This window comes from Oceanobacillus piezotolerans (genome assembly GCF_003665065.1).
Taxonomy (GTDB): Bacteria; Bacillota; Bacilli; order Bacillales; family Amphibacillaceae; genus Oceanobacillus; species Oceanobacillus piezotolerans.
Genome location: NZ_RCHR01000003.1, coordinates 461,059 through 518,729, shown reverse-complemented (window position 1 = coordinate 518,729; position 57,671 = coordinate 461,059). Strand labels below are relative to the sequence as shown.

Here is a 57,671-nt window from a genome sequence, read left to right as displayed (position 1 = left end):
AGATAAATCAGAATTAACTACCCCAACAGATTTTAAAACTTGGAAAAATGGATTTGACTCTGTATAAGTGTCTGAACGTATATTATTTAATACGTATTCTTTTTCATTTACAGTTCCATATAATAAACTCTGTAATCTTGCAATAAGAATGGCTTTATTGTTACTCATAGCCGCTGAATCTTCCCGCAGCTTTAATAGTAAATTTTGCATAACTTCGGACTGCTGTGTTGTTTTCTCAGTATATAAAGCTTGAAAAATGCTTTCTTTCATAGGATATCTTCTAGTAATCATCTGTAAGATAACTTCTTGTGCTAGTCTTCCATTCTCTTTCTGCCCTAAAAGTTGAATCGCTTTTGATAGTTGTTTCTTATCAAAGGGTAAACCGTTCTTAACTAGTCTCAGGAGCAATATACTATTCTCCTTTGTCGATTTTAAACCTAATTGCTGCAGCAATTGTGTGATATTCTCCTGTGCTTTACCGGTAAGTCGTTCTCCTAATACTTTTAAGTGTATCATTTGATCAGCACGTTGAACTTGAAAATGATAACGTTCACCTGCAATTAAAGGGGCTTCCAACTTAGCTATTAAAGTCTGATTTCCAAGTTGAACCTGTGCTTTGTTATCAGGATACAGTTGTTGAATTTTTCCCTGGATAATCTGACCTGATTTTAATTGCTTGTTAACTTGAGCCGTTTTCAGCACCTGTTCACTCTGTGTTCGGTAAATATTCACATCAAACGCCTCCTTACGCTTTCATGGCATTTCTCACAGGTGCAAATGATTTACGATGGTAAGGTGTTATACCACAGTTTTCCAATGCTTCTAAATGATTCTTCGTACCATACCCCATATTTGAAGCAAAATCATACAAAGGGTATTCCTTATGTATTTCTTTCATTAAGTGGTCACGAGTAACCTTGGCTAACACACTTGCTGCAGCAATGGAAATACTTTTTGCATCACCTTTAACAATAGACTCTGAAGGACAAGTGAGATTACCAAGCTGTACTGCATCAATAAGAACATAGTCAGGCATAGGGTTTAATTGCTCCAGCGCTTTTCTCATTGCCAATTTAGTTGCTTCAAAGATGTTCATCTTATCAATCATACTGTTATCAACTATGCCAATACCATAACTGATTGCTTCCTTCTTTATTATAGAAAAGTATGCTTCTCTAGTACCTTCATTAAGTTGTTTTGAATCGTTTAATCCTAATAATTTAAATTTTTCAGGGAGAATAACAGCTGCAGCTACTACTGGACCGGCCAGTGGACCTCTTCCCGCCTCATCAATACCTGCAATCCATTTATAACCTTGTTTATAGGCAGTAAGTTCATACTGGCACATTTCTATATAGTTAGCTTCTAGTGCTTTCTCTTTTTCCAGCTGCTTTTCATAAGACCCTATAATTTGCTGTACTCCCTTACGTGAATCTTGTTTTAATTCCTCAAGTTGTTCATCAGTAATTTCTCTATTTTGAAACAACGTTTTGATTGTTTTAATTGATTGTTTTTCCAATTATATCACCCCTTGATCTCTTTCTTATATCGGTATATGATGCCTAATTCATAATAAGAAACATCTATTTTAACAGATTCCTAGATATTATCTTTCTTTGCTAATGAAAAAAAAGAAGACATACATCACACGATGCATGTCAGATAGAAGGTCTTTCAAGTGTAATTCTACCGAGACGGCCTGTTCTTAAATCCCTTAGAAAAAGGTCTGAAACTTTATCAAAGTCTACTTCTCCACCACTTTGCAGGGCTCCGCGTTCTTTCCCTATCTTAATAAAAATATCAACCATTTCTTCCAGTTCATGACCAATATCATATCGCTCTTTAAGAAGCACGGGATAATGTATTTTCATATATTCTATAACGAATACTACAATATCTTGTAAGGATAAAAGTTGATCTTTAATCGTCCCTATGGCTGCCAAACGATAACCTACATCTGGATCTTCAAATTTGGGCCACAGAATTCCAGGAGTATCCAGTAATTCAAATTCATTCTTTACTTTAATCCATAATTGCTGTTTTGTAACTCCTGGACGATCTCCTGTTTTTGCTATTTTCTTATTTGCTAAACGATTTATTAGCGTAGATTTCCCCACATTAGGTATTCCAACGATCATAGCTCTTCCTGGTCTTGGTTGTATCCCTTTTTTCTTCAATTTTTCCATTTTCTCTTCTGCAAGTCTTTTTGCTAGTTGAATTACTCGATTAATATCAGCTTTCTCATTCACGTTTACTGAAATTGCCGGTATGTTTTTATCATTAAAATAAGCCAACCATTCTTCCGTCGCACGTTGATCTGCTAAATCCTTCTTCATAAGTACAATCATTTTTGTTTTACTTTGCAGGACTTGCTGAAGCATTGGATTCTGTGATGATAATGGAGCTCTAGCATCTACCAATTCCATCACAAAATCAACAAGTTTTAATTTTTCCTCTACTTGGCGTTTTGCTTTCGCCATATGTCCTGGAAACCATTGTATCGTCATGTAAAACCTACTCTCCTACTATTTGCATTCGATCTAAAGGCCAATATATAAAGCTAGCCTCTCCCACAATTTCATCCATCGGTATGACACCGAGCATCCTACTATCTGTTGAATTACCACGGTTATCGCCCATAACAAAAACATGACCATCAGGGACTACTTCATGACCACCAGGTAACTCTTCTAATGTAAAATCATTGGTTAATGTTTCATAAGGCTGTAATTGTTCTTTCTGTTCTTCTAAATATGGTTCTTCTACTGGCTCTCCATCTATGTACAATACATCATCTTCCACTTGGACATGCTCTCCCGGTAAAGCGATAACCCGTTTGATAAAATCCTTTTGAGCCGAGGCATGAAACACTACGATATCAAATCGTTCAGGTTCAGATATATTATATACAAATTTATTTACAATCATTTGATCACGATCATGTAAGGTTGGCAGCATGGATGGCCCATCTACAACAATAGGGGAAAACAAAAAGACCCGTACAATAAATGCTAACCCTAGTGCCAGTAGTAATGCTTTTAGCCAATCAAACCATTCATTTTTATTTTCATCCTTTTTATCTTTTCCCATGACTTCTCCTCCAGCCCTTGCATCTCTTATCTTTACTATATTATCATATCATTCACTTTTTATCCTAATGGATAGAGCATTAATTATGTTAATGAATATACCCTTTGTAGATTGATTTATGCATAAATGGAGAGATTCTGTATGAAGTCTTCTGTTTTCTAACGTTTATAGTTGAATAAAATCTGACGTAGTGAAAATGATATTAGCTGATCCTACTCTCGCTTATTCTAATGATAATGTGTTCTAGAAGCCGCTTCGGCAGAATACTCCGCTTTCCACGGGCACGGCCTCAGCCTCCTCGCGGAAAAACCACCGCTGCGGGGTCTTCGGACACGTGCTATTCCCGTAGGAGTCTACGTATTCTGCCTACGCTAATTGAGATTTTCTGCTTTATGTGTGGTGTAAGTACTGTAAATAACGTTTCACAGTTTGAATGTATTATTGCAGTAATAAATACGAAAGTCGAGAAGCTCAAACTTAGCGGAGGAAATACACGGAGACTCCTGCGGGAGGAAAAGCCTAGTTGAGACCCCGCAGAGACGTTAGACTCGAGGAGGCTCAACAGCGCCCGCGGAAAGCGTAGTGTATTTCCGCAGCGGTTCCAAGCACTATCCTGAATTAGATAAGTTCGCAGTCTAATTATTATTTGCATAAAAAACCTAGACAGCTTAAATAAAAAAGGAGCTTGAGCTATGCCCAAGTCCTTTCTTATCACTGTTATATCCAGTTTGTTAAAATTATCGACGCTCTTTGATACGCGCTGCTTTACCACGTAGATTACGTAGATAGTAAAGTTTAGCACGACGAACAATACCGCGACGAGTCACTTCGATTTTATCAACACGTGGAGAATGTACTGGGAATGTACGTTCAACACCTACACCGTAAGAAATCTTTCTTACTGTAAATGTTTCACTGATTCCTCCGTTTTGGCGTTTAATAACAACACCTTCGAACACCTGAATACGTTCACGAGTTCCTTCCACAACCTTAACGTGTACTTTAACAGTATCACCAGCGCGGAATTCAGGATGGTCTGTACGTAATTGATCTTTTGTAATGTCTGCAATAAGTTGTTGCATGTGACTTCACTCCTTCCAAACTAATGCTCATCATTTATCTGAGAAACGAGCGGAACATCGTTTTACGGCTTAAACGAACTTTAAGCACAATAATTAATATATCATAATCTATTGATGAGTTCAATAAAATTTATGATTCTTGTTGATTTTTTATGTTTGCTAGTATGTTTCTATCCTCTTCATCTAAATCAATGGCTTCTAATAAGTCCTTACGTCGCTCATAGGTCCTTCTTAAAGACTCTGTTTTGCGCCAAGCCTCTATTTTAGCATGGTCGCCTGACATAAGAACTTCTGGAACTTTCATCCCCCGGAAATCCGCTGGTCTTGTATAATGAGGGTGCTCCAGTAAACCAGTTGAGAACGAATCCATAGGTGCTGACTCTTTATTACCCAATACATCAGGCAAAAGACGAACAACACTATCCACCACTACCATTGCACCTAGCTCACCACCAGTAAGCACATAGTCACCGATAGAGATTTCATCTGTTGCTAAATGCTCTCGAATACGCTCATCATATCCCTCATAGTGACCACAAATAAACAAAAGATGCTCTTCTTTCGCTAATTCTTCTGCTTTTTTTTGATTATATGTTTCACCTTGTGGGCACATCAGAATAATACGCGGCTTAGTTTGTTTTTCTTTTTTTATGGCTTCGACTGCATCAAAGATCGGTTGTGGTGATAATACCATACCTGCACCACCCCCATAAGGATAATCATCCACACGATTATGCTTATTCTCGGTATAATCTCTAAAATTAACGAGTTGGTAGCTGAACTTCTCTTTTTCCTTTGCCTTATTTAAGATAGATGTTTCAAATACACCTTTAAACATCTCAGGAAAGAGGGTTAGTATGTCAATATGCATTAATCAAGCAATCCTTCCATCGGTTCTATGATAATCTTCTTCTCGGTTATGGATACCTCTTTTACGACATCCTCTATATAGGGAATAAGTATATCCTTTCCTTTATTTGGCTTTACTACCCACACATCATTTGCTCCAGGAGATAAAATCTCTTTCACTACTCCTAATTTCTCCCCTGAAATAGTATAAACCTCACAATCGATAATTTCATGATAGTAGAATTCATTTTCTTCTAACTCTGTTAATTGCTCTTTTGTAATTTTCAAGAATAACCCTTTAAATTGTTCCACTTCATTAATATTATTAAATTCTTTAAAGTGAAGAAGATCGAAGCCTTTATGTAAACGGTGGCCATCAATCGTTAATTCCACGCTCTCTCCATTATCTTTTACTAAAAATAGTTTTTTTCCTTTTTGAAACCTATCTTCAAAATCACTAATCCGCAAAACCTTTACTTCTCCTCGAATACCATGTGTGTTAATTATTTTCCCTACAGTGAACATTTTTTCTGTCATATCCTTCACCCACTAATTATCTATTCGAATAACAATGCCATCTTTTATTACAATGGCCTGTTCATTCATAATGTTATTCCAATGCGTTCCTTCTGTTACCTCAACAAGAGCTTCAACTTCCTTTTCAACAATTTCACTTCCTATTTCAAGCATTTCCAATTGTTCTATCTTAAAATCGAGCATTTCCATTTTTTCTTTTCTTTTATTTATCTCTCTTTGAAAACGTTGCTTCAACTCCTGTTTTGATATCCCAGGCTTATTCTGAAGCTTTCTTTTTTCAAATAGGAGCTGTTGACACTCTTGTTCAAGTCGCATTTTTTGGTTTTCAAACGTTTCTTTTAACTTCTTTTTGCTCTCTTCTGTGACAATCTGTTTTATTTGGACTTTTTTTATGATTTTCACCCGTTCTTCTCCCCTATCATTAGAAAACTTGGATGTCGCCAAGCTTTTAGAAGACAGCCTTGGTTGCACTTATGCAGGTAAGTAAATTTAAACTTTCCTACCTGTTAAAAGGTTTATATGTTGAAAAAGGGAAAGAAAAACCATACTGGTTCCTCCTTTCCCTTTTACATAATATCTAAGTAGATACGTTTATTCCCATCATTCTTAGCGGCATACACCACTGTTCGAATCGCTTTTGCTATTCGACCATTCTTGCCAATAATCTTTCCAACATCCTCTGTATGAACCGTAAGATGATATACTATCTTAGTATCCTCTTCGTTTTCTGTCACATGAATGTCTTCTGGATAATCAACTAATGGCCTAACAATTGATTCAATTAGGGCTTTCATGATATCACTTACTTTCCGCGATTAATTTTTTGACTCGTGGAATTTTTTCATGATGCCTTGTTCTGAGAAAAGATTGCGAACAGTGTCGCTAGGTTTTGCACCTTTTTTCATCCAATCTAAAGCTTTGTCTTCGTCGATTTTAACTTCAACCGGATTAACTACCGGGTTATATGTTCCGATTTGCTCGATTTGACGTCCATCACGTGGAGAACGAGAATCAGCTACAACGATACGGTAAAATGGATTTCTTTTAGAACCCATACGTTTTAAACGAATTTTAACTGCCATTATTTGCACCTCCATTAAATGTTGTTCACAAGATATGATTCTAACAGAAAATTTCATGCCTGTAAAGTGTTTTTACATTACAATGTATTTTCCTTTGTAATGTCCATTAAATTACTACATAAAAGGAAATTTCATACCCTTTGCTTTTTTCCCTTTTTGCATATTTGTCATTTGCTTCATCATCTTTTTCATTTCACTAAACTGCTTTAGCAATCGATTTACTTGAGAAACATTCGTTCCTGATCCTTTTGCAATTCGCTTTTTACGACTAGCATTAATAATATCTGGTTCCTGTCTTTCTTTCTTCGTCATGGACTGAATAATGGCTTCCACTTGAGAAATTTGTTTCTCATCTAATTGAGCATTCTTCAGTCCTTTCATTTTGTTCGCACCAGGCAGCATATTAATGAGCTCATCTAATGGTCCCATATTTCGCACTTGCCCCATCTGCTCAAGGAAATCATCAAACGTAAAGGACATGGTACGCATTTTTTCTTCTAACTCTTTCGCTTGCTTCTCATCAACGTTTTCTTGGGCCTTCTCAATAAGGGAAAGAACATCTCCCATCCCCAATATTCTGGACGCCATTCTTTCCGGATGGAAAGGTTCTAACTGGTCAAGCTTCTCACCCATACCGGCAAACTTAATTGGTTTGTCAGTTACTGCTTTAATGGAAAGTGCAGCACCACCACGTGTATCACCATCAAGTTTTGTTAAAATGACACCAGTAATATCCAGTTGTTCATTAAAGCTTTCCGCTACATTAACCGCATCCTGTCCTGTCATCGAGTCGACAACCAGGAATATTTCATCTGGTTTCACTTGAGCTTTAATCTCTGATAACTCACCCATTAGATCGGTATCTATGTGTAAGCGCCCAGCAGTATCGATAATGACATAATCATGATGATCAGCTTTCGCTTTCTCTAATGCCTGTGTAGCAATATCAACAGGATTCGCCTCTGTTCCTAACGAATATACCGGCATATCCAATTGACTACCAAGTGTTTTCAACTGTTTAATCGCAGCAGGACGATAGACGTCACAAGCTACTAGTAGTGGAGAACGATTATGTTTCTTGCGCAGTAGATTTGCTAATTTACCAGTGGTAGTTGTCTTACCAGCACCTTGCAAACCTACCATCATAATCACCGTTGGAGGGCGATCGGCCACTGCAATCTTACTTTGTTCTCCTCCCATTAATGCAGTTAATTCTTCCTTAACCACTTTAATTACTTGTTGGCCAGGAGTTAAGCTCTCCATTACTTCCTGTCCAACTGCACGTTCTTTAATACGTTTTATTAAATCTTTAACTACTTTAAAGTTAACATCCGCTTCAAGTAAAGCCAGTCTGACCTCGCGAGTCATTTCCTTTACATCTTGTTCAGATACTTTACCTTTACCAGTAATCTTTTTTATCGTACTCTGCAGGCGGTCGGCCAATCCTTCAAATGCCATAGAAGGTGTCCTCCTAATCTATTTCTTTTAATTGTTGAACTAAGGTTTCAAGCTCCTTATCGGCTATTATATCTTCCATTTGCTCTAGTACCCTATTTCTTTTTTCAAAACGATCATATAAATGCAATTTTTCTTCGTATGTTTCTAACATAGCCTCAGTCCGTTTAATATTGTCATAAACTGCTTGGCGAGATACTTGGAACAGCTCAGAAATTTCACCAAGGGAATAATCCTCTAAGTAATATAATTCCATGTAATTCCGCTGTTTAGGAGTTAACAAGGCTTGGTAAAAGTCAAACAAATAATTCATCCTGGTCGTTTTCTCCAACACACATATCACTCCTTGTTAAGTATATTCCCTTTACGTTAATATTAACGGATATAGAGGGGATGTCAAGGGAGAACCTATTCATCCTCCAACATATCAGCAAAGAGGCCATAAACAAAGGCATTTGCATCAAATTTCCGCAGATCCTCCATTTTTTCTCCTAAACCTACGAATTTTACCGGAATATTTAATTCATGACGAATAGCTAAGACAATTCCACCCTTTGCCGTCCCATCAAGCTTGGTTAATACAATACCTGAAACGTCGGTAGACTCTGAGAATGTTTTTGCTTGGCTCAACGCATTTTGTCCTGTAGTTGCATCCAATACTAATAGAACTTCATGAGGAGCACCTGGCACCTCACGTTCTATAACTCGTTTTACCTTTTCTAATTCATTCATAAGATTAACTTTGTTTTGCAGCCTTCCTGCTGTATCACAAATTAATACGTCTGCTTCCCTTGCCTTAGCTGCTTTGATTGCATCAAATATAACTGCAGCTGGATCACTTCCAGCGGTATGTTTAATCACATCAACTCCAGCTCTTTCTCCCCACACTTCCAGCTGTTCTATGGCCCCAGCACGGAATGTATCTCCAGCAGCTAATACTACATTTTTTCCTTCACTTTTTAATTGGTTAGCAAGCTTGCCAATAGAAGTAGTTTTTCCAGCTCCATTTACACCGACTACCAATAGCACTGTTAATCCATCTTCTTGAAGATTTAGCTCCTCAATCTGTTGGCTATCATCACCATAATAAATTTCAACTAGTTTTTCAGAGATGACCTCTTTTACTTCTTTGGTGTCCTTAATGTTTCGGCGCTTTACTTCCATCTTTAACTCATCAATTAAATCCATTACTGTGTTGACACCAACATCAGCTGTTATCAGAACCTCTTCCAGCTCTTCGAAGAAATCTTCATCCACTTTACGATATCTGGCAATTAAATCATTTATTTTGCTTGAAAAGGAATTTCGAGTTTTCTCCATCCCCTCTTTATATTTCTCAGAGACTTCTTCTGTTTCAGCGTTCTGTTTAAATCTATTTCTTAACTTATCCATAAAACCCATTTCATAAAAACCTCCTTATGAATTAATTAGTTCCTTTGTATCTTCCAGACGAACAGAAACCATTCGCGAAACACCCGATTCTTGCATGGTCACCCCATACAGCACATCGGCCTCTTCCATTGTACCCTTACGGTGGGTAATGACAATGAATTGTGTATTTTCACTATAGAGCTTCACATATTTTGCAAACCTGCTAACATTCGCCTCATCTAATGCCGCCTCTACTTCATCAAGAATGCAGAAGGGTACAGGGCGCACTCTTAGTATAGCAAACAATAATGCAATGGCGGTTAGTGCTCTTTCTCCCCCAGAAAGAAGGCCTAGGTTCTGGAGTTTCTTCCCTGGCGGCTGCGCTATGATATCAACACCTGTATCGAGAAGATTCTTTGGATCCGTGAGTTTCAGCTCAGCATGGCCACCACCAAATAACTGCCGAAAAACTACTCCAAACTGATCTTTTATTTGGGTGAAGGTACTGTCAAAGCGCTTCTCCATTTCGTCATCCATCTCTGCAATGACGGCAAACAAGGTATTCTTTGCTTCTACTAAATCATTCCTCTGCTCACTCAAGAAACTATAGCGCTCGGATACTCGCTCATATTCATCAATGGCGCCAAGATTGACATTACCTAGGCTTTCTATTGCAAGTTTCAGTGCCTTAACCTCTTCTTTAGCCTCCGCAATATTTTCAGCCTTCTCATACGTTTTTGATGCTTTTTCATAGGTTATCATATACTCAGTTTCTAAAAGAGATAAGCGATTCTCTAAATCAACATCAAGTCGGTTCGCTTGTACTTCTTTTTGTTGAATTTCGTTAAGAAAGCTTTGATGTTTTTTGGTTTCTTCTTTTATTTCTCTCTCTTCATCCTGTGTATATGCTGTTAAGTGAGCTCTTTTTTGTCGCTTTTCTTGAATCGAGGTTGTCAATTCTAATTTTATTTCCTTTTTCGATATGATAATAGAATCTATTTCTTCTTCTGTTTCTTCTACATGCTCCATTTCAAGCAACTTATCTAGTTCATCTGTATACATATCATATTGTTCTTCAAAAGCTTTTAAGCGTTCTTCCACCGTTTTTACTTTTTCTCTCTGGTTTCTAACGCGCTCTTCAAGCTCTGCTAAAGCCACTTGTGATTGATGCAGCTCCTGCTGCAGAGTTTCCTTATTCTCTTTGAATGCAACCTCTTGTTGGGATAATGCCTCGATTTGTTTATTAATATCTTCTAGTTGTATTCTAATCCCTTCAAGTTCTTTCGATAACTCTTTATTTCGATTCTCTAGTTGTTCACGGTCTTGTGTGTATTGCTTTTGATCTTGATCAAAGATATACAAATTCTCGTTTAATGATTCTAACTTCAACTCTATTTCTTTACATTCCGTTTGCAGGAGTTGCCATTGCTGTTGTTCTGTTCCTGAATTCTCTTCCGTAAGTGATAGTTCATTTTCAATTTCGGAAATCTCTTCTTTTTTACGTTTAACCTTATATTCAAATTGAACAATCTTCTCTTGATATTCATTAATCTTCTCGGTAATTTCTTGAAGATCTTTCTCTCTCGTGAATAAAGATTGGTTCGTCTTCTTTTTGGCACCACCCGACATAGAACCACCCGGATTCACTACATCTCCATCAAGTGTCACCACTCGAAATCTTCTCTGTGTCCATTTCGCAATATCATTAGCATCCTTCAAAGTCTTAGCAATGATAACATTGCCCATTAAATGGTTTACTGCTCTTTGGTAGGTTTCATTTGCCTGAACTAATTGCCCTGCAATTCCAACATATCCCGAATGGTTCTCAATCTGTGAAAGCACCTCTCTTGGAATAGAGCGTGTTTGAATTGACTGTAGTGGTAGAAATGTCGCGCGGCCATTATTTGTTTTCTTTAGCCACAATATCGCCTCTCGAGCTGCTTTGTCGTCTTTGACAACGATATGCTGTGCCTGTCCGCCGAGTACTGTTTCTATTGCTGTAATGTACTCTTTTGGAACCTCAATCAACTCAATAACCGCCCCATATATATCAGCTAATTTATGATTCTCACGTGCTTTTAAAACCGCTTTAACACCTTGGAAGAATCCTTGGAAATCCTCTTTCATTTCGTCGAGCATTTCCTTTCTCGACTTTAATTTCTCGATATATTGATAGCCTTGATAAAGTTTTGTCTGTGAATCTTGAAAGACTTGTCGCTCAGTTTCTAATTGATACTTTAACGTTTTCAATCGCAGCTGTGTATCTTGATATTTCGCTTCCTGGCTGACTAATTTTGCTTTTTTCAGCTTTCTTCTTTCGTTCAACTCTTCTCTTTGGTTTAACAAATCCTCAAATTTAGAAGCCTGAATATCTTTTTTCCCTAATACTTGTTTCAGTTGTGTTTCTATTGATTGCTTCTCATTTCGCATAGCTGCTTGCTTATTGAGGTACTCAATGTATTCTGATTTTAATTCTTCAATCTGCTCTGAAATAGTTTCTTGATTAAGAGACAATTTTTGCTGCAGCTGTTTGACAGTCTCCTTGGTTTCCTGTCGTTTAGCTGTTATTTCAGAAAGCTGCTTTTGTTCTTTTACTAATTCATCATGCAGTTCACCAATCTTTACTGCTGCTGACTGCTTTTGGGATTCCAGTTTTTGTTTATTTTCATCAAAGTGCTTGTTTCTTTCATTTAGCAGCTGTTTTTTACCCTCATATTTTTCGAGGAGCTGAGTCGTCTCTAGCAGGCTTGACTGAAGCCTTTCTATTTCCTTATCTATTTCATCAACCTGTTGTCTTTTTTGCTCTAAAGCGGCCTCTTTTTTTTGAATGGCTGTTTTTACTTTTAATTCTTCTGCATGCTCATTTTCTATTGTATTTAATAATAATTGCCATTCCGTATGTATTTTTTCAATTTCTGCTATTAAGAATGAAATCTCTTTTGTTTTCAGTTCCTCTTTTAACTGAAGATATTTCTTCGCTGTTTCAGCTTGATCCTTAAGTGGATTTATTTGCTGTTCTATTTCGTAAATAATATCTTCTACACGATTAAGGTTTTCTTGAGTTTCAGCTAATTTATATTCAGCTTTCTTTTTACGTTGCTTATACTTTAAAACTCCTGCAGCTTCTTCAAAAATCGTGCGTCTTTCTTCGGCCTTTGAACTCAGAATTTCCTCTACTTTCCCCTGACTAATAATCGAAAAGGCATCTCTTCCTAATCCTGAATCCATAAACAAGTCAATGATATCTTTAAGTCTGCAGGACTGTTTATTTATATAAAATTCACTCTCACCTGACCTGTAAACACGTCTTGTAACACTCACTTCGTCGTAATCTAAAGGCAATGTGTGATTTTCATTGTTCAGGACAAGTGTAACTTCAGCGACATTTAAAGGTTTCCTTGTATCACTTCCCTGAAAGATGATATCTTCCATTTTAGCGCCTCTTAATGATTTAGCTGATTGCTCACCTAACACCCAGCGGATCGCATCGGTTATATTACTTTTCCCGCTGCCATTAGGACCTACAACAGCCGTTACTCCTGGGACAAATTCAACACTGATTCGTTCAGCAAACGATTTGAATCCCACGCTTTCTAATCTTTTTAAATACATCATTCATTCTCCTATATCAACGAAAAGCAAATTAATTGCTCATTTATTAAAAACATTGGACTCTCTCATTAGCTCAATTATTTGCAAATGTACAAACCCACTGCGTAGTACCTTAAAAAGTTAATTAGAACTGACAAGTTCAACGCAGAGAAATTAAAAAACATTTGGCTTTTTACCGCATTTATTTTATCATAAACTTATAAACAAAAGAAGCTTAATAGAAAACTAAGGATTACCCATATTTTACAATCCTTAGTAGCACCTATAGAGAAAGAAAACTGCTTATAGAAATTATACATAAATTTTTTACTAAAAGGAGGGAAGAGATGAGCTTAGAAACAGCCTCTCAAGCAAATTTAAAAATAATTCTAGATCAATTAGCAGATTATTTGAATGTCGTAAACCGGGGACTTTTGGACGCAGATGACTATGACCTTAATAAATATGACGAACTTAAATCAATGTACGATATGGTCGTGAAAAAAGGTAGACTGAGCAGCTCTGAAGCACAAGCTTTCATCGAAGAGCTGGCGAATATTCGGAAAAGATAACCATTTTCTAATAAAAAACGAAGGCACACGCCATGTTCTTTGGCGAATGCCTTCATTGCGCTTACGCAGGTAAGTGTATACTGTTTATCAAGACCTGTTTAATATCTACTAAAACAGCGAAACTAAGTCACTTCTCTTTACATATTAAAATAATCTAATGCGCGTTTTGCTGCTCGCTGCTCTGCTTCTTTTTTTGTCCTTCCAATCCCTTCACCAGTTTTGTCGCTATTTACATATACATGTGCAACAAACTCTTTATTGTGTGAAGGTCCTCTTTCATCAACAATCTTATATTCAATTGCTTTATTCTTATCTTGCTGAACCAATTCCTGTAACTGACTTTTATAATCCATTTCATGCGAAAAAGCACCAGATTTAATTTTCGGAAAGATATAGTTTTCAAGAAAGGCTAATGCTGTTTCAAATCCCTGATCTAAATATAATGCACCTAGGAACGCTTCAAAAACATCAGCTAAAATCGCTGGCCGTTCTCTTCCGCCGGTTTGTTCTTCCCCTTTTCCAAGCAATAGATACTTACCAAAGTCTAATTCTTGGGCAAATCCCATTAAGGAAGGTTCACAAACAATAGCAGCTCGAAGCTTTGTCATTTCTCCTTCTGGCATGGATTGTTCATTACGATATAGGAATTGTGATACACCTAATTCCAGTACCGCATCTCCTAGAAATTCCAATCTTTCATTATCCGAAAATACTTCATTCCGATGCTCATTCACATAAGATGAATGTGTAAAAGCTTGTTTTATTAAATCATGATTATGGAAGGTAAGGTTAAACTTACTTTCAAGCTGTGTAACATCCATTCATGTCACCTCTAGTGTAAAAATATAGGGAAAGTCCCGCATATAGCGAGACTTTCTCATTCTTTCTTCATTCATTTAAATCTGCCGCTTAGGACTTATTACTGTTTACCATTTATGTAATTAACAGCGTCCCCTACTGTATTAATATTCTCAGCATCTTCATCCGCGATTTCCATATCGAACTCATCCTCAAGTTCCATAACAAGCTCAACAACATCTAGAGAATCAGCTTCAAGGTCTTCTTTAAAAGATGCTTCAAGGGTTACTTTTTCTTCTTCCACATCAAGACGATCTACAATAATTGCTTTTACACGATCAAATACATCTGCCATTTCAAGTTCACCTCCCTTCAAGTAGTATAGAGCATTTCTTTTCACTTTTCTACTTCCATTTCGAAGTAAGCAGAAATAAATTACATGACCATTCCACCATCAATATGAATGGTTTGTCCTGTCATATAATTCGAATCATCCGAAGCCAAAAATCGAACAACTTTCGCCACATCTTCTGGCTTTCCTAACTTGCCTAATGGAATCACGTCCAGCATTCCCTTTTTCTGTTCTTCTGTTAGCTTATCTGTCATATCTGTAGCAATAAACCCTGGTGCAACAGCATTTACTAAGATATTACGAGACGCCAATTCCTTTGCAGTTGTTTTTGTTAAGCCTATAACACCTGCTTTTGCTGCAACATAGTTCGCTTGTCCAGCATTACCCGCGACACCTACAATTGATGCAACATTAATAATCTTTCCAGCTTTTTGTTTCATCATTTGTCTTGTTACAGCTTTGGTGCAAACAAATACACCCTTTAAGTTCGTGTTAATAACTTGGTCAAATTCTTCCTCTTTCATTCGCATTAATAAATTATCTCTCGTAATTCCAGCATTATTCACTAAGATATCGAGACCGCCGAACTCTTCGGTAACTTTTTTTATCATTTCTTTTACCTCTGATTCATTTGCAACATCTGCTTGAATTTTAAGAGCCTTCACACCAAGCTGTTCAATTTCTTCTACAACCTGCTGTGCTCTTTCCTCACTGCCAGCATAATTTACTGCGACATTTGCTCCTTGACTGGCAAGTTCTAATGCAATTGCACGTCCAATTCCGCGAGAAGCACCAGTTACTACTGCACTCTTTCCTTTTAGCATGTTTGATTAATCCTCCTGATACCAATTTATAAAACTCTTCAGTGAATCAACATCTTGTACTGCAAATGTTTTCGTACTGCGATCGATTTTCCGCAATAATCCGCTTAACACCTTACCATTTCCTACTTCGACGAAGGCATCCACACCTTTATCAATCATATTTCTGATAGATGCATCAAAACGGACAGGGGAGTATAATTGTTGAATGAGCAATTCTTTTATTTCCTCAGCTTTGGTAACAGGATTAGCTGAAACATTGGCATACACTGGTACTTCTGCATCGTAGAATGGTACTTTATTTAGGTAATCAGCAAACTTCTCATTTGCTGCTTTCATTAACCTTGAATGAAATGGTCCACTTACATTTAATGGGATAACTCGTTTTGCTCCACGTTCTCTAAGTAATGCTTCTGCTTGACTAATGCCATCTTTCGAACCTGAAATAACAATCTGTCCAGGACAGTTCAGATTGGCTATATCAACAATTTCATTTTCAATCATACTTAACGCATTTGATATTTCCTCTTCATCTAACCCAAGTACTGCTGCCATTGTACCTTGTCCCTTAGGAAAAGCTTCTTCCATTAATTTTCCACGCATTTGTACCAGTGGCAAGGCTTGCTCCAAACTAAGGGCATTCGCAGCTACCAGTGCACTGTATTCTCCTAAGCTATGTCCAACTGTCATCAACGGATTGATTCCATTCTCAATCAATAAACGATGAATCACTACACTTGATAATAATAGAGCTGGCTGTGCATTTTCTGTTTCCGTTAATTTCTCACCAGGACCCTCAAACATAAGTGATTGGATGTCCTTGTCTAATAATTGATTTGCCTTTCGATACAGATCCTTGACTGCCGGATATTCATCATAAAATTCCTTACCCATCCCTACCGTTTGTGATCCTTGACCAGGAAACATAAAGGCTACTCGTTTCATCTCTTTTCACTCCTTATCAATATCAATAGATTTTAATGTGGACTTTATCGTATTGGTTACATCGTGGTCCACCATATACTTTGCTTGTTTTATTGCACTAACAATCGCTCGGCTTTTTGAAGAGCCATGCGCCTTAATAACAGGTGAAGCAAGACCGAATAAGCCAGCACCACCATATTCTGAATAATCAAGCTTATCCTTTAGGCCACGTAAATCATTTTTTAGTAATGCTGCACCGATTTTTGTTTTCGTACTCGACATCATCGTCTCTTTTAGTATTTTAAAGAGTGCCCCCGCTGTACCTTCAATTGTTTTTAACGCAATATTACCGCTAAATCCATCCGTTACCACAACATCTGCAACACCATCCAATAAATCCCGTGCCTCCACATTGCCAATAAAGTGAATAGGAGCCTTTTCTAATTCTTTGAAGGTCTTCTTTGTCAAATCATTTCCTTTTCCATCTTCAGTTCCGACGTTCAAAAGGCCAACTCTTGGCTTTGGTATCGACCGAACCTTTTCAGCATAAATTGAGCCCATAATAGCATATTGTACAAGATGTTGCGGCTTAGCATCAACATTAGCACCAACATCAAGCATAACAAAGCCTTTACCATCAATGGTAGGTAATGTTGGGCTTAGTGCAGGTCGTTCAATCCCTGAAATTCTTCCAACTACAAATAACCCAGCGCTCATCAATGCACCAGTATTACCCGCAGAAATACAGGCATCTGCCCTTCCCTCTTTTACTTCATTAGCCATTAGGACAAGTGAAGAATTTTTTTTACGGCGAACCGCTCGAACTGGTTCATCTTCCCCAGTAATAACTTCATCTGCATGTAAAATTTCTATGTTTGTTTTGCTTGTTAGTAATGGTGTGATTTGAGCTTCGTCACCAACTAATGTAATATGTAGATCTTTCATTTCTGAGACTGCATCCATTGCTCCTTGTACTATTTCTTTTGGAGCATTGTCTCCCCCCATTGCATCAATCGCTAATCTCATGGCTGATATCTCCTTTATCATTCGAACGATACATATAAAATGTGCCATTGAATACTTTTTCATTTCCTACAAAACTATTAACAACAACAATAGTAAGCCCCTTTTGCTCACCTTTCACGACTGCTTTAGCAACTACTCGTTCTCCCTCTTTTACTTGACGGGTAAATTTAATATCTGCTTTTGCTGTCAAAGCCAGCTCATCATTAATCACTGCAACTGCTAGAGAATTAGCTTGGGCAAATAAGTGATGCCCACGTGCAATTTTATTACGTGAAAAAACCAAATCAGTCTGTATATCAAGAATGGAAATAGCACGTTTATCTAACTCTAAATCAATGACTTCCCCAATCACTTCTTCTAGCGGTAATGCTTTAACCGTTTCATTCCATTGGTTGGTAGCTACATACTTAATTCTTTCCCGTAATTCTGGAATGGATAGCTCCATCCGGTCGAGGCGTATTGTTTGAATACTGACGTTAAATAGTGATGCAAGCTGTTCGTCGGTAATAAAAGGAGATTCCTCTATTTTTTCTTTTAGTAATTTTTGTCGTTCTGATTTTGTCGGTTTCATTATGCACCCATCCATCGTCTCTATTATTGTTCTGAAAAACTCACATCTCACTTAAGTTTAAATACGATTTAAGACTTGGTACTAATAGTAATATATAATACCATATATATTTATGCAAGTAATCCCACTAATCTAATGTGGCCTCTGATATCTGATCCTTTTCCAAATGCAGTTTCAGCGGTAGAAAATCTTCTTTTTCTTCTAAGAGATTTTTTTCAATTATTTCTGCTGCATCCTGTCTTGCTGTTTCCAAAGCACGATAATCATGTACCATATCCGCCACTTTAAATTCTGGGACACCACTTTGTTTTTTCCCAAAGAAATCCCCGGGACCTCTTAATTTTAAATCCTCTTCTGACAGTTCAAAACCATTTGTTGTTTCAGTCATGATACGCATTCTTTCTTTACCTACTTCTCCTTTAGGATCAGCAATTAAAATACAATAACTCTGCTTATCACCACGGCCAACTCTTCCCCTTAACTGATGAAGCTGTGATAGACCAAAGCGTTCAGCATCGTAAATAACCATAATGGTTGCATTAGGAACATTTACTCCAACCTCTACGACTGTAGTAGATACAAGTACTTGAACCTCATTACCAGCAAATTGCTTCATAACTGCGTCTTTTTCATTCGCTTTTAATCGACCATGCATTAATCCGACATTAATGGAAGAAGGGAAAAAATCAGTTAGCTGATGGTATAGGTCAACTGCATCTTGTATATCTAACTTATCCGATTCTTCAATAAGCGGGCAGATAATATAGGCCTGTTCCCCAGACTCGACGTGTTTTTCGATCATTTTTAATACTCTTTCAAGCATGTTCTCCTTTGCCCAATAGGTTTCGATTTCCTTTCTGCCTTTAGGCATCTCGTCAATAACCGACACATCCATATCACCAAACGCTGTGATAGCAAGTGTCCGCGGAATGGGTGTGGCTGTCATAAATAAGACGTCTGGATGAAGCCCTTTATCACGTAATGTTCTTCGCTGCTCCACACCGAATCGATGCTGTTCGTCTACGATAACATAACCTAATTCAGCAAATGAAACATCATCTTGAATTAAAGCATGGGTCCCAACTAATATATCCACTTCGTGATTAGCTAGTTGGGTTAGTATCTCTTTTCGTTTCTTCCCTTTTATGGAACCGGTCAATAAGGCGATCCTCGCTCTGCCCTTAAATAATTCCGTTAACGACTCATAATGCTGTTCAGCAAGTATTTCGGTCGGCACCATTAATGCTCCTTGTTTTCCCGCCGTAACAGAGGCATATAAACTAATCGCAGCTACTGCCGTTTTTCCAGAACCGACATCTCCTTGCAGCAATCGGTTCATTCTATATGGTGAGACCAAATCTTTCAATATCTCATCTAGTGCGCTTCGCTGTGCATTCGTTAAAGTGAATGGAAAGCTGGCTACAAAGGATTCCAGTTGTTCCACATCATAGACTTGAGCATTTCCTTTCGTTGCCTCACGTTTCTTCTTACGCAGTAATTGCATTTTCAATTGAAAAAGCAAAAATTCTTCATATGTAAACCTTCTTCTGGCATGTTTAAGCGCCATTCTATTTGGGGGGAAATGCATAATTTGAACAGCTTCGCGACGAGAAGGCAGTTTATACCCTGTTAAAAAACTTTCTGGTATAAACTCACTTATCTTGGGACCATATTCTTTTAGTGCCTGTTCCATTATTTTTTTGAGCTTAATATTTGTTAAATTCCCTTTAATTGAGTAAGATGGTTGGATTTTATCCTGATTACTGGCAGGTCCTAATTTATAATTACTAACCGTTATTTGTAAACGGTGAGCATCCCATTTCCCAGTTAAAGTGATGATATCCCCTGTATGGATTTGCTTCTTAGCAAACGCCCGATTAAACATCACTGCTTTAACGGCAACTCCTTCCACTTCAACCGAAAAGGTTAAACGTGACTTCCTTTTCCCATAGAATTGCAGAGTTGGATCATGAATTACCTTTCCCTCAATTGTAACTTTATCATCATGAATGAGTTCAATGAGTGGCTTAACCTCAAACACATCATATCGATAAGGGAAGTAAAGCAATAAATCTTCGATGGTAAAGATTTTTAACAAAGCCAATTCCTCAGCTACCTTTTCTCCAACTCCCTTTAATTCAGCTATTGAATCTTCAAGCATAACAATCACTCTTTCTATTAAAACTTCATCCTATAATTTATCTCTATTTTTTTCGTAACATTTTTACTTAACTAGTATCAATTATAGCAAAAAGTCTATTCTTATTCATTTAACTGATGCCTTAATTAGAAAGTCTTAGGATATTGCCAAGTCACTTTCATACTATTATCCTTTAACAAAAGCAATGTTTCCTGAAGTATAAAAAACTTCACCTTTATGTAAGGCGAAGTTTTTTATAGTACTTCTATTCAACCGAGAAGATATAAGAATAGATAGGCTGTTCTCCGTTATGCACTTCTATTTCAAGCTCATCATAATTTTCCTCTAGATACTGAACAAGCTCGTCCACTTCCTCTGAAGCAACATCTTCACCATATATAATGGTTAAAATCTCATCATCTTCAGAAATCATTTCCTTCATTAGTTGTTTTACAGTATCTTTCTTTTCACGGTCCGTCACTTTAATTTTACCATCAACAATACCCATAAAATGACCGTTCTCAATTGTAATTCCTTCAATAGTAGTATCTCTCACTGCATATGTTACTTGCCCAGTCTTCACCTGTTTTCTCGCTTCATCCATTGCTTTTTGATTCGTTTCCAAGTCAGCATCCGGATGGAAGGAGAGCATAGCAGAAATCCCCTGTGGAATAGTTGTAGTTGGTACTACTGCTACGTTTTCTTCCGCAAGCTCGGCTGCTTGGTCAGCTGCCATACGAATATTTTTATTATTCGGTAATACGAGTACGTTTTTTGCATTTACTTTTTTAATAGCATCTGTAATGTCCTGTGTGCTAGGATTCATCGTCTGGCCACCAGCGATTACATAGGAGGCACCTAAGCTTTCTAGTAAAGCTTTGATTCCATTTCCCATTGCTACAGTTACTATTCCATATTCTTTTTTAACTGTCGATTTTCTTTCGGCAGGTTCCCCGACAATGGCAGAGTGCTGTTCTCGCATATTATCGACTTTAATTTTAATAAGACTTCCATAACGGTGACCAAGATTAATACATGTTCCAGGTACTTCTGAGTGAACATGAACCTTGACTATTTCGTCATCAGAAACAACTAAAAGAGAATCGCCTAATTCACTTAGCTCATTCCGGAATTCTTCTTCATTATATGGTGTTTCTTTTAATTTATCCTCTTCGAAACGTACCATAAATTCAGTACAATAGCCAAATTCAATTTGGGATGTATCCATAAATTCTTGTGCTTTATGATGCTCTGCGTTCACCATTTCTTTCATTTCAGTTTCTGAAACAACTTCTTGCGGGAGTTCTTCCCCTTTTAAAGCTGCTAAGAAACCTTCATAAATGGTAACAAGCCCTTGTCCGCCAGAGTCTACTACTCCAACTTCTTTTAAAACAGGCAATAATTCAGGTGTACGTTGTAAGGAAGCCTTGGCCGCTGACAAGACCTTTTCCATAAGTACTACTACATCTTTCTCGTTCTTTGATACAGAAATCGCTTCAATTCCAGCGTCTTTCGCCACAGTAAGAATTGTACCTTCAACTGGTTTCATAACTGCTTTGTACGCAGTTGACACCCCTGATTCAATCGCTTGAGCCAAATCCTCTGCAGTAAGGCTTTGCTTTTTCTCCATCCCTTTTGCAAACCCACGGAAGATTTGGGATAGGATTACACCAGAGTTGCCTCTTGCGCCCATTAGCAAGCCTTTTGAAAAAGCGTTTGCAACATCTGACGCGTGATCACTATTTAACCTTTTAACTTCATTTGCTCCTGAAGTCATCGATAAATTCATATTTGTTCCCGTGTCTCCATCTGGAACGGGAAATACATTTAAAGCATCTATTTTTTTGGCGTTATTTGTTAAATGATTAGCACCCGCCAAAATCATTTGCGTTAAAACAACGCCATCTATCTTCTCGACTGTCACTATACTTCCTCCTCAATAACATAAAGACCTAATCTCTAGAAACCCTAACTCCTTGGATATAAATATTGACTGAGTCAATGTCTAAGCCTAAAGATTGGCTTAATGCATACTTAACTTGAGATTGTACATTACTTGCTACCTCAGATATCTTTGTACCGTAGCTTACAATGATGTACATATCAATATGTAATTTGTCATCTTCTTGACGAACAATAATCCCTCTAGAATAATTCTCTTTTTTTAGTATCTCTGCAATTCCATCTCTTATTTGGCTTTTAGATGCCATTCCTACAATACCGTAACATTCTACAGCTGTACCACCAGCAATTGTAGCAACTACATCGTTGGTAATGGTAACCTGACCATCAGTTGTATTTAGTTCAATAGACATAATAATCCTCCTCAGGACGACTACTCTTAGTATAAGCAAATTATACTACATACTAAGATTTTTTAAAAGTAACGACTAAACTGTATAATAATTAATTCAAAAATTCCCCTTTATACAATGGACGAATTAAGTTGCTCTGTCAAGTGAATTCTCTTTCGTATAATGATAAAAAGAGAGATTGTGTCTTTATAGGTCACATTTAATAGAAAATACGACGTAGTGAAAATGATATTAACGATTCTACTCTCGCTTGTTCTAATGGTGGTGTGTGCTAGAAGCCGCTTCGGCAGAATACTCCGCTTTCCACGGGCACGGCCTCAGCCTCCTCGCGGAAAAACCACCGCTGCGGGGTCTTCAGACACGTGCTATTCCCGTAGGAGTCTGCGTATTCTGCCTACGCTAATAGAGATTTTCTGCTTTATGTGTGGTGTAAGTACTGTACGTAACGTTTCACAGATCTATATTTGATTGTCTTATTGCAGTAATAAATCCATAAGTCGAGAAGCTCAAACCTAGCGGAGGGAATACACGGAGACTCCTGCGGGAGGGAAAGCCAAGGTAGACCTCGCAGAGACGACAGTCTCGAGGAGGCTCAGCAGCGCCCGCGGAAAGCGTAGTGTATTTCCGTAGCGGTTCCTTGCACTATTTTGGATTAAACAAGTTCGCACTTTATCTATTATACGCTTAAATATAATAGTTAAAGAGAAATAATCAATTGCATTCCTTCACAAGATATGGTAAATTGTATAAGTAATAATGAACTCGTAACAGTTGGGAGGGAATAACATGGCTAGAAAATGTGTTGTAACTGGTCGTAAGACTAGCAGTGGTAACCAACGCTCTCACGCTATGAATTCCAATAAGCGTAAATGGAAAGCTAATGTACAAAAAGTACGTATTATGGTTGATGGAAAACCTAAAAAAGTTTATGTTTCTGCACGTGCACTTAAATCAGGTAAAGTAGAGCGCGTATAATATACCGATAAATACACTTTACATTAGTTATGAAAAAAGCACCTTTTTTGAAGGTGCTTTTTTCTTATTCCTTATTCATAATTATTTTTATAAAAGATGCTTTGTCAGTGTGTTAGACAAAGCATCTCTATTTTTAAAATAGCGGCAGGCCGACTGTTAAATGCATATAAAACTATTATTACTCGCCCCACCAGGAATCTTTACTCCTCAATTGGCAATTTCCCCTGCTTCTTTAATAGCTAAATATATTGCAAAGCGAACAAGTTAATAGCCAGTAAACACCATGTCTTGTCACTAACCTGAAATTTCTTTACTACTTCTCTCTTTTAAAAATCCCGATAACTACTCTAACGAATCCACCTATAAATTTCGGAAGTTTAATAGTATAAAATTTCATAAGTGCCCCTCCTGTTTATGTGATTTCAATAAAAAGCTAAATCACATTACGACTCTTTATAAATATTAATATGCCTTGGTCGTATGAAAAAGTACCACTATTTGAAAGAAGCTTATTCGAAATGCATCTGGTCGAGCCCCAGGAGAGATCATAGTTAGTTAAAGGATAATAAAATCCTGTTAATGTTAGGCGTTTGACCTCCAGTGTAAAAGGTATAAATGAAATATTATCGTAATGATCATTATTCTTTATATGGTAAGTTCCTGGGAAGGTCAACTCCATATAATTAAAACGATCAACCATAATGGCCTGAATCTCTTGCTTTCTAATTAAATACAGTAATTGTATATTTGCAAGTTCGTGGTCAATTCGGCCACCAGTCACCCCGAATAAATATATGCGGGAAGGGTTTTTTTCTAATGCCTTGTCAATAGCCAATTCTAAATCTGTTTTATCTTTCTCGATTGGATATTCTTTATAATGCTCCGTATATTTCTTAATTTCAAGCTTTTCCTGATCCGAAATAGAGTCAAAATCTCCAATGGCGTATTCCATTTTGATAGCCTTTTTAGCTAACATAAAGGCACCACGATCTGCCCCTATCCAATAATCCACTACATTTGTAAAGTCGGAGAGCTCAGGCAAGGAAGAACTGGGACCATTTGCAACGATTCCTATAATAGCCATAAAGCTTATCCTTTAGCCGCTTCTCTTATCATTTGGATTGCTTCTGCTCTATCTTCTTTATTAAATACGGCGCTGCCTGCCACTAAAACATCGGCACCTGCCTGTGTACATAGTCGCGCTGTATCAATATTAACTCCTCCATCTACTTCAATCTCAAAGTCCAACTGGAGTTCTTCACGCCATTGGGCAATTTGTTTAATTTTTTCTAAAGTAAGAGGAATAAAGGACTGCCCACCAAATCCAGGATTGACGGTCATAATAAGAACGAGATCAACTTCTGGAAGAATTGGCTTTAATGTTTCTGCTGGGGTAGCTGGATTAATAACAACACCAGCTTTAACCCCACTGTCTTTAATTTGTTGAATAGTACGATGTAAATGTACGCTAGCTTCTTGATGCACAGTAATAATAGAAGCACCCGCTTTAGCGAAAGTGGATATATAAGCTTCTGGATTCTCTATCATTAAATGAACATCTAGAGGGAGAGAAGTGATTGGCTTAATTGCTTCTACAATTAAAGGACCAATCGTGATATTTGGAACAAAATGGCCATCCATTACATCGACGTGAATATAGTCCGCTCCACCACGCTCTACATCTTTAATTTCCTCCCCTAATTTTGCAAAATCTGCTGATAATATCGATGGTGCTATTTTTGTCTTCATTTTAATACCTCGGCTTTCTCGATTGTATTTCTTCTAAGAAACTTAAGTAATGTTCATATCTAAAAAATTCAATTTCTCCATTATCGACGGATTCTTTCACAGCACATTTCGGTTCTTTATGATGCAAGCATCCACGGAATTTACATAACTGTCTTCTTTCCCTAAATTCCGGGAAGCAATCTGCAAGTTCTTCAGCTTCAATTTCGCTAAAATCCAGTGCACTGAACCCTGGTGTATCTGCTACTAACCCACCAAATAATTCTAATAACTCTACATGTCTCGTTGTATGCTTGCCTCTTCCAAGACTACGAGATATTTCAGCTGTTTCTAAGAAAAGGGTGGGGTCTAATGCATTAATCAATGATGATTTTCCAACCCCTGATTGCCCTGCAATAACAGTTACCTTATCTTTAAAATAGCTTGTTAAGTCTGGAAGATACTCACTATCCTTTGTAGAAATTAATTCAACTGGATAGCCTATACGCTCATAGGATTTTTTAACATTCTCTATCTCCGTTTTCTCTGACTGCGTTAATGTATCCACTTTTGTAATAAAGATTACTGGTTCAACATGTTTGGATTCTATCAACACTAGGAAACGGTCCAATAGTGTTGAGCTAAAATCAGGTGAGTGGGCAGAACTCACTAGAATTGCTTGCGTTATATTGGCAATTGGCGGACGCACTAATTCGTTGGATCTCGGCTTAATTTTCATAATATATCCTTCGTTCTCATCTCCCGCCTCGAACTCTACGAAGTCGCCCACTAAAGGAGTTATCTTTTGGTTTCGAAACACTCCTCTACCCCTACATTGGTACACTAAGTCATTGGATTTCACATAATAAAATCCACTTAATGCTTTAATAATCCTGCCCTCTTTCATTTATTCACCTCCGTAAAAAACTTTGTTATGTTCAATTAATTCATCATCACGGGTCACGCGGTATTCTGCACTGCTATCCTGTGCAATTTGAAGGGTAAAGGAAATTTCCGTATCCTCTGTAATAACCTGTTCATCATAAACGACAGATATATCCTCATGCTCCATATCCTTAATATAGATTCTAACGGTTTGTTCCACCGGCTCTGGCTGTTCAGGATTTGTTTCCGTCTCACCTTCTGGACTTTCTTCAGACTCTGGTGGCTCATATGGAACGAACACAGTTATCTCTTTTGTTTCTGGTGGTAATTCTTCTGGTCCGTTTGAAACATAAACATCCACAGTATCTCCGGGAGCTAGTTCACTACCTGAAGCAGGTGACTGTCGAATTACATTTCCTTCTTCTACATTATTGGAATTCTCGTTTATAATATTGGCTTGTAATCCCTTATCCTCAAGATAAGAAATAGCTTCTGCTTGAGAAAAACCAGTTAAATTATTTAATGAAATTGGCTCTGGACCCGAGCTAACTTCAAAAATAAACTGTGTATCACTTGGTACTACCTCAGTATTAGGCATTGGCGAAATTTGTGACAGAATCTCACCTTCAGGTCTATCTGAATGTTTATCAATCATTCTAAACTCAGAGAACCCTTCACTTTCCAATAATTCTTTGACCTGATTGTAGTCCCGTCCTACATAATCTTCTACAGTAGTCTTTTCTTTCCCTTTACTAACAAACAAAGTGACAGAGGAGCCTTCCTTAATTGTTCTACCCACTGAAGGACTGGTTTTAACAACTAATCCTTCCTCTATATCATCAGAGAAAGTCGATTCGTCTTCCACTACAAGGCCCAGTTCCTCCAGAATTTCTGTTGCTTCATCTTCTTCCATCTCTACTATTTCCTCTGGAATTGTCACATCTTTAGGCAGCAGAACACCAGGATAGATGTATAATACTGTAAGGCCACAAGCTAGCAGAAATATTAAAATTAAAAGAGGAATCAACCATCTTTTCTTTTTCTTCTGTTTTTGCTTCTTTGGCTTTTTTGCTTTTTTTTGCTTTTTGTTTAATGGCTTGGTGTGACTTTCTTCTTGATCATCTGTAAAAGGAATCGTGTGTTCATTTGTATGGTGTATTAATGTTTCCTGTTCAAAGTCTCCATTAATTTGTTGATTGGTAATAATTGGTATTGCCTTCGTTTCCTCACCAACTTCTATCGGTGGTGTATATGGTTCCTCATTTAAATGATCAGGATGTAAAGCAATTTCAATTGCCTCTTCAAAATCATAAATGGAATCATATCGATGAAACGGATTCTTTGCGGTCGCTTTTAGTACGATATTCTCTACACTTTGAGGTATATCTTGATTGAATCTTCTTACAGACGGGGTGTCGCTTTGGAGATGCTTTAAAGCAATAGACACCGGAGACTGACCTGAAAAAGGTAATCTTCCTGTTAACATTTCAAATAAGACAATCCCTAAAGAGTAAATATCTGATTTTTTTGTCGCCATTCCTCCACGTGCCTGTTCAGGTGATAAATAATGAACAGAACCGAGAATAGAATTTGTTTGAGTTAAAGCAGTGGCACTTAAAGCGATAGCAATACCAAAATCAGTTACTTTTGCCTGACCATGTCCATCCATCAGGATATTTTGTGGTTTGATATCTCGATGTACAATATCATTGGCGTGCGCATGTGCAATCGCCGAAGCAATCTGCCGCATAATATCCATGGACTCCTGGACGTCAAGCGGTCCAAAACGCTGTATGTATTCTTTTAAGGTCATTCCTTCCACATATTCCATAACCATATATAGCAAATGATCTTCCTCACCTACATCATAAATGCTTACAATGTTTGGGTGGGCAAGGCTTGTAGCAGATTGGGCTTCACGGTCAAAACGGGCGATAAATTCTTGATCATTAGCGTATTCCATTCGAAGAGATTTTATTGCAACATCCCTATCCAAAATAATATCTCGAGCAAGATAGACATCTGCCATCCCACCGCCGCCAATTTTCCCCTTAATTTGATAACGCTCATTCAAGAGGTGGCCACTTCTCATTCCGTATCACCATCCTTCAGCTTTTGCAGAAGAATGACGGAAATATTATCCTCTCCACCTCGATTATTTGCCACATCGATTAATTCTTGTCCTACTTCAGTAAGACTCTTATCCACTTGGAGGAATTCGAATATTTCATTGTCTTGCACTTTATCTGTAAGTCCATCCGAACAAAGTAATAGCTTATCACCATCATCTATAGATAATGTTTTGACATCCGCTTCTACTTGTTTATCCGAACCCAATGCGCGCAATACCACATTCTTCCTTGGATGATGCATCGCGTCATCTTTTGTTATCTGGCCTGATTGCACTAACGCGTTAACTAATGAATGATCCTCCGTAATTTGTTTGAAGCCATTTTCATTTAGTAGATAGCATCTGCTATCCCCAATATGAGCAACACTAAGGAAATCACTTACGTTAATTACGATAACCACAGTTGTTCCCATTCCTTCACATTCTGAATGATTTTGTGCATGTGTATAAATAACATCATTCATCTCAGAAATAGTTTTCTTTAGCCAATTTTCAATCTCATCAGGAGAGCTGAACCCTTTTTCCTTTTCCCAATTTTCTCTAATGAAGGAGGTAGCCATTTGACTTGCCACATCCCCGGCTTGATGTCCACCCATTCCGTCCGCAATAATGGCTAAAAGCTGATCTGCAAGATTGTAATAGATACCCCCTGCATCTTCATTATGGCTTCTTACCTGACCACGATCGGTTAGAAATATTCCTTTCATGATAAATCCCCCCTCATCTATTGATTATTTCCTGTTTCACTTGTTAAAAGTGCGTGGAATTTAGTGTTTTCTTAAACGTGTAAGAAAGAACCCATCTGTGTTATAACTTTGCGGAAAAAGCTGCAATCCAAATGTGGTAATCCCTGAAGCATTTTGCACCGCATTTGGCAGCTCTTCAAAGAAACCAGGATCAACTTGAAAATCAGGATGATTAGATAGAAATTCTTTTACCACTTGCTCATTTTCTTCCACATCTACTGTACAGGTACTATAAATAAGTAATCCATCCCTTTTTAAGAGCGGAGCAACATGAGTCAAGATATCTAATTGAATTTCAGACAACCTTTTCACGTCTTCTTCATTTTTATTGTATTTAATTTCGGGCTTACCACGGATAACCCCGAGCCCTGAACATGGTGCATCAATTAAAATACGATCGAAGCTCTCTTTTTCATGCTGTTCCTGTAACTTTCTTGCATCACTTTGATTTGCTTGAATGATGGATAAGCCAAGTTGATTTGCTTTTTTTGTAATTAGGTTGGCTTTCTTCTTATGTAAGTCATAAGCATAGAGCACACCCTGGTTCTCCATTTTTTCTGCAATATGGGTCGCTTTTCCTCCAGGTGCACTACATGCATCTAATACGACCATTTGCGGATGAGCATCAAGCATTTCACCTACCAGCATGGAGCTTTGATCTTGGATGGAAACTAGACCATCTCTAAATAAATCAGTGGAAAGGATGTTGCCTTTCTCTACGATAATCCCTTGAGGGGAAAATGGTGAGGCTGTGACTTCAAAACCTTGATTCTGCAATCTCTCCATTGCTTCCTCCCTCGTAATCCTTAAAGGTTGGATACGGATCGACTGAGGCTTCTTCATTAAATTCGCTTGACACATCTCTTTTGTTGTAGAGACTCCATATTCCTTTACCCATCTGCTAACTAACCATTCTGGATGACTGGTTTCAATAGATAGTCTTTTTACTTCATCTTTAATATTATCGAAGTTAGGTACGCCGTCCCTTTGGACACTTCGAAGCACTCCGTTAATAAAACCAGATATCCCTTTATGGCCACGTTGTTTAGCAATTTCAACGGATTCATGTATAATCGCATGATCAGGTACTTTATCTAAGTATACCATTTGATAAATAGACATGCGGAGCAGCATTTTAACCCATAAATCTAGTTTCTTCTTTGAAGATACAAAATGGGATATGTAATAATCTAGTGTTATTTTTCTTTGCATCGTTCCATAGACGACTTCAGTTAATAAATTCACGTCTTTTGGACTGAGCCCAGAGGACTTTATTTCATGATCCACTAGCAAGTGACTAAACCCTTGATCCTTTTCTATACGAATCAGTACATCTAAAATAGTGTTTCTAAGAAAATTTGGCTTCATATTATTCACCTAAAATTACTCCTATTTTAATTCTGTCCATAGATCCTCTCAAGTAATCTTTGACAGACATGCGTGTTTTACCAGCAGGTTGAATTTCTGTTAGTTTGATTCCTTGTTGATTTCCACAAACAACTATAAAGCTGTCTTCTTGTACTTGAACAATTTCACCAGGCAGTCCTTCGTAACTTGTATCCACCGGTTCACCCCACCACAGCTTCATAACCTTTCCTTTATAAGTAGTAAAAGCTACTGGCCATGGATGAAGTCCTCTGATATGATTATAAATTTCTGTATTCGATTTATTCCAATCAATTTTTTCCTGTTCACGTTTAATGTTCGAAGCAAAAGTTGCTTTTGATTCGTCTTGTTTTTCAGGGGTTAATTCCTTATTAAACAGCTTCGGTAAAGTCTCCATTAACAGGGTTGCACCTGCGTCGGATAGTTTATCGTGCATGGTTCCTACATGATCATCCTTATTAATTGGAACGGTTACCTGTGTCAAAATATCTCCAGCATCCAATTTATCTACCATATACATAATCGTGATACCTGTTTCTTTCTTTCCTTGAACAATTGCATAATGAATTGGGGCACCGCCTCGTAGTTCAGGCAATAGAGAAGCATGAACATTGATACACCCGAAAGGAGGGAATTCTAATAGTTCACTCGGCAAAATCTGACCATATGCTGCTGTCACAATTAAATCTGGTTGGTAGGATAATATCTTCTTATATTCTTCTCTTAATTTCTCAGGTTGAAAAACAGGAATTCCACTCTTTTCTGCTTCGACTTTCACCGGTGGCGGAGTGATCACACGTTTTCTTCCCTTAGGCCTATCAGGCTGTGTAACGACTAACACGATTTCATACTCGGATTGTACCAGGGATTGTAAAACTGGCACAGAAAAATCCGGGGTACCCATAAATACAATACGTTTCATAACATCCCAACTTTCTCATTTATTTCTATAATTACATCAGATGATAAGGTTGCATATCAATAGAAATAAAAAGCTCATCTTTTCGCGTTTCTTCTGAAAACAAATCTACAATTTTATGTAAATACTGACGTAAGTGTGGTTCATTTCTGTATTTTATCATGCATTGATATCGATATCTATCCTTAATACGCGGGATAGGAGATGGTGTCGGACCTAGAACCATTGATGTATTATTTAACTTGTTGCTTATTAGTTGTACTATTTTTTGTGTCGTTTGCACCACTTTTACTTTATTCTCGTGAGAAACCGTGATTAACACTAAATAATAATATGGTGGATAGTGAAATTTCTTACGCATCCCCATCTCTTTTTTATAAAAATCATTAAAATTATATTCACTAGCAAGTTGTATACTATAATGTTCCGGAGTATAAGTCTGCACAATAACTTCTCCAGTTAACTCATGTCTTCCAGCTCGACCACTTACCTGTGTTAATAATTGGAATGTCTTCTCACTGGAACGAAAATCTGGTAAATGCAGCATGGAATCAGCAGTTAGAACGCCTACAAGTGTAACGTTCCCAAAATCCAACCCCTTGGCAATCATTTGAGTCCCAAGCAGAATGTCTGCTTTATGATTGGAAAATTCCCTAAGAATCCTTTCGTGTGACCCTTTTTTCCTTGTAGTATCAACATCCATTCGGAGTACTCTTGCTTGCGGAATAAGTTCGGTTAGTGACTCCTCTACCCGCTGTGTTCCTGTACCAAAGTATCGAATTAAATCACTGTTACACTCTGGACATTCTACTGGCACCATTTCTTCATAGGAACAATAATGACATTTTAGCCGGTTCGTATTTTTATGATAAGTCAGTGCAATATCACAATGTGGGCATTCCTTTACATGACCACAATCCCTGCACATCACAAACGTGGAATAGCCTCTCCTATTCAATAATAAAACAATTTGCTGCTCTTTTTTAATACAGTCTTCCATTTTTTCTTTTAAAGTTCTAGAGAACATAGAGCGATTACCCGCATGTAACTCTTGCCTCATATCCACTATTTCTACATTCGGCATCGGCATATTGTTCGTTCTTTTACTAAGAGTAGCTAGTTTATACACATCCTTGGTTGCCCTTGCATAGGATTCTAAAGTCGGTGTGGCACTACCAAGAATAACTGGGCAATGATGATTTTCTCCCCGATGGATTGCAACATCACGAGCATGATAACGTGGTTGGTCTTCCTGCTTGTATGTTGTTTCATGCTCCTCATCGATTATAATAATTCCCAGATTTTCAAAAGGAGCAAAAACCGCTGACCTGGCTCCCACGACAACACTTACTTCTTTTTGATGAATCCTTCTCCACTCATCAAATTTCTCTCCCGCAGATAGCGCACTATGCATAACCGCTACCTTAGACCCGAATCTCCCCTTAAAGCGATTAACCATCTGTGGAGTTAATGAGATTTCCGGTACTAATACGATCGCTTCTTTTCCTAATTCCAGCACTTGCTGAATCGCTTGTAAATATACTTCTGTTTTGCCACTGCCAGTTACTCCATGTAAAAGGAATACATCATGTTTATCATAGAGAATCGCTTCATTTATGGGCTGGATAGCATCTTGTTGTTCGTCTGTTAATGGTAAAGCTACTGTACGTTGAATGCTCTCATCATCATAGGGGTTTCTGTATATTTCTTCTTTATATGTTTTTAACAAATTTTTATCTTCTAAAGCCTTCAGAGTGCTTCTTGTTGTCTTGAGAATGGCAAGCAATTTCTTCATTTCAACAGGTTCAGGATGCTGGATAAAAAATGCAAGCATTTCTTTCTGCTTCTTCGCTTGATGAGGAAGTTCCACGTAAGCTTCTTCTAGCAGATATGCTTCACGAACAGGTTGAACCATTGTAATATATTTCTTCGTAATCTTGGATTTCACTATATAATCAATGAGAACATCTCCAGCATGTATCGCTTTTTGTAATTGATAATAACTGATGTTGGATTGTTCAAACTCATCAAAAGTAATCACATCTCTCCCCGCGAAGAGCATTTCCAACTCTTCTTCCAGGGGTTCATTTGTAAGCTTTACAATCTCTTTATCATATTTAGATTTCAACACTTGAGGAAGCATGGCTTGTAATGCAGTAATGGAGAGGCTCATTGTATGATTGGCTAACCACTTACCTAATTCTAATAATTCCTCGGTTAAAACGGGTGTCATATCTAATACCTGTTCAATATTCTTAAGCTTACTAAATTCAGAATGACTAACAATGCTTACTACAAACCCCATAATTTTTCTAGGACCAAATGGAACAATAACTCGCATTCCAGGGGCAATAATTGCTTGATATTTTTCTGGAATACGGTAATCAAAAGTTTGGTCTATGGAGCTTGCTGGTACATCTACAATCACTTTTGCTATATCCACTAACGATCACCCTTCATATCATGCACAATAAATTGGAAGAGTTTATTTGCTACTTCTTTCTTAGAAGAGAGCTCAACTGGTATTTGTTTCTCGTCCTTATTAATATAGGTAACTATATTTGTATCATTTCCAAATCCAGCACCTTCTGCTGTAACGTTATTCACAACAATGGCATCCAAGTTTTTCTTTCTAAGTTTACCTAGTCCATACTCGATAGGGTCTGATGTTTCTGCAGCAAATCCTACAAGGAATTGGTGTGTTTTCTTTTCGCCGAGCGATTTCAGTATATCTTTCGTTCGTTCCAGCTCTAACAGTAAGTCTCCTTCTTGTTTTTTCATTTTTTGTTCATGTACTTGCTTTGGCCGATAATCTGCGACTGCTGCAGCTTTTATTACAATATCACTGTTCTCATAATAACGATGTATCGCCTCATACATTTCTTCAGCAGATTCTACATCTATTCTATTTATATTTGGGTGAGTTATTGTTTGGTTTGTTGGCCCAGTTACTAAGTTTACTGTGGCTCCCAGGTCAGCTGCTGCTTCGGCTATAGCAAACCCCATTTTTCCACTAGAACGATTTGTAAAAAAACGGATTGGATCTACCTTTTCTCTAGTAGGACCAGCGGATACTAGTACCGTTTTTCCTTCTAAACTATGAGATGTATGGTCTTGCTGATGGGCTTCCAGCACACTTATAATCGTCTCAGGTTCTTCTAATCGGCCTTTCCCTACGTATCCACATGCTAAATAGCCTGCACCTGGCTCAATAAAATGATAACCCCAATCCGCTAACTGATTCATATTCTTCATTACTGCTGGATGTTTATACATATGTACATTCATTGCAGGTGCTATATACACTGGCGCCTCTGAAGCTAATAATGTTGTTGATAACATATCATCTGCAATACCATTTGCTAGTTTTCCAATTATGTTAGCTGTTGCCGGGGCAATGATAATCAAATCTGCCCAATCCGCTAAATCAATATGTGCTATTTTCATTGGGTCTTTTTCGTCGAATGTATTTATATAAACAGGATTTCTCGATAATGCCTGAAAGGTTAAAGGAGAAACAAACTGTGCTGCATTTTCCGTCATCATCACTTTTACATTTGCACCCTTTTGCGTTAACTTACTTGTAAGTGCGCAAGCTTTATAAGATGCAATCCCTCCTGAAACACCTAATACTATATTTTTTTGACTTAACATGAAATGTCCCCCTTCCAATAAAAGTAAGAGCACTTAATTTATTGGTTTTCATTTCTTTCCATACATAGACTATCATATCTTTACAGGAGAAGGTACAAGAATGCCCCCGTAATTCTTACGAGGGCAAATGCATTATTGGTTAACGTTTAATTTACCTGCAGCTACTTCTTCAAGCGCCAAACCAACATTTTTCTTAGACTTAGGATGCTCCACTTGAAGATCTTTTGTTTCACTTAACTGTCTAGCACGTTTTGAAGACAAAATAACCAATTTATACTTTGAACTTACTTTATCTTGCAGAACATCGATAGAAGGTTCTAACATCATAATTAATCAGCCTCCAATATTTTTTTATATTGCTTTGCAATACGTTCTCGTCTCAAATGCTCACTTAAGATGATCGCTTCAATCTTCTCAACAGCATGATCTACTTGATCATTGACAACCACATAATCGTAAGCTTCCATCATCTCAATTTCCTTACTTGCTTCCTTTAACCGATTAAGTACTAGCTCTTCCGATTCTGTTCCACGATTAACAATTCGATTCTTCAGTTCTTCTAAGCTTGGCGGAAATAAGAAGATAAATACACCTTCAGGAAAGTTTTGTTTCACTTGCATAGCGCCTTGCACTTCAATTTCTAAAAATACATCTGAACCTTTCGCAAGTGTCTCCTCCACATATTTTCGAGGTGTTCCATAATAATTATTGACATATTTCGCATATTCTAATAGTTCATTCTGAGCAATTAGCGCCTCAAATTCTTCCGTTGATTTATAGAAGTAATCGACTCCATCCTTTTCACTAGGTCGCCTATTCCTTGTTGTCATTGAAATGGAGTACTTTAGGTCTGTTGCCTTTTCAAAAAGCCTCTTTCTTACCGTACCCTTTCCAACTCCTGAAGGACCAGACAGGACAAATAAAATGCCTTTCTCATCTTTCAAATTAGTTCCTCCTAAATAATTACTCTTCGCCTGTATCTTCATTACTGATTACACGTTGTCCGACCGTCTCTGGCTGTACAGCAGATAATACGACGTGATCACTATCAGTAATAATAACAGCTCTAGTTCTTCTACCGTAAGTTGCATCAATTAGTTTATTATTCTCTCTTGCTACTGTGATTATACGTTTAATGGGTGCTGATTCTGGTGAAACAATGGAAATAATCCGATTTGCCGAAACCACATTACCAAACCCAATATTAATAAGACGTAATGTCACCTTTTTCCCCCCAGCCTAGATTCTTTATTATGTATATATTTATTCGTACCATGATTACGATACCGATTAATAATTATACTATAAAGTATAAGTAAAAAGATAGAATAAAATCAAGTTATACACTTATTTTTGCACTTATTCTTTCTTTTCTTCCAGAATGCTTTCCTTTTTTCAATATTACACAAACTCTTAAAATTGATTTTGAAAAGATTGTTGTATGATAAGGAATTTAGATAGACTTCTGATTAGTTTAATTCAGTATATCGTGCAAAATATATAGAGTATGGAATCACATTAGAAATATGCGCTCGTGATTTCCGCTGCGGGCAGTACGCTTTCCGCGGGCAACGTCTCAGCCTCGGGCCAACAGGATGTTGGTCATAAAGGCGTTGCCACAGGACGTGGCGTTCTTAGCCTTTGTTCCTTACCACTTCCTGCGGGGTCTTCGCTTGTTGCTTTTCCCGCAGGAGTCGACTGCCCTCCGCTACAATCACTTCATGTAATTGGGGGATGTATCCACCATCCTATATTTAAAGATTAAAAAGCACAATTCAGCGGAGGAAATACACGTAGACTCCTGCGGGATGAAAAGCCTAGTTGAGACCCCGGAGAGACGACAGTCTCGAGGAGGCTCAACAGCGCCCGCGGAAAGCGTAGTGTATTTCCGTAGCGGTGTTACCCGCTATTCTGAATTCAGCTAATCAGCAATTTTTATCACTTGCAAAAGATTACAAGGCAAAAAAATATAAAATCAACATGTAAAACGTAAAAGAACCGAACTGGTGATGTAGACCAGTTCGGTTCTTTTCTGTTATTTTTTGAAACCAAATAACACAGTCGGAATTGCGCTTAATGCAACGATAAACATCCAGTCTCTTAATGCTAAAGCTGTTGTATGGAAGATTGGCTGTAATGGCGGCCAATAAACAACAACAAGCAATAATAGAAGAGACGATATAACAGCTAGAACTAAATAAATGTTCTCAAATGGGTTTCTATCAAATACAGAGTTTTCTGTACGGCAGTCAAACACATGAATCAGCTGTGCCATCACTAGGGTTGTAAAAGCTACGGTCTGGGCATAGATAAGATTATCAGGATTGTTTTGATACGTCAGCATAAAGGCAATTAACGTGACAAGCCCAATTAATATACCCCTGCTTATGATCTTATAGCCTAATCCTCTTCCAAACACACCTTCGCGAGGACTTCTTGGTGGACGTTTCATTACATTATCTTCTGGTTTATCCAGACCTAGCGCCATTGCTGGAAGCCCATCCGTTACTAGATTCACCCAAAGTATTTGTACAGGTACGAGCGGTAGTGGTAATCCCAATAACATCGCAAAAAGCATCACCAATATTTCTCCAACATTTGATGCAAGTAAATATCTGATAAACTTACGAATGTTCTCATAAATATTTCTTCCCTCTTTAATCGCTGCCTTAATAGTTGCAAAATTATCGTCCATTAATACTAATGATGATGCTTCTTTCGTAACATCCGTTCCAGCAATTCCCATGCTTATCCCAATGTCACTTGCCTTAATCGCTGGGGCATCATTCACGCCATCTCCCGTCATAGCTACGATATGGCCTTTGCTTTGAAATGCTTTAACAATTTTCAGCTTATGCTCCGGTGTAACCCGTGCAAATACATAAGCGTCATCAATAACATCCTCTAACTCGGCCTGTGACATTTGATTTAATTGGTGCCCCTCTAAAACCAGACCATTGGTTGGCAGTATATTTAGATTACTAGCAATTGCTCGTGCTGTATTTACGTGATCCCCAGTAATCATTACTGTTTTAATACCAGCTTGTCTGCACTCTGCAATGGCGCCTTTCACTTCTTTTCTTGGAGGGTCAATGATGCCAAATAATCCAATAAAAGTAAGATCCTTTTCTAAAAAGGCCTCGTCTAACGAATCCTTGTTTGATAACGGACGGATACCAATTGCGATCGTTCTTAATGCCTTACTTGCCATTGAATTAATGCTATTTTCTATTTTTATTGTATCTTCCTTACGTAAAACGGAACGTCCTTCTCCATTTAATACATGGGTAGATCTAGGCAGCAGGACATCTGGTGCCCCTTTGGTAATAAGGAAGCGCATCCCATTCTGATCCTCTAATACAACGCTCATCCTTTTTCTGTCTGAGTCAAAAGGGATTTCTTTGATTAAATGAAACTTCTCTCCGTCAATCTCTTTTAACCCAAGCTTTCTTGCCGCTACTAGTAACGCTCCATCTGTAGGATCACCATCAATCTGGTATTTCCCTTTTTTAATAAGTAATGCAGCGTGATTACATAGCATTCCATAAAGCAGCATATTCTCTAAATTAGGATAATGCTCGTCTACTTTTCTATCATTAAGATAGTAATCGCCATGAATATCATATCCATCACCAGTCACATAAAGATGGTTCCCATTTAGATAAATTTCTTTAACAGTCATCTGATTTTCTGTCATGGTTCCCGTTTTGTCAGAGCAAATAACTGAAGCGGTTCCCAATGTCTCTACTGCCGAAAGCTTTCGTACAATTGCTTTCTTTTTAATCATCCGTTGAACACCTAATGAAAGTGCGACTGTAACTATCGCTGGCAACCCTTCAGGAATCGCAGCAACAGCTAATGAAACACCGGCAAGAAACATCTCATACATTGGATTTCCTTGAAAAATTCCAAGCATAACAACTAATGCTGTTAAAAACAAAGCAACAATGATTAATATTTTTCCTAACTCAGCTAATCTTCTCTCAAGTGGGGTAATCGTCTTTTTCGTATTAGTCATTAATGAAGCAATTTGCCCCATCACTGTATTCATCCCTGTCCCTACAACTATTCCAATTCCAGAACCACGGGTGACTAATGTTCCCATAAATCCCATATTGACTTGGTCACCAGCTTCAAGATTTTCCTTTCGAATTGCCGTCGCATGTTTCATGACTGGTAAGGATTCACCTGTAAGCGCTGACTCCTCTGTTTCCATACTAACGGATTTCACAATTCGGATATCAGCAGGTATTCTGTCCCCGCTATTTATCCGAACAACATCACCAACAACCACTTCCCGTGATGAAACCTTCTCCCACTTCCCATCACGTAATACATTTGCCATTGGAGCCGATAATTCTTTTAACTTCTCTAATGACTTTTCCGCTTTTTGTTCTTGAAAATATCCAATACATCCATTCACTAATACAATGACCATTATGGCAATAGCATCAATATATTCCCCTAGTAATCCAGCGATTAACGTGGCCGCTAATAAGACAAGCACCATAAAATCCTGGAACTGGGCTAAGAAAATAAGCCACCTTGGTGTATGTTTCTGTGATTCTAATTCATTTAACCCGTATTGCTTTTGTCGTTCTTTTACCTTTTTTGAAGAAAGTCCCTCTTTCGATGTAACATGTAATTTTTGCTCTACCCTTTCAACATCTAATTGATACCATTTCATCAGCATTCCTCCGAGTTTATCCATTATCATTGCATGGCTAAAAAAGTGACCAAATAAAACTGGGTTTTATATCCTTTTTTATTGGATACTTTTTATAACGATGTCTATAATTCATAACTATGCATACTTGTCCTAAAAAATGATATAATTGCTCAGGAAAGAGGTGGTTTTATGCCATTCGATGGTATTGTTACAAGAGCCGTGACAGAGGAACTGAATAAATCGATTATCCCTGGCAGAATTACAAAAATCCATCAGCCAACAAAAACCGATTTAGTGCTTACCGTTCGCAGCCAAGGAAAAAATAATACTTTATTATTATCCATTCATCCGAGCTATGCTCGTTTTCATATTACGAAGGATACATATCAGAACCCCGAAACAGCACCGATGTTTTGTATGGTTCTAAGAAAGCACCTATCTGGGGCTATCATTGAGAAGATACAACAGCATGAAATGGAAAGAGTAATTACCTTTTCAGTTAGAACAAGGAATGAGATCGGTGATGAGACTGAAAAATCACTTATTCTAGAATTAATGGGCAAGCATAGTAATATTATGCTTGTGGATAACGATAAAGGCCATATTATTGATAGCATGAAGCACGTTTCTATGTCTCAAAATCGCTACCGTTCTATCTTACCTGGTCAACCATATATTGCCCCACCAAAACAAGATAAACTAAATCCACTTACCATTCAGGCAGAGGATGTCATGAAAAGACTGGATTTTAATTCGGGAAAGATAGATCGCCAAATTGTCGATCACGTCATGGGATTCTCCCCATTTATCGCTCAAGAAATTGTCAACCGAGCAAACTTAGGATCCTTGCAAGTCTATTCAGATAAATTTAAAGAAGTCCAAGAGCAACTTTTAGAAAACGACTATGAACCAACGATTTATACAGGGAAAAGAGAAGATTTTCATGTCATTCCTATTTATTCATTCGATGGAGCTGGAGAATCATTCACATCAGTTAACGTGATGCTTGATGCCTTCTATTCTGGCAAGGCTGAGCGGGACCGGGTTCACCAGCAAGCAAAAGATTTATCCCGATTTATTAAGAATGAGAAAAGCAAGAATGAGCGTAAATTGAAAAAACATTTACAAACCATGAAAAAAGCTGAAAATGCAGAGCACTATCAACGTCTAGGGGAACTATTAACGGCCCATTTACATCTAGTGAAGAAAGGCGACACTAAAGTGAGAGTCGTGGATTATTATGACCCTGATCAAAAGCAGCTTGAGATTGAATTGAACCCTAATAAAACCCCTAGCGATAATGCCCAAAATTATTATCGAACTTACCAAAAATTGAAAACATCAAAACAGGTTATTGCAGAGGAGATAGATAAGACGAAAGAAGAAATTAATTACTTTGAGCAACTTCTTCAACAAATTGACGTTGCCAGTGTAGAGGATATCGAAGAAATACGTGAAGAATTAAGAGAAGAAGGTTATTTAAGAAAACAACGAAAACAATCAAAAAATAAAAATAAACCATCGAAACCTGTTCCTGAAAAGTATGTTGCCACAGATGGTACCGAGATCCTCGTAGGTAAAAACAATAAGCAGAACGAATATCTGACAATGAAACTTGCAAGGAGAGATGAAATATGGCTCCATACAAAGGATATTCCAGGTTCTCATGTTATTATTCGTTCACAGGAACCTTCGGAAGAAACACTACGAGAAGCGGCACAGCTGGCTGCCTATTTTAGTAAATCACAAAGTTCCTCGTCAGTACCGGTTGATTTTACAAAAGTGAGACATGTTAAAAAACCAAGTGGTGCCAAGCCGGGCTTTGTTATTTATGACAATCAAAAAACGGTATTTGTTACTCCTACTAGAGATCTCGTTGATCAATTAAAAGTAAAATAGTACTCTAAAATAGAAATGACGTATGAACTTCCATACGTCATTTCTTGGTAATTAAATTTTAGCACTCTATCTACTCTATTTTTTAATCAATATGAGAGACTTATTTTTTGCTTCCTATAAAATTCCTTACTAGGTCAAAACGGGTGTTGTTGTATCCAGGATAACTCTTCTTGATATAAAGTATGTTATTGATTAAGGTAAAAACGTTGTATTAGTCAAAGCTTTAATAAAATGGTCCACTTGCGGAAGCTTTCGTACACCTTCCCGAAAGCATACCCACGTTCCCCTAGTAACTGGTTTACCATCAAGTTCAAGTGGAACATGTGGATACTCCTGTTTCATTGAGTCAGATACACTCTCCGGAAGAACAGCCATACCTAATCCTTGCTTCATAAATTGTTTACATGTTTCAATTTGATCTACTGTCATCACCTTTAATGGCTTAATTTTATCTTGGTGATGATATAACCAATTATCCACTAGCTCATGCATGCTATCATCACTTTTAAAAGAAATTAACGGGCGCTCTTTTAATCTATCGCTAGGAAACGGTTCTACATCGAAAATATATAACGGGTCATCGAACAGTCGTATACACGTACTTTCCCTTAGCTTCTCACCACGGATGATACAAACATTGTAGTTCTTATGCTGAAGACGGATATCCTCACTAATTCCAGTTACAAGGTCTATTGTCACTTTTGGAAATTTAGAAGTAAACTCCCCTAGGATGGATGGAAGAAACCGCTGGCTAATTAACGAAGAACAAGCTATGGAAAGGGTCCCTTGTACTTCCTCACTTGCCTGTTGAAGCATTAATTTTAACTCATTCTCATTATTTATTATTTTTTTTGCGTAATCGAGAATTATTTCTCCACTTGGTGTTGGAATCAGCTTCTTGGGAGTACGGATAAAAATGGTTTCGCCGTAGTAATCTTCAATATATTTAAGTCGTTGTGTAACGGCTGGCTGCGATATTAAGATTACTTTTGCTGTTCCTCGTATTGTCCCAACTTCGTTTAATTTTACAAGAAGTTCAAAGTCCTCTATTTTCATTCTCATTACTCCCTTGATAAGAAATACTTATTAAGTATGATTATATATTAATATTTTCTTTATTGCATTTGATAGCATATGTTGGTATTGAGGTGGGATAAAATGGATAATAAAAAGGATGTTAAAGCAGTCTTTTCACGGAACAAGGAATCATACGTTAAAAGCAGTACACATGCTCAGGGGAATGATTTGTCACTTTTACCCAGTTGGCTGAATCCAACTCAAGAAATGTCGGTACTTGATATTGCAACCGGAGGAGGCCATGTTGCAAAGAAGTTAGCACCTTACGTTAAGACTGTTTTTGCTACTGACCTAACGAGAGAAATGCTGGACAATACAGCTAGTCACTTGAAGCATTACAATAATATTCACTATGTCATTGTGGATGCAGAGGATTTGCCTTTTTTAGATAACAGCTTTGATATCATAACCTGCCGGATAGCAGCACATCACTTTCCTAACCCTATGACATTTATCAAAGAAGTGCAGCGCGTTTTAAAGGCGGATGGAAAATTTCTTCTTATTGATAATATTGCACCTGAAAATCAGAAATATGATCAATTTATTAACAGCTTAGAAAAGATTCGCGACTATAGTCATTATCGTTCACACAGTGTTTCAGAATGGAATCGTTTTTTTAAAACTCATCATCTAGTTATAGATAAAGAGAAAAAGAATAAAAAACAATTACCATTTAAGGAGTGGGTTAATCGTACATTAGCAAACAAAGCTGATATAACGAATGTAGAGCAGTATATATTAAAATCTTCAGAGGATATAAAGAAATACTATCAAATTATTATTAAGGATGAAGAAATTCAATCGTTTACCATCGATGAATGGATGGTATTGCTAAAAAAAGATCTGTCATTTTAATTAGTCTATTGTAGATGGTTAGACTTACTATTAATCACACTTTGAATAATAGTAAATAGCACGAAAAAAAATCATTCATAATACTTCTATGGATGATTTTTTTAAAGAACATGAATTCCACTATTGAAAGTTTAAAAACAATCTAGAATACATTGTTTGGAAGCAATCATTGATTGCGAATTTAGCTTATAATTGATTACGCCAGCTTAGCAAAAACTCCTGTTGTTCACCTGATAACTTGCCATCTTCGACAAGTGCTTTGACTAATGTGTCAAAGTTAGTTACAGTTTGAAAAGGTATACCTGCTTGAGAAAACTTGTCTATAGACGCTTGCAAGCCGTACGTAAATATAGCAAAAACACCCAGCACCTTTGTTCCTTCGTTTAATAAGGCTTGGGCAGCCTCAATAGATGAGCCACCTGTTGAGATAAGATCTTCAATCACAAGCACCTTTTGCCCTTGTTCAATAGCGCCTTCTATCTGATTTCCTTTACCATGTCCTTTTGGTTTTGAGCGAACATATACCATAGGTAGATTCAATTTATCTGCGAGCCACGCTGCATGTGGAATACCTGCAGTTGCACATCCAGCAATCACATCAGGCTTTTCATCCAGATTTTCTATCATATGTACGAAAGCTTCTGTTACCTTATTTCGAATTTTTGGATACGACATAGTCAAGCGATTGTCACAGTATATAGGAGACTTCATACCAGAGGTCCACGTAAAAAGCTCTTCTGTATTTATTTGAACAGCTTGTATTTCTAACAAATCACGAACGAGTTCCTTACTTAATGTCATTCAAACCACACTCCTTTAATGCCTGAGAATAAGCTCTTTTCGGATCTTCTGCTCCAGTGATACTTCTCCCGATGACAAGAATATCTGCACCATGCTCTGAAGCATATTTAGGTGTTGCAACTCGCTTTTGATCATGGGAATGAAACCCTTCTAATCTAATTCCAGGCGTCACCGTTATAAAATCCTTTCCACAAGCAGACTTAATCTGCTCTGCCTCATGAACGGAGCAGACAACTCCGTCTGCACCACTCTTGTTTGCTAGCAATGCAAGTTTCTGGGCAGTTTCATTCACATCACTCGGAATCATTAACTCCTTATTCAAGATTTCATTATCCATTGATGTTAATACCGTAACAGCAACCAGTTTTGTATTGGAAGATCCTAATCCTTCCTTTGCACGCTTAATCATCTCACTGCCACCAAAAGCATGCACGTTCACTAAATCTATGTCTAATGAAGCCAGATTTTTCATAGTTCTTCCTACAGTAGTGGGAATATCATGTAATTTTAAATCTAGAAAAATGGGGTGGTTATTAGACTTTAGTTTTTCAATAACAAGTGGTCCTTCCCGGTAAAATAATTCCATCCCTACTTTTACGGGGACACCTTGCAAATCATGCATGGTTAAGAATTGGCAGGTTTCTTTCCAATTCGGAAAATCTAAAGCTACATAGATTGCTTGTGTCATGCTAGCGTAACCGCCTTTCCTATTACTTCTTTAACAGAATCGAAACCATATTTTTTCAAAGTGCGTGGAAGCTCATCAATAATATCTGAGCAAACAAAAGGATTTGTAAAGTTAGCTGTTCCGACTGCAACACCACTCGCTCCGGCAAGCAAGAATTCAACCACATCCTCTGCTGTAGAAACGCCTCCCATTCCAATAATCGGGATGGAAACATGCTGTTTTACCTCATAAATCATTCGAATGGCAATCGGTTTAATAGCTGAACCAGATAGTCCACCTGTTTTATTGGCAAGCAACGGCGTTCTTGTAGGCAAATGGATTTGCATTCCCGTTAGGGTATTAATCATGGAAAGGCCATCTGCACCTGCAGCTTCTACTGCTTGCGCCATCTCTACTATATTGGATACATTAGGTGAAAGTTTTACATAGACAGGGAGATTACTAGCCTTTTTCACTACTTCTGTCACCCGGGCAGCCATCATCGGATCTGTTCCAAATTGAATCCCCCCCTCCTTGACATTGGGGCAAGAGATATTTAATTCTAGTGCCTGCACATCTTCTGTATCATTAAAAGCAAGCGCGACTTCTTCATACTCTTCTATTGTACTTCCAGCGATATTGGCAATAATATTCGTATTATACTGTGCTAAAAAGGGAACTTCTTCCCGAATGATTGCCTCTACTCCTGGATTCTGTAATCCGATAGCATTAAGCATCCCAGAATTTGTTTCTGCTACTCTTGGTGTTGGATTGCCTAGACGCCTTTCTCCTGTTGCAGCCTTCATAATAACTGCCCCTAACTTACTTAAATCATAAAAATCACTGTACTCTCTGCCGAAACCAAAACATCCTGATGCAGGCATAATTGGGTTTTTTAGTGATAATCCTGGCAATTCTACTGCTAGCTTATTCATAACGTTACCTCCCTTGCATCGAAAACAGGACCATCACTGCAAATCTTTTTATAACCCTTTTCGTCAGTAGCTGGTATGACACAAGCCAAACATGCACCAACGCCACAACCCATTCGTTCTTCGATGGAGATAAATCCACGACGCCCCTGTAACTCATTAGTAACCGCTCTTAGCATTGGTACTGGGCCACACGAATAATACGTATCAAAAGATCCAATTTTACCAAGAATATCCGTAACAAAACCTCGCTCCCCATAGGAGCCATCATTTGTAACAACAATGGTCTCTCCTAATTCCTTAAACTTCTCTTCGTAAAATACGTGTGACTTGGATTGGAACCCTAAGACCGCAATTACTTTCTTTCCTTTTTTGACCATGGTTCTTGCTAAATAATACATCGGTGGAACCCCGATTCCTCCACCAATTAATAGCACTACTGAATCTTGTTCTTCAATGAGGAACCCATTTCCACTCGGACCTAATACGTCTATCTCCATTCCCTCTTTAAAGCCAGCAAGTGTTTTCGTACCATCACCAATAATTTTAAAAAGGATGGTTACTGTTTTTGATTCTCTATTAATATCCGCTATGGATATCGGCCGTCTCAATGTATGGCCATCTATTAAAATATGGAGAAACTGACCAGGAATCGCCTGTTCACTAATATACTCATTTCTGAGAACCATTTCTACCGTCTCTGAAGCGATCTCGCTTACTGATAAAATTTGCATTATTTCTTTACTGATCATCATATAACAGCCTCTTTATCTGAAATAGGATTAGCACTAAATGTGGTTGAGTCAATGACATTAACAATCGCTGTCGCTGTATCTAAGCTAGTTAAACAAGGAATTCCATGCTCTACTGCCTGCCTCCGAATAATAAAGCCATCGGAACGAGGCTTGTTCCTAGAGCTCATTGTGTTGACGACAAACTGTACTTTTCCTTCTTCTATAATGGATAAAACATTTGGTTTATCTGCACCTACTTTTGATACTTCTGTTACATGGATATAGGAATCTTGGATATATTTTGCCGTTCCACTCGTTGCATAGAGATGAAAGCCTAGCTTATAGAATCGGGTTGCAATTTCTAACATTTCCTCTTTATCCTTATCCGCAACAGTTAAGAGAACTCCACCCTCTTGGGGCACTTGGATACCAGCGGCTAATAGCCCTTTATATAAAGCCTTTTCCAATGTCTTATCGTAACCAATTGCTTCTCCTGTTGATTTCATTTCTGGTCCCAATATGGTATCTACGCTCCGTAATTTTGCGAAGGAGAATACTGGTATCTTGACAGATACTTGTTTCTTCTCTGGTAAAATCCCTGTCTTAAAGCCTAGATCCCTTAACTTAGTTCCCAGTATACATTTCGTTGCAATGTTTGCCATCGTTACGCCCGTAATCTTACTTAGGAATGGAATAGTTCTGCTTGCACGAGGGTTCACTTCAATCACGTAAACCTCTTCTTCGCGTACGATAAATTGAATATTAACCAACCCTTTAATTTGTAAGGCTTTGGCGATCTTGATTGTCGAGTCCAGTAAGGCCTCATTAATAGATTTAGAGATTCGCTGTGGAGGATAAACAGCCATAGAATCACCGGAGTGAACACCAGAACGTTCAATATGCTCCATAATACCAGGTATAATGGTTGTTTCTCCATCGCAAATGGCATCTACCTCGACTTCCATTCCAGTGAGATACTGATCAATTAAAATAGGGTGTTCAGGATTAATATTGTCAGATTTAGCTAAATAAGCTTGTAACTCTTCGTCATGGTGTACAATTTCCATCTTACTTCCACCAATAACATAGGATGGTCGGACAAGGACTGGATATCCTATCTCATTAGCTACCGTAATAGCATCTTCATATTTTCGAACTGCTTTCCCTTTAGGTCGTACCAAATTTAGATTATCAAGCAGCTGCTCAAATTTGTCACGATCTTCTGCTGCATCAATCGATTCTAAGCTTGTTCCAAGAATCTTCACACCTCTTCGACTTAAACCTTCCGCAAGATTAATAGCTGTTTGGCCACCAAATTGGACAATAACTCCCTCTGGCCTTTCTAATTCAACAACATGCATCACATCTTCTAATGTTAATGGTTCGAAGTACAACTTATCGGAGATACTAAAATCCGTTGAAACTGTTTCAGGATTATTATTCATAATAATCGCTTCATAGCCCATCTCTTTAATTGCTTTCACTGAATGAACCGTTGCATAGTCAAATTCAATTCCTTGCCCGATTCGGATTGGTCCAGAACCTAATACAAGTATTTTCTTTCGATTATTTACAACAGATTCATTTTCTTCCTCATACGTACTATAGAAATATGGAGTTGCTGATTCAAATTCAGCAGCACAGGTATCTACCATTTTATAAATTGGTTGGATACTATTCGCCATCCGAAGTTGATAGACCTTATCTAAACTGGTATTCCAAAGTCTTGCTAATTGGACATCTGAAATTCCTTTTCTTTTCGCTGTTCTTAATATCTCAAGGGAGAATGGATTACTTTCTATATCTTTCTCCAATTGAACGATTGCTTGAAACTTCACTAAAAAAAAGCGATCTATTTTAGTTAATGAATGAAGTTCTTCTACCGTCATCCCCCTGCGAAGTAATTCAGCAAGAACAAAAATCCTTTCATCATCAGCTTTTACTACCCGTTCCACTAGCACATCATGGTTTATAAGTACCAGCGTATCCAACCACAATTCCTCTGAAATGCTATCTAATGACCTGATACCCTTTAAGAAAGATTCTTCAAAATTCCGGCCAATTGCCATAATCTCTCCTGTGGCTTTCATTTGTGTTCCCAATCTTCTGTCACCCATTATGAATTTATCAAATGGAAAACGAGGGATTTTTGTTACAACATAGTCTAAAGATGGTTCGAACATGGCATATGTAGTACCAGTGACTGGATTAATAATTTCGTCCAATGTATAGCCTACTGCAATTTTCGCAGCTACTTTTGCAATTGGATAACCAGTCGCTTTGGATGCGAGTGCACTAGAACGGGAAACCCTTGGATTTACCTCAATAATAAAATAATCAAAACTATCTGGGTCCAGAGCAAGCTGTACATTACAGCCACCTTCTATTTTTAAAGCACGAATAATCTTTAAGGAAGCATTTCGAAGCATATGGTATTCTCTGTCACTTAGCGTTTGTGATGGAGCTACGACCATCGAATCCCCAGTATGAATTCCTACGGGATCGATATTTTCCATATTACATACCACGATGGCCTGATCGTTAGAATCACGCATTACTTCGTATTCAATTTCTTTAAACCCGGCGATATTACGTTCTATCAAACATTGATTTACAGGCGATAGAGAAAGTCCGTTTTTTGTAATCTCTTTCAAATCTTCAAGATTATAGCACATCCCACCACCTGTTCCACCGAGTGTAAATGCAGGACGAACGATTAATGGAAAACCGATCTCCTCAGCGAAGCGAAGTGCTTGTTCCACTGTATGAACAATGGTGCTCTCTGGAACTGGTTCGTTTAACTTCTGCATTAAATCACGAAATTGCTCTCGGTCCTCAGCCTTTTGGATTGCTTCTAAAGAGGTACCTAACAAAGTGATTCCATATCTATCTAATACCCCAGAATTCTCTAGATCCATTGCTAGATTTAATCCTGTCTGTCCACCTAAAGTAGGTAGAAGGGCATCTGGTTTTTCTTTATGAATAATTTTAGTTAAAAACTCGACAGTAAGTGGCTCCATATATATTTTGTCTGCTACGGTTTGGTCGGTCATAATTGTAGCTGGATTGGAGTTTGCTAATATCACCGTATAGCCTTCTTCTTTCAAAGCTTGACAGGCTTGGGTGCCCGAGTAGTCAAACTCTGCCGCTTGCCCAATAATAATAGGACCAGAACCAATAACTAAAATCTTCTGTATAGATGTATTTTTAGGCATAGACTTCCACCTCTTTTTTCTTTTGATTGTCTTTTATTATATTGAGAAATTCATCAAATAAATAATTCGTATCTTCTGGTCCTGGTGATGCTTCTGGATGATATTGTACTGAAAATACTGGGTAGACTTTATGTTTTAATCCTTCGACCGTGTTATCGTTAAGTGCTATTTGCGTTAATTCCAAGTCAGTATTTTTTAATGACGCTTTACTGACAGCGTAACTATGATTTTGCGAAGTTAAGTACGTTTTGTTAGTCCGTATATCTTTAACAGGATGGTTTGCACCACGATGGCCGAATTTCATCTTTTCTGTATCTGCTCCGTTTGCTAGTGCCAATAACTGGTGCCCTAAGCAAATTCCAAAGATAGGAATATTGCCTATTACTTGCTTAATCATATGAATTGCTTCCGGAACATCTTTTGGATCTCCCGGTCCATTGGTCAGCATTACCCCATCCGGTTTCAGTCGTAAAATATTCTCTGCAGAATAGTTATATGGTACAACAGTTATATGGCAATTACGCTTTGTTAATTCTCTTAAAATACCATGCTTAGCACCGAAATCTACCATTACAATACGTAACCCTCTACCAGGAACAACATAAGGTCTGGTTGTAGATGTTCGTTTTACTCCATCTCTTGGAAGTTCGTTCACTTTCATTTCGGCAACTAATTCTTCTGCTGTTACATTCATATCAGCAATGACTGCTTTCATGGTACCGTACTTCCGAATTATTTTTGTCAATTTGCGGGTATCGACGCCGGAAATTCCTGGTATATCATGTGCTTTTAAGAATTGATCTAAGCTTTCTTCATTTCTGAAGTTCGATGGATGTTCATTTGCTTCCTTTACAACAAGGCCATGAATGTATGGAGAAACCGTTTCAAAATCATCCCGATTGACTCCATAATTCCCAATAAGCGGATATGTCATAACCACAATTTGTCCACAATAAGATGGGTCGGTAATGACCTCTTGGTATCCTGTCATCCCTGTGTTAAATACAACTTCCCCTTTTGAAACCCGTTCACTGCCGAATCCCTCTCCGATTAATACAGTTCCATCCTCAAGAACTAATTGTCGTTTGAACATGTACATCCTCCTTGCTATAAACTATTTTTCCTTCGGCGATAGTTAAAGCTGGATTTCCATAAACCTTCCATCCATTAAAAGGAGTGTTTTTCCCTTTGGAATAGAAAGTTTCTTTGTCAATTGCCGTTCCTTCATCTAATTGAACTACAGTGATGTCTGCTATATGATTTTCCTCAAGAACTCCATATGGTAAGCCAAATGTTTTTGCCGGTTTCACTGTCATCCATTCTACTAATTGGGCCAGTGTAATTTTGTTCGTTTTTACAAGGTGCGTATAAAGTAGTGGAAATGCTGTTTCTAATCCCACAATTCCAAATGGTGCATCGAGCATCCCTTTTGCTTTCTCATCTGCAGCATGTGGCGCATGATCTGTTGCAATAAAATCAATGGTTCCGTCTAAAAGAGCTTCCAACAATGCCTCTTGATCTTCTTTCGAACGCAAAGGTGGATTCATTTTGTAATTTGCATCATTTTTTAAGATGTCGCTTTCGTTCAATAATAGATGGTGCGGTGTTACTTCAGCAGTTACATGAATACCCGCTCGTTTTGCGTCACGTATGACACGTACCGATTCCTTTGTACTTACATGGCAAACATGATAATGACAATTCGCTTCTTCTGCTAGTAATACATCTCTAGCAATCTGAACGGATTCCGCTAAAGAAGGAATACCCGGTAAACCTAGTCTTTGACTTACTTTCCCATCATGAACAACTCCACCATAAATAAGGGAATTATCCTCACAATGGGCAACTACTGGGACACCAGCTTTACTTGCTAGCCGCATTGCTTGAAGCATTTGATCAGCGGTTTGAATTCCAACTCCATCATCTGTAAAAGCAAATACATTCATCTCTGCAAGCTCTTTAATATTCGTTAATTCTTCTCCTTTAAGCCCCTTTGTAATAGAAGCATATGGTAATACACGCACTTGAGCATCACTCTCGATTCTTTCCAATAATGCCTTTACCGATTGGGCGCTGTCCGGCACTGGATTCGTGTTTGGCATGGCACATACCGTCGTATATCCACCACGAGCAGCAGCTTTCGTGCCAGTAAGAATCGTTTCTTTATGTTCTCCCCCTGGTTCTCTTAGGTGAATGTGGACATCAATAAAACCTGGTAAAATAAGGTTCCCTTTTAGATTTACCGTTTCGTTCGCATCCTCTTGAATCCCTGTTGCAATTTTTTTAATCTGGTTATCCTCAATTAATACTTCACAATCAATTAATTCATTAGATGGTAGCAAACGTTTGCCATTTGTTAGTAAGACTTTCATTGGTCATCCCCCATTCTTTGAATAAGTACATCATCGTAGCCATACGAATATAAACACCATTGTTCATTTGTTTAAAAATCCGTGACCGTTCGCATTCGACTAAATCCGTATCGATCTCGACATTACGATTTATCGGTGCTGGATGCATAATAATCGCATTCGGTTTCATTCTTCTTTCGCGGCATTTCGTAAGTCCATATTGTTCAAGATAATTCGTTGTTTCAGATTGATATTCATGGCGTTCATGCTGGATACGGAGTAGCATAAGAACATTACACTTATCTGCCGCTTCATCGATCGTCATATATGGAAAATCCAGAGAAGCATCCTCAAAACCCGGAGCAGCGCATAAGCTTACATCTGCCCCGAGCCTTTTTAAAGCGTTAGCATTAGACCTCGCTACTCGACTATGCCTGATATCACCGACAATACAGATTTTTAAACCTTCGAAAGTATGAAACTCCTGATAGATGGTTAAAAGATCAAGCATACACTGAGTAGGATGCTCCTGCTTGCCAGCTCCAGCGTTTATGATGGGGATCGAAAGTTTGTTTTGAAGCTCCTCATACCAATCATCAGCTTCATGGCGAATGACTAGCATATTTGCACCAATCGCTTCAAAAGTTTTTGCCGTATCATAGAGAGATTCTCCTTTTAGTACACTAGATGCTTCCGCATGAAAATCGAGTACTTCTAATCCTAATCGTCTCTCTGCTACAACAAAGCTCATCTTTGTTCTTGTGCTAGGCTCAAAGAATAAATTAGCAACGAAATACCCATTATTTAAATGAATGTCTTCCAGACGATAATACTCCGCTAGATTCATTACCTTATAAATCTCTTCTACTGATAATTGTTCTACTGATATAAAATCCCTTTTCATACTACTCTCTCCCTCATAAAAGGAATCATTATTGGCATTAAAAAACCCCTTTGCAGAAAGCTGCAAAGGGGTAGACGTGTACAAATTCAGAAAATACACGTTTACAAATTAGCAACTTTCTAAACCTCTCTGGATTTAGTTAAAAGTTGATTCCTTATTTTATTTTTCATAAATGGATACTAAATTAGCTTGATCCGTTTCTTCTAAACGAACAACAATAATCTCTTTGTCAGAGGTAGGTATATTCTTACCAACATAATCTGCGCGAATTGGTAATTCCCTATGCCCTCTATCCACCAGTACTCCTAATTGAATTTGTGACGGTCTGCCCAGATCCATTACTGCATCCATTGCAGCACGTACCGTTCTACCTGTAAATAATACATCATCAGCTAGCACAACAGTCTTGCCGGTTAGTTCTACGTTAATATTAGTAGCTTTTAACTCTGGCTCATCATGAATCGTTGTTTTTTCCAAATCGTCACGATATAAAGTAATATCTATCTCACCTACTGGCACATCAATGGATTCAATTTGCTTAATCTTCTCTTTGAGTCTTTGGGCGATTGGGACACCTCTCGTCTTAATCCCAATTAAAACAAGATTCTCTCCACCTTTATTTTTTTCAAGAATTTCATGTGCCATTCGCGTTAAGGCACGGTTTATCGCTGCTGCATCTAGTATTTCGGTTTTCTTTTTCATTTGTTGCACCCTTTCAAGTCATTAAAAATGAAGCTTTACATAAAAAAACCCTTTTTTCCATAAGGAAAAAAGGGTTTTGTATCGGTAATGACACCGTTCATCCGATACCTTTTTTAGCCTCACGGGACTATCTTTAAAAGGACTCTTTATTAACTTAGTTACATTATTTCAAACTCTTTGGAATATGTCAATACAATTTCTTAATATAATCCAATGTGTCTGCAAAGTACTGTGGCGGCTCTGCCTCAAACTCCATCCATTCCTGTTTTCTAGGATGCTTAAAGCCTAGCACCTTTGCATGTAGGGCTTGTCCATCTGTATCCAATGTTTTTCTTTGACCATACTTCGGGTCACCTACTAATGGATAGCCAATATATCTCATGTGCACACGAATTTGATGCGTTCTTCCTGTTTCCAGTCTACATTCGATATGCGTATAATCCGGAAAGCGTGATATTACTCGAAAATGAGTTACAGCAGGCTTGCCATTTTCTACAACGCCCATTTTCTGTCTGTCTTTGGAATCTCTGCCAATCGGCGCGTCAATTAGACCTGTTTCATGAGGTATCTCACCATGGACAATTGCCTCATAAGCTCGTTTAATTTCTTTTGATGCTAGCTGCTCAGATAGCTGAACATGTGTAAAGTCATTCTTAGCAACCACTAATAGCCCACTCGTATCTTTATCAATACGGTGCACAATTCCTGGTCGCTCTACACCATTGATACCTGAAAGATCATCACAATGATAAAGTAAAGCGTGGACAAGTGTACCACTTTGATGGCCAGCAGATGGATGGACAACCATTCCTTTTGGTTTATTAACAACCAATAAATCTCCATCTTCATAGACAATATCTAACGGAATATTTTCTCCGGTAATGTGTAACGGTTCTACTTCTGGAATAGACCATTCTACAAGATCTTTAGTTTGGCATTTGTAATTTGCTTTAACGGCTTCTCCATTTACTGTTACGTACCCATCACTGATCCAGGATTGGATCTGTGAGCGGGAAATCTCTGGGTTAATATCGGAAAGTAGTTTATCTACTCTGGCCTTTGCTTGCTCCTCTGTGACAATATGTTGAAAAGTACTCATTTCATTATTTTCCTTTCTTTGTTTCTTCTCGGATGGTTGAGATAATAACCAATACTACACCAATCGTTAAAGCAGAATCAGCTATATTAAAAATAGGGAAATTATAGTTAAATATGTAGAAATTGAAGAAGTCAACCACTTCTTGTCTCAACAAACGGTCGATAAAATTCCCGATTGCTCCACCTAAGATAAAACTTAATCCTAAGCCTAAAATTTTATCGTATTTCGCGTATTTTTGCATGTAAAAAATAACTCCAAGAACAACTATAATGGTAATAATATAGAAGAAACCCATTTGCCCTTGAAGTATTCCCCAGGCAGCTCCTTGATTACGGTGTGATGTTAAATAGAAGAAGCCATCAATTACAGTAATACTTTCTCCTATTTCCATTGTTTTTACAACAATCCATTTTGTTAATTGATCTATTCCGATAATGATGATTGCAACGAGATAATACCAATACATTTCTTCTCCCCCGAATCTAACTTAAGTCTTATTTATCTTATACGTTTATGGTTAATTTTTCAATGTTAAGCGTATAGTAAGTAGCACTTTTTTGTTATGAAGTCGATAGAAAAAGCTGATTAACTGAATTCAAGATAGTTTATCGTGTCATACCGAAAACACACTGTAAATATATGCTGGTGATTTCCGCTGCGGGCAGTACGCTTTCCGCGGGCAACGTCTCAGCCTCGGGCCAACAGGACGTTGGTCACAAAGGCGTTGCCCCAGGATGGGGCGTTCTTAGCCTTTGAACCCCCTCACTTCCTGCGGGGTCTTCGCTTGTTGCTTTTCCCGCAGGAGTCGCCTGCCCTTCGCTACAATCACTTCTTATGAGGAGTTGTGTTTTCTTTATAGCGCTATACTAGCGGAGGAAATACACGGAGACTCCTGCGGGATGAAAAGCCTAGCTGAGACCCCGCAGAGACGAAAGTCTCGAGGAGGCTCAGCAGCGCCCGCGGAAAGCGTAGTGTATTTCCGGAGCGGTTTTTTACGCACTATCTTGAATTTAACTTAATCAGAAGTCTATTTATATTACTTAATATTAATAATAAAATCATAAACAAAAATACTCCTCTACGAAAAGAGGAGTATTTTTATTCTTACTCGCTATAATTTTCTTTTACAATGCCTGCACAACGTGTACATAATGTCGGATGATCGTGATCATGTCCAACGGTGTCAGATGAAACCCAGCAGCGTTCACATTTCTCAGCTGGATGTTTCTCAACTAGAACATGGACAAATTTATATTCTTTTGCATTTGCCGATGCTTCTTCAAGCACTACTTCAGAAACAATTAAGTATTGATGGAGATATTCCATAGATTGCAATACTTCTTTTGTTTCGCTGTCTTTCGGCACTAGGGTAATTTTAGCATCAAGAGACTTACCGATGACTTTATTGTTTCTAGCTTCTTCCAATGCTTTAAGCACGTCATCTCTAACTTTCATAAAGTGATCCCATTTATCTTCATTTAACCCAGGTATTTTTCTTGGCTCAGGCATGTCTGTCAATTGTACACTCTCTGGTTTTTCACCAGGAATGAATTCCCAAACTTCTTCTGCTGTATGCGGAATAATTGGGGTTAATAATTGAACAAGTGTTGTTAAAATTTCATAATAAGCAGTTTGAATACTGCGGCGACGTTTATTATCCTTCGCTTCGATATACAGAATATCCTTCGCAAAATCTAAATAGAAGGAACTTAAATCAACAGTACAGAAGTTATGGATTTGATGATAAATTGGTGAGTACTCAAATTTATTATAGCTCTCCTGAACACTAGCTACTAATCCTTGCAAACGGTGAAGCATGTAACGATCCACTTCTTCTAGCTCACTATCTTCAACACGATCTGTTGCTGGATCGAAGTCAGCTAAATTGCCCAGGATGAAGCGGAATGTATTACGAATCTTACGATATGCTTCAGAGATTTGTTTTAAGATATCATCCGAGATACGCACATCCGCTTGGTAGTCCACAGAAGCTACCCATAAACGTAAAATATCTGCACCATATTGTTTTAACACTTTAGAAGGTAATACGACGTTACCTATTGATTTACTCATCTTTCGTCCGTCTCCATCAAGAACAAATCCATGGCTTACAATATTCTTGTATGGCGCCTGACCTGTTACCGCTACAGCAGTAGAAAGAGATGAGTTAAACCATCCACGATATTGATCACTACCCTCTAAATACACATCAGCTGGTCTCCTGTGGCCTTCACGTGTTAGAAGAACAGCTTGGTGTGAAGATCCAGAGTCAAACCACACGTCCATGATGTCTGTTTCTTTCGTAAACTTACCATTCGGACTATGTTCTGAAGTAAATCCTTCTGGCAATAAATCCTTGGCTTCTCTTTCGAACCATACATTTGAACCATGCTCCGCAAACAATTTAGATACATGTTCAATTGTTTCATCCGTAATAATTGGAGTACCGTCTTCTCCGTAGAATACTGGAATTGGAACGCCCCATGTACGTTGTCGTGAAATACACCAGTCTTCCCGGTCCCGGACCATGTTATAGAGTCTTGTTTCTCCCCAATTTGGGTACCAGTTTACTTTCTTGATCTCGTCTAGGATATCTTCACGGAAATCTTTAATAGAAGCAAACCACTGTGAAGTCGCACGGAAAATGGTTGGTTTCTTTGTACGCCAGTCATGTGGATAAGAGTGAGTAATAAAGCCCATTTTTAATAATGCACCAGCAGCCTCTAATTTCTCTGTTACCACTTTATTAGCGTCATCATAGAATAGACC

At 37.9% G+C, this 57,671-nt stretch carries 54 protein-coding genes (2 of these 54 only partly in view); 4 read left to right on the top strand and 50 right to left on the bottom strand.

Going from position 1 to position 57,671, the window contains the following annotated elements:
- From D8M04_RS10615 to smc, 14 genes are all read right to left on the bottom strand, one after another.
- On the bottom strand, positions 1-732 hold the start of the coding sequence (locus D8M04_RS10615) for a hypothetical protein (protein WP_121522887.1). The gene continues 1,011 nt to the left of window position 1, outside the view; the window shows 732 of its 1,743 coding nt (coding positions 1-732); it begins with the start codon at positions 730-732; the stop codon falls past the left edge of the window.
- A gap of 13 nt (positions 733-745) precedes the next feature.
- A complete protein-coding gene (locus tag D8M04_RS10610) occupies positions 746-1,519 on the bottom strand; it encodes a ribonuclease HII (RefSeq protein WP_121522886.1) in 774 nt (257 codons plus the stop codon).
- A gap of 139 nt (positions 1,520-1,658) precedes the next feature.
- Positions 1,659-2,507, bottom strand: a complete 849-nt coding sequence (gene ylqF, locus D8M04_RS10605; RefSeq protein WP_121522885.1) for a ribosome biogenesis GTPase YlqF — start codon at positions 2,505-2,507, stop codon at positions 1,659-1,661.
- Between the two features lie 7 nt (positions 2,508-2,514).
- Positions 2,515-3,090, bottom strand: a complete 576-nt coding sequence (gene lepB / locus D8M04_RS10600; RefSeq protein ID WP_121522884.1) for a signal peptidase I — start codon at positions 3,088-3,090, stop codon at positions 2,515-2,517.
- Positions 3,091-3,827: 737 nt separating this feature from the next.
- Positions 3,828-4,172, bottom strand: coding sequence for a 50S ribosomal protein L19 (gene rplS, locus D8M04_RS10595; RefSeq protein ID WP_121522883.1), 345 nt, complete (start codon positions 4,170-4,172; stop codon positions 3,828-3,830).
- A gap of 130 nt (positions 4,173-4,302) precedes the next feature.
- Positions 4,303-5,043 carry a tRNA (guanosine(37)-N1)-methyltransferase TrmD gene (gene trmD / locus D8M04_RS10590; protein ID WP_121522882.1) on the bottom strand — a complete coding sequence of 247 codons (741 nt, stop codon included), beginning with the start codon at positions 5,041-5,043 and terminating at the stop codon, positions 4,303-4,305.
- A complete protein-coding gene (rimM, locus tag D8M04_RS10585; protein WP_121522881.1) occupies positions 5,043-5,558 on the bottom strand; it encodes a ribosome maturation factor RimM in 516 nt (171 codons plus the stop codon). The genes trmD and rimM overlap by 1 nt, the downstream gene beginning before the upstream one ends.
- Before the next feature lie 12 nt (positions 5,559-5,570).
- Positions 5,571-5,960, bottom strand: coding sequence for a YlqD family protein (locus tag D8M04_RS10580; RefSeq protein ID WP_121522880.1), 390 nt, complete (start codon positions 5,958-5,960; stop codon positions 5,571-5,573).
- Positions 5,961-6,124: 164 nt separating this feature from the next.
- Complete coding sequence (locus tag D8M04_RS10575; protein ID WP_121522879.1) at positions 6,125-6,352, bottom strand: KH domain-containing protein; 228 nt, start codon at positions 6,350-6,352, stop codon at positions 6,125-6,127.
- Between the two features lie 21 nt (positions 6,353-6,373).
- Positions 6,374-6,640, bottom strand: a complete 267-nt coding sequence (gene rpsP / locus D8M04_RS10570; RefSeq protein WP_121522878.1) for a 30S ribosomal protein S16 — start codon at positions 6,638-6,640, stop codon at positions 6,374-6,376.
- A gap of 114 nt (positions 6,641-6,754) precedes the next feature.
- Complete coding sequence (gene ffh / locus D8M04_RS10565; RefSeq protein WP_121522877.1) at positions 6,755-8,098, bottom strand: signal recognition particle protein; 1,344 nt, start codon at positions 8,096-8,098, stop codon at positions 6,755-6,757.
- Positions 8,099-8,111: 13 nt separating this feature from the next.
- The gene (locus tag D8M04_RS10560) at positions 8,112-8,429 is read right to left on the bottom strand and encodes a putative DNA-binding protein (protein ID WP_121522876.1); all 318 of its coding nucleotides are present in this window, start codon (positions 8,427-8,429) and stop codon (positions 8,112-8,114) included.
- A gap of 74 nt (positions 8,430-8,503) precedes the next feature.
- Entirely contained in the window at positions 8,504-9,496 is a 993-nt protein-coding gene (ftsY, locus tag D8M04_RS10555) for a signal recognition particle-docking protein FtsY (protein WP_121522875.1), read from the bottom strand.
- A gap of 15 nt (positions 9,497-9,511) precedes the next feature.
- Positions 9,512-13,078 (bottom strand): chromosome segregation protein SMC, encoded by a 3,567-nt coding sequence (gene smc, locus D8M04_RS10550; protein ID WP_121522874.1) that lies wholly within the window; start codon positions 13,076-13,078, stop codon positions 9,512-9,514.
- Positions 13,079-13,404: 326 nt separating this feature from the next.
- Between smc and D8M04_RS10545 the strand changes: the two genes are divergently transcribed.
- Positions 13,405-13,629 carry a DUF1128 domain-containing protein gene (locus D8M04_RS10545; protein ID WP_121522873.1) on the top strand — a complete coding sequence of 75 codons (225 nt, stop codon included), beginning with the start codon at positions 13,405-13,407 and terminating at the stop codon, positions 13,627-13,629.
- Between the two features lie 137 nt (positions 13,630-13,766).
- Here the strand turns inward: D8M04_RS10545 and rnc are convergent, their stop codons facing one another.
- The 9 genes from rnc to D8M04_RS10500 all read right to left on the bottom strand — a co-directional run bounded on the left by rnc (position 13,767) and on the right by D8M04_RS10500 (position 22,576).
- Positions 13,767-14,450 carry a ribonuclease III gene (rnc, locus tag D8M04_RS10540; protein WP_121522872.1) on the bottom strand — a complete coding sequence of 228 codons (684 nt, stop codon included), beginning with the start codon at positions 14,448-14,450 and terminating at the stop codon, positions 13,767-13,769.
- Positions 14,451-14,548: 98 nt separating this feature from the next.
- A complete protein-coding gene (gene acpP / locus D8M04_RS10535; RefSeq protein WP_121523149.1) occupies positions 14,549-14,782 on the bottom strand; it encodes an acyl carrier protein in 234 nt (77 codons plus the stop codon).
- 80 nt (positions 14,783-14,862) lie between these two features.
- The gene (gene fabG, locus D8M04_RS10530; RefSeq protein WP_121522871.1) at positions 14,863-15,603 is read right to left on the bottom strand and encodes a 3-oxoacyl-[acyl-carrier-protein] reductase; all 741 of its coding nucleotides are present in this window, start codon (positions 15,601-15,603) and stop codon (positions 14,863-14,865) included.
- Positions 15,604-15,609: 6 nt separating this feature from the next.
- Complete coding sequence (fabD, locus tag D8M04_RS10525) at positions 15,610-16,545, bottom strand: ACP S-malonyltransferase (protein ID WP_121522870.1); 936 nt, start codon at positions 16,543-16,545, stop codon at positions 15,610-15,612.
- Positions 16,546-16,551: 6 nt separating this feature from the next.
- Entirely contained in the window at positions 16,552-17,550 is a 999-nt protein-coding gene (plsX, locus tag D8M04_RS10520; RefSeq protein WP_121522869.1) for a phosphate acyltransferase PlsX, read from the bottom strand.
- Positions 17,534-18,121, bottom strand: a complete 588-nt coding sequence (fapR, locus tag D8M04_RS10515) for a transcription factor FapR (RefSeq protein WP_121522868.1) — start codon at positions 18,119-18,121, stop codon at positions 17,534-17,536. The genes plsX and fapR overlap by 17 nt, the downstream gene beginning before the upstream one ends.
- 127 nt (positions 18,122-18,248) lie before the next feature.
- The gene (gene recG / locus D8M04_RS10510; protein ID WP_121522867.1) at positions 18,249-20,282 is read right to left on the bottom strand and encodes an ATP-dependent DNA helicase RecG; all 2,034 of its coding nucleotides are present in this window, start codon (positions 20,280-20,282) and stop codon (positions 18,249-18,251) included.
- 244 nt (positions 20,283-20,526) lie between these two features.
- Positions 20,527-22,185 (bottom strand): DAK2 domain-containing protein, encoded by a 1,659-nt coding sequence (locus tag D8M04_RS10505; RefSeq protein ID WP_121522866.1) that lies wholly within the window; start codon positions 22,183-22,185, stop codon positions 20,527-20,529.
- A 28-nt stretch (positions 22,186-22,213) separates the two neighbouring features.
- The gene (locus D8M04_RS10500) at positions 22,214-22,576 is read right to left on the bottom strand and encodes an Asp23/Gls24 family envelope stress response protein (RefSeq protein WP_121522865.1); all 363 of its coding nucleotides are present in this window, start codon (positions 22,574-22,576) and stop codon (positions 22,214-22,216) included.
- Positions 22,577-23,362: 786 nt separating this feature from the next.
- On the opposite strand from D8M04_RS10500, the gene rpmB reads away from it, so the two are divergent.
- Positions 23,363-23,551, top strand: coding sequence for a 50S ribosomal protein L28 (gene rpmB, locus D8M04_RS10495; RefSeq protein WP_121522864.1), 189 nt, complete (start codon positions 23,363-23,365; stop codon positions 23,549-23,551).
- A gap of 313 nt (positions 23,552-23,864) precedes the next feature.
- Here the strand turns inward: rpmB and spoVM are convergent, their stop codons facing one another.
- From spoVM to D8M04_RS10425, 14 genes are all read right to left on the bottom strand, one after another.
- Entirely contained in the window at positions 23,865-23,948 is an 84-nt protein-coding gene (gene spoVM / locus D8M04_RS10490) for a stage V sporulation protein SpoVM (protein ID WP_121522863.1), read from the bottom strand.
- A gap of 36 nt (positions 23,949-23,984) precedes the next feature.
- Complete coding sequence (locus D8M04_RS10485; RefSeq protein WP_121522862.1) at positions 23,985-24,635, bottom strand: thiamine diphosphokinase; 651 nt, start codon at positions 24,633-24,635, stop codon at positions 23,985-23,987.
- 5 nt (positions 24,636-24,640) lie between these two features.
- Positions 24,641-25,300 carry a ribulose-phosphate 3-epimerase gene (gene rpe / locus D8M04_RS10480; RefSeq protein ID WP_121522861.1) on the bottom strand — a complete coding sequence of 220 codons (660 nt, stop codon included), beginning with the start codon at positions 25,298-25,300 and terminating at the stop codon, positions 24,641-24,643.
- A gap of 1 nt (position 25,301) precedes the next feature.
- The gene (rsgA, locus tag D8M04_RS10475) at positions 25,302-26,183 is read right to left on the bottom strand and encodes a ribosome small subunit-dependent GTPase A (protein ID WP_121522860.1); all 882 of its coding nucleotides are present in this window, start codon (positions 26,181-26,183) and stop codon (positions 25,302-25,304) included.
- Positions 26,184-28,253, bottom strand: coding sequence for a Stk1 family PASTA domain-containing Ser/Thr kinase (gene pknB, locus D8M04_RS10470; protein WP_121522859.1), 2,070 nt, complete (start codon positions 28,251-28,253; stop codon positions 26,184-26,186).
- On the bottom strand, positions 28,250-28,999 hold the full coding sequence (locus D8M04_RS10465; protein WP_121522858.1) for a Stp1/IreP family PP2C-type Ser/Thr phosphatase: 750 nt from the start codon (positions 28,997-28,999) through the stop codon (positions 28,250-28,252). Before D8M04_RS10465 ends, pknB begins: the two co-directional genes overlap by 4 nt.
- Positions 29,000-29,059: 60 nt before the next feature.
- The gene (rsmB, locus tag D8M04_RS10460; RefSeq protein ID WP_121523147.1) at positions 29,060-30,406 is read right to left on the bottom strand and encodes a 16S rRNA (cytosine(967)-C(5))-methyltransferase RsmB; all 1,347 of its coding nucleotides are present in this window, start codon (positions 30,404-30,406) and stop codon (positions 29,060-29,062) included.
- A gap of 1 nt (position 30,407) precedes the next feature.
- Positions 30,408-31,346: a methionyl-tRNA formyltransferase gene (gene fmt / locus D8M04_RS10455; RefSeq protein WP_121522857.1), complete on the bottom strand. Its 939-nt coding sequence runs from the start codon at positions 31,344-31,346 to the stop codon at positions 30,408-30,410.
- A 31-nt stretch (positions 31,347-31,377) separates the two neighbouring features.
- Entirely contained in the window at positions 31,378-33,786 is a 2,409-nt protein-coding gene (priA, locus tag D8M04_RS10450; RefSeq protein ID WP_121522856.1) for a primosomal protein N', read from the bottom strand.
- A complete protein-coding gene (gene coaBC, locus D8M04_RS10445) occupies positions 33,786-34,997 on the bottom strand; it encodes a bifunctional phosphopantothenoylcysteine decarboxylase/phosphopantothenate--cysteine ligase CoaBC (protein ID WP_121522855.1) in 1,212 nt (403 codons plus the stop codon). The genes priA and coaBC overlap by 1 nt, the downstream gene beginning before the upstream one ends.
- Positions 34,998-35,129: 132 nt before the next feature.
- Positions 35,130-35,324: a DNA-directed RNA polymerase subunit omega gene (gene rpoZ, locus D8M04_RS10440; RefSeq protein WP_121522854.1), complete on the bottom strand. Its 195-nt coding sequence runs from the start codon at positions 35,322-35,324 to the stop codon at positions 35,130-35,132.
- 2 nt (positions 35,325-35,326) lie between these two features.
- Complete coding sequence (gene gmk / locus D8M04_RS10435) at positions 35,327-35,941, bottom strand: guanylate kinase (RefSeq protein WP_121522853.1); 615 nt, start codon at positions 35,939-35,941, stop codon at positions 35,327-35,329.
- Between the two features lie 19 nt (positions 35,942-35,960).
- Positions 35,961-36,221: an extracellular matrix/biofilm regulator RemA gene (gene remA / locus D8M04_RS10430; RefSeq protein WP_121522852.1), complete on the bottom strand. Its 261-nt coding sequence runs from the start codon at positions 36,219-36,221 to the stop codon at positions 35,961-35,963.
- Between the two features lie 811 nt (positions 36,222-37,032).
- Positions 37,033-39,684, bottom strand: a complete 2,652-nt coding sequence (locus tag D8M04_RS10425; RefSeq protein ID WP_121522851.1) for a calcium-translocating P-type ATPase, SERCA-type — start codon at positions 39,682-39,684, stop codon at positions 37,033-37,035.
- Between the two features lie 171 nt (positions 39,685-39,855).
- On the opposite strand from D8M04_RS10425, the gene D8M04_RS10420 reads away from it, so the two are divergent.
- Positions 39,856-41,565: an Rqc2 family fibronectin-binding protein gene (locus tag D8M04_RS10420; protein ID WP_121522850.1), complete on the top strand. Its 1,710-nt coding sequence runs from the start codon at positions 39,856-39,858 to the stop codon at positions 41,563-41,565.
- Positions 41,566-41,757: 192 nt separating this feature from the next.
- Here the strand turns inward: D8M04_RS10420 and D8M04_RS10415 are convergent, their stop codons facing one another.
- Positions 41,758-42,621, bottom strand: a complete 864-nt coding sequence (locus tag D8M04_RS10415) for a LysR family transcriptional regulator (protein ID WP_121522849.1) — start codon at positions 42,619-42,621, stop codon at positions 41,758-41,760.
- 102 nt (positions 42,622-42,723) lie between these two features.
- Here D8M04_RS10415 and D8M04_RS10410 point away from each other — a divergent pair, with 102 nt between their 5' ends.
- A complete protein-coding gene (locus D8M04_RS10410) occupies positions 42,724-43,497 on the top strand; it encodes a class I SAM-dependent methyltransferase (protein WP_187695437.1) in 774 nt (257 codons plus the stop codon).
- Between the two features lie 186 nt (positions 43,498-43,683).
- Here D8M04_RS10410 and pyrE read toward each other — a convergent pair whose 3' ends face one another.
- The 12 genes from pyrE to ileS all read right to left on the bottom strand — a co-directional run.
- Complete coding sequence (gene pyrE / locus D8M04_RS10405) at positions 43,684-44,298, bottom strand: orotate phosphoribosyltransferase (RefSeq protein ID WP_121522848.1); 615 nt, start codon at positions 44,296-44,298, stop codon at positions 43,684-43,686.
- Positions 44,285-44,986, bottom strand: a complete 702-nt coding sequence (pyrF, locus tag D8M04_RS10400; RefSeq protein WP_121522847.1) for an orotidine-5'-phosphate decarboxylase — start codon at positions 44,984-44,986, stop codon at positions 44,285-44,287. Before pyrF ends, pyrE begins: the two co-directional genes overlap by 14 nt.
- A complete protein-coding gene (locus D8M04_RS10395) occupies positions 44,983-45,900 on the bottom strand; it encodes a dihydroorotate dehydrogenase (protein ID WP_121522846.1) in 918 nt (305 codons plus the stop codon). The genes pyrF and D8M04_RS10395 overlap by 4 nt, the downstream gene beginning before the upstream one ends.
- Positions 45,897-46,649, bottom strand: a complete 753-nt coding sequence (locus D8M04_RS10390; RefSeq protein WP_121523143.1) for a dihydroorotate dehydrogenase electron transfer subunit — start codon at positions 46,647-46,649, stop codon at positions 45,897-45,899. Before D8M04_RS10390 ends, D8M04_RS10395 begins: the two co-directional genes overlap by 4 nt.
- On the bottom strand, positions 46,649-49,846 hold the full coding sequence (gene carB, locus D8M04_RS10385; RefSeq protein WP_121522845.1) for a carbamoyl-phosphate synthase large subunit: 3,198 nt from the start codon (positions 49,844-49,846) through the stop codon (positions 46,649-46,651). Before carB ends, D8M04_RS10390 begins: the two co-directional genes overlap by 1 nt.
- The gene (locus tag D8M04_RS10380; RefSeq protein WP_121522844.1) at positions 49,839-50,939 is read right to left on the bottom strand and encodes a carbamoyl phosphate synthase small subunit; all 1,101 of its coding nucleotides are present in this window, start codon (positions 50,937-50,939) and stop codon (positions 49,839-49,841) included. The genes carB and D8M04_RS10380 overlap by 8 nt, the downstream gene beginning before the upstream one ends.
- A complete protein-coding gene (locus D8M04_RS10375; protein WP_121522843.1) occupies positions 50,914-52,218 on the bottom strand; it encodes a dihydroorotase in 1,305 nt (434 codons plus the stop codon). Before D8M04_RS10375 ends, D8M04_RS10380 begins: the two co-directional genes overlap by 26 nt.
- Positions 52,175-53,101 (bottom strand): aspartate carbamoyltransferase catalytic subunit, encoded by a 927-nt coding sequence (locus tag D8M04_RS10370; RefSeq protein ID WP_121522842.1) that lies wholly within the window; start codon positions 53,099-53,101, stop codon positions 52,175-52,177. Before D8M04_RS10370 ends, D8M04_RS10375 begins: the two co-directional genes overlap by 44 nt.
- A gap of 159 nt (positions 53,102-53,260) precedes the next feature.
- On the bottom strand, positions 53,261-53,803 hold the full coding sequence (gene pyrR / locus D8M04_RS10365; RefSeq protein WP_121522841.1) for a bifunctional pyr operon transcriptional regulator/uracil phosphoribosyltransferase PyrR: 543 nt from the start codon (positions 53,801-53,803) through the stop codon (positions 53,261-53,263).
- A 187-nt stretch (positions 53,804-53,990) separates the two neighbouring features.
- Entirely contained in the window at positions 53,991-54,902 is a 912-nt protein-coding gene (locus D8M04_RS10360; RefSeq protein WP_121522840.1) for an RluA family pseudouridine synthase, read from the bottom strand.
- Between the two features lie 4 nt (positions 54,903-54,906).
- The gene (gene lspA / locus D8M04_RS10355; protein ID WP_121522839.1) at positions 54,907-55,368 is read right to left on the bottom strand and encodes a signal peptidase II; all 462 of its coding nucleotides are present in this window, start codon (positions 55,366-55,368) and stop codon (positions 54,907-54,909) included.
- 638 nt (positions 55,369-56,006) lie between these two features.
- Positions 56,007-57,671, bottom strand: partial view of an isoleucine--tRNA ligase gene (gene ileS, locus D8M04_RS10350; protein ID WP_121522838.1) — the 3' portion only. The gene runs 1,083 nt beyond the window's last position; only the last 1,665 of its 2,748 coding nucleotides appear in the window; its start codon lies off the right edge, out of view — the gene reads right to left on this strand; it ends in the stop codon at positions 56,007-56,009.

Excerpts from the sequence above, each read along its gene's own strand:
- ylqF (WP_121522885.1), bottom strand. The coding sequence starts at position 2,507 with ATGACGATACAATGGTTTCCAGGACATATGGCGAAAGCAAAACGCCAA.
- lepB (WP_121522884.1), bottom strand. The coding sequence starts at position 3,090 with ATGGGAAAAGATAAAAAGGATGAAAATAAAAATGAATGGTTTGATTGG.
- rplS (WP_121522883.1), bottom strand. The coding sequence starts at position 4,172 with ATGCAACAACTTATTGCAGACATTACAAAAGATCAATTACGTACAGAC.
- trmD (WP_121522882.1), bottom strand. The coding sequence starts at position 5,043 with ATGCATATTGACATACTAACCCTCTTTCCTGAGATGTTTAAAGGTGTA.
- rimM (WP_121522881.1), bottom strand. The coding sequence starts at position 5,558 with ATGACAGAAAAAATGTTCACTGTAGGGAAAATAATTAACACACATGGT.
- D8M04_RS10575 (WP_121522879.1), bottom strand. The coding sequence starts at position 6,352 with ATGAAAGCCCTAATTGAATCAATTGTTAGGCCATTAGTTGATTATCCA.
- rpsP (WP_121522878.1), bottom strand. The coding sequence starts at position 6,640 with ATGGCAGTTAAAATTCGTTTAAAACGTATGGGTTCTAAAAGAAATCCA.
- ffh (WP_121522877.1), bottom strand. The coding sequence starts at position 8,098 with ATGGCATTTGAAGGATTGGCCGACCGCCTGCAGAGTACGATAAAAAAG.
- ftsY (WP_121522875.1), bottom strand. The coding sequence starts at position 9,496 with ATGGGTTTTATGGATAAGTTAAGAAATAGATTTAAACAGAACGCTGAA.
- smc (WP_121522874.1), bottom strand. The coding sequence starts at position 13,078 with ATGTATTTAAAAAGATTAGAAAGCGTGGGATTCAAATCGTTTGCTGAA.
- D8M04_RS10545 (WP_121522873.1), top strand. The coding sequence starts at position 13,405 with ATGAGCTTAGAAACAGCCTCTCAAGCAAATTTAAAAATAATTCTAGAT.
- rnc (WP_121522872.1), bottom strand. The coding sequence starts at position 14,450 with ATGGATGTTACACAGCTTGAAAGTAAGTTTAACCTTACCTTCCATAAT.
- acpP (WP_121523149.1), bottom strand. The coding sequence starts at position 14,782 with ATGGCAGATGTATTTGATCGTGTAAAAGCAATTATTGTAGATCGTCTT.
- fabG (WP_121522871.1), bottom strand. The coding sequence starts at position 15,603 with ATGCTAAAAGGAAAGAGTGCAGTAGTAACTGGTGCTTCTCGCGGAATT.
- fabD (WP_121522870.1), bottom strand. The coding sequence starts at position 16,545 with ATGAAACGAGTAGCCTTTATGTTTCCTGGTCAAGGATCACAAACGGTA.
- plsX (WP_121522869.1), bottom strand. The coding sequence starts at position 17,550 with ATGAGATTAGCGATTGATGCAATGGGGGGAGACAATGCTCCAAAAGAA.
- fapR (WP_121522868.1), bottom strand. The coding sequence starts at position 18,121 with ATGAAACCGACAAAATCAGAACGACAAAAATTACTAAAAGAAAAAATA.
- recG (WP_121522867.1), bottom strand. The coding sequence starts at position 20,282 with ATGCTTGAAGATTCAATAGCTGAATTAAAGGGAGTTGGAGAAAAGGTA.
- D8M04_RS10500 (WP_121522865.1), bottom strand. The coding sequence starts at position 22,576 with ATGTCTATTGAACTAAATACAACTGATGGTCAGGTTACCATTACCAAC.
- rpmB (WP_121522864.1), top strand. The coding sequence starts at position 23,363 with ATGGCTAGAAAATGTGTTGTAACTGGTCGTAAGACTAGCAGTGGTAAC.
- spoVM (WP_121522863.1), bottom strand. The coding sequence starts at position 23,948 with ATGAAATTTTATACTATTAAACTTCCGAAATTTATAGGTGGATTCGTT.
- D8M04_RS10485 (WP_121522862.1), bottom strand. The coding sequence starts at position 24,635 with ATGGCTATTATAGGAATCGTTGCAAATGGTCCCAGTTCTTCCTTGCCT.
- rpe (WP_121522861.1), bottom strand. The coding sequence starts at position 25,300 with ATGAAGACAAAAATAGCACCATCGATATTATCAGCAGATTTTGCAAAA.
- rsgA (WP_121522860.1), bottom strand. The coding sequence starts at position 26,183 with ATGAAAGAGGGCAGGATTATTAAAGCATTAAGTGGATTTTATTATGTG.
- pknB (WP_121522859.1), bottom strand. The coding sequence starts at position 28,253 with ATGAGAAGTGGCCACCTCTTGAATGAGCGTTATCAAATTAAGGGGAAA.
- D8M04_RS10465 (WP_121522858.1), bottom strand. The coding sequence starts at position 28,999 with ATGAAAGGAATATTTCTAACCGATCGTGGTCAGGTAAGAAGCCATAAT.
- rsmB (WP_121523147.1), bottom strand. The coding sequence starts at position 30,406 with ATGAAGCCAAATTTTCTTAGAAACACTATTTTAGATGTACTGATTCGT.
- fmt (WP_121522857.1), bottom strand. The coding sequence starts at position 31,346 with ATGAAACGTATTGTATTTATGGGTACCCCGGATTTTTCTGTGCCAGTT.
- coaBC (WP_121522855.1), bottom strand. The coding sequence starts at position 34,997 with ATGTTAAGTCAAAAAAATATAGTATTAGGTGTTTCAGGAGGGATTGCA.
- rpoZ (WP_121522854.1), bottom strand. The coding sequence starts at position 35,324 with ATGATGTTAGAACCTTCTATCGATGTTCTGCAAGATAAAGTAAGTTCA.
- D8M04_RS10425 (WP_121522851.1), bottom strand. The coding sequence starts at position 39,684 with ATGAAATGGTATCAATTAGATGTTGAAAGGGTAGAGCAAAAATTACAT.
- D8M04_RS10420 (WP_121522850.1), top strand. The coding sequence starts at position 39,856 with ATGCCATTCGATGGTATTGTTACAAGAGCCGTGACAGAGGAACTGAAT.
- D8M04_RS10415 (WP_121522849.1), bottom strand. The coding sequence starts at position 42,621 with ATGAAAATAGAGGACTTTGAACTTCTTGTAAAATTAAACGAAGTTGGG.
- D8M04_RS10410 (WP_187695437.1), top strand. The coding sequence starts at position 42,724 with ATGGATAATAAAAAGGATGTTAAAGCAGTCTTTTCACGGAACAAGGAA.
- pyrE (WP_121522848.1), bottom strand. The coding sequence starts at position 44,298 with ATGACATTAAGTAAGGAACTCGTTCGTGATTTGTTAGAAATACAAGCT.
- pyrF (WP_121522847.1), bottom strand. The coding sequence starts at position 44,986 with ATGACACAAGCAATCTATGTAGCTTTAGATTTTCCGAATTGGAAAGAA.
- D8M04_RS10395 (WP_121522846.1), bottom strand. The coding sequence starts at position 45,900 with ATGAATAAGCTAGCAGTAGAATTGCCAGGATTATCACTAAAAAACCCA.
- D8M04_RS10390 (WP_121523143.1), bottom strand. The coding sequence starts at position 46,649 with ATGATCAGTAAAGAAATAATGCAAATTTTATCAGTAAGCGAGATCGCT.
- carB (WP_121522845.1), bottom strand. The coding sequence starts at position 49,846 with ATGCCTAAAAATACATCTATACAGAAGATTTTAGTTATTGGTTCTGGT.
- D8M04_RS10380 (WP_121522844.1), bottom strand. The coding sequence starts at position 50,939 with ATGTTCAAACGACAATTAGTTCTTGAGGATGGAACTGTATTAATCGGA.
- D8M04_RS10375 (WP_121522843.1), bottom strand. The coding sequence starts at position 52,218 with ATGAAAGTCTTACTAACAAATGGCAAACGTTTGCTACCATCTAATGAA.
- D8M04_RS10370 (WP_121522842.1), bottom strand. The coding sequence starts at position 53,101 with ATGAAAAGGGATTTTATATCAGTAGAACAATTATCAGTAGAAGAGATT.
- pyrR (WP_121522841.1), bottom strand. The coding sequence starts at position 53,803 with ATGAAAAAGAAAACCGAAATACTAGATGCAGCAGCGATAAACCGTGCC.
- D8M04_RS10360 (WP_121522840.1), bottom strand. The coding sequence starts at position 54,902 with ATGAGTACTTTTCAACATATTGTCACAGAGGAGCAAGCAAAGGCCAGA.
- lspA (WP_121522839.1), bottom strand. The coding sequence starts at position 55,368 with ATGTATTGGTATTATCTCGTTGCAATCATCATTATCGGAATAGATCAA.